The organism is Citreicella sp. C3M06, assembly GCF_018860705.1.
In the GTDB taxonomy this organism is placed as follows: domain Bacteria; phylum Pseudomonadota; class Alphaproteobacteria; order Rhodobacterales; family Rhodobacteraceae; genus Salipiger.
Genome location: NZ_JAHKQA010000021.1, coordinates 1 through 54,659 on the forward strand (window position 1 = coordinate 1; position 54,659 = coordinate 54,659).

Below are 54,659 nucleotides of genomic sequence, written 5' to 3' on the forward strand. Positions count from 1 at the left end.
GTCTTCGTCTCCAAGCGCGGGCAGGGCACCGGCTATTCGGGCATCGAAAACCCGCTGTTCTACAAAGACAACACCCGCATGTTCTACGGCGACGCAAAAGCATCCCTCGGCGAACTGCTCAGCAGGATCAGCTAGGAATACTGCCATGTGCCGGACCCTTTGGTCCGGCACGTCAGGGCGCGGCGCCGAAGGGCTGCCGCGCCCTTTTTTATGCGTGAAATCAGCGTCAATCCCTGGCTGCGGGCGCTGGGGTTAAGCGCAAATTATATATTTTTAACAGGGCATTAGTGGGTGGCGTTCGGTGCCAGAAATTTGACTTTGACGCCCCGTCAGGGTAGCTTTCCTTCATGCCGGACGAAAAGGACGACGAACCACGGGAACAGGCGCCCGGGGAGCGGGAAACGTCTGTCTGGCGCATTGGACGGAGACACAGAAGAGACCGGAAGAACGGACCGTACAGGTTAGAAAGGTATCGAGCATGATCCTCATCCACCTCGAAGACGACATGTCGCAGCTTGAAAACGAGCGCGAACAGATCGCCCTGACTCTGAAAGAGCTTGGCGAGGAAATCAGACGCCTAAAGGCGCAGATCGAGGAGGGGGAAGCCACATCGAAGACGGAGACGGGCAAATTGATGAGCGACGTGCGCTACTGGATGCGCGCGTCCCACGAAACGGAGGCACAGATCGCCAATGTCAGACGAAAGCAGAAAGGGCTTGCCGGAGACTGGGCCCTTGACCTTGAACGCGCCCGCGATGAGATCGGGTGCCGCATGGCTCGCCTCCGCCGGTGCTGCGGTGCGGGATCGGTTCCTGAATGAGCTGACGGAGGGGGAGTGCCTTGCGCTCCCCTTTCTGTTCGAGTTCTGGGCCATGGACCACCAGCTTCCCCCCAAGGGGAGCTGGCGCAGCTGGGTCATCATGGGCGGGCGCGGCGCGGGCAAGACGCGGGCCGGGGCCGAATGGGTGCGCTCTTGCGTCGAGGGTGCGTTGCCGCTGTCGCCGGGGCGTTGCAAGCGCGTCGCGCTGATTGGCGAGACCATGGATCAGGTGCGCGAGGTCATGGTGTTCGGGGAATCGGGCATCATGAATTGCTCGCCGCCCGACCGTCGCCCGGAATGGCAGGCGACGCGCCGTTGCCTCGTCTGGCCGAACGGGGCCGAGGCGATGGTGTTTTCCGCGCATGATCCCGAAGGGCTGCGCGGCCCGCAGTTCGATGCGGCCTGGGTCGACGAACTGGCAAAATGGAAAAAGGCGCGCCACACTTGGGATATGTTGCAATTCGCCCTGCGTCTTGGCGAGCATCCGCAGGTGTGCGTGACCACGACGCCGCGCAATGTCGGCATTCTGAAAGAGCTGCTGGAACTGCCGTCAACCGTCGTCACCCGCGCGAAAACCGAAGCGAACCGGGCCAACCTTGCGGAGAGTTTCCTTGAGGAGGTCCGCGCCCGCTACGGCAATTCGCGGCTGGCCAAGCAAGAGCTGGACGGCATTCTTGTCACCGATGTCGACGGCGCGCTGTGGACGCATGAGGTGCTGGAACGGGCGCAGACGTTGAAGCCGCCCAAGGAGTTCGATCGCATCGTCGTGGCCGTCGATCCGCCTGCGGGCGAGGGCAAGGCGGCGGATGCCTGTGGCATCGTCGTGGCGGGCGTGGTCTGTGACGGGCCGCCGCAATCCTGGCGGGCCTGGGTGCTTGAGGATGCGACTGTGCAGGGCACATCGCCCACCGGCTGGGCACAGGCGGCGGCGGATACGTTTGAGCGCTGGCAGGCCGACAGGCTGGTGGCCGAGGTCAATCAGGGCGGCGCAATGGTGGAATCGGTGCTGCGGCAGGTCGCGCCGCAGATCCCGCTGCGCAAGGTCCATGCCACACGCGGCAAGGCGGCGCGGGCAGAACCTGTTGCGGCGCTGTATGAACAGGGCCGGGTCGGCCACGCCGGAGCCTTTGTCGCGCTCGAGGAGCAGATGGGCCTGATGACCGGCGCAGGGTTCGAAGGGCAGGGCTCGCCCGACCGCGTTGATGCGCTGGTCTGGGCGCTGACCGAACTGGTCGTCGATTCGCAGCAAGGCGTCAAGCGGCCCGGATTGCGGATCATCTGAAGGGGGCGCTTCGGCGCCCCTACAAGACCTTGCGCATGTCGTAATTCGCAAGCGTCACACCGCGGCGCACGATGCTGCCATACGCGGTGATCTTGAACCCGTGACGTTCGAAAAAGGGCCGCGCGGCGCGACTGACATTCGAGGTCAGCGCCCGCGCGCCGCCCGCCTGGGCAATGCCCGTCAGCGCATTCAGCAGCTCTGCTCCGATGCCGCGCCCCGCGAAGGCAGGCCGCGTGAAGGCAAGGTCGATATGACCGGGTGCCTGAAGCGTCATGAAGCCGACCGCCCCCCCATCTACCTCGGCCATAAGGCCGACCGAGCCGCCGATCCGATCACGCCAGCGGTCCGGATCGGGCTTTGGCCCGGCCCAGGCGATGCGCTCCGCTTCGCTGTAATGCGGGGCGGTCCCGTTGAGCACCGAATCTCTGAAGATATCCGCGACGATTTCGGCGTCGTCAGTTAGCAGCGGGCGCAGGATCGTCGTCTGGATGTCAGTTTTCATGCAGATCCTCTGGTCTGGGGGACGCGGTATTCCGTCGTATTCAGCGGAACCTACCCGGCGGAATTGCCGTGAGCTAGTGCGTAGGTTGCATGGCTGCCATTCGGTATACCAACTATCGATGCCGCTGTTGCGCGGGCCCCGCGCGGTGCTGCCAGAGCGAATTAACCTCCAATTCATAGTGTGACTAGCGAACGGGATGCAGACCAGGCCGGTCTGGGGAACGAAGGATAGGAGCGCCAGCCGATGGTATTCGATTTTCTGCGAGGCAATCGCAACGAGCACAGCGCGCCCACCACGGCGCCCGAAGCAAAGGCCTCGGCCACTGGGCCGCTGGCGGCCTATGCAACTGCCGGTCGTGTGGCATGGACGCCGCGCGACACGGGCTCGCTGACCCGTCAGGGGTTTTCCGGCAACCCGGTGGGGTTTCGCGCTGTCAAGTTGATCGCCGAGGCCGCCGCCGCGCTGCCACTGGTGCTTCAGGACAACGCCGAGCGCTTTGCGCAGCATCCGCTGCTGTCGCTTGTCGCCGCCCCCAACCAAGCGCAGGGCAAGGCCGAACTGTTCGAGGCGCTTTATGGCCACCTGCTGCTGTCGGGCGACGCCTATGTCGAGGCGGTTTGCGCCGAGGCGGGCCTGCCGGTCGAGCTGCACGTGCTGCGCTCTGACCGGATGCGGGTCATCCCCGGTACCGATGGCTGGCCGGTTGCCTATGATTACATGGTCGATGGTCGCCGCCATCGCTTTGATGCCACCGGGCCGGTGTCGCCGATCTGTCATGTACGGGCGTTCCACCCGCAGGACGATCACTACGGCCTGTCGCCGTTTCAGGCCGCGGCCCAGGCGGTCGACGTGCACAACAGCGCCTCGCGCTGGTCCAAGGGGCTGCTCGACAACGCGGCGCGCCCATCCGGTGCCATCGTCTGGAACGGGGCTGACGGTCAGGGCCAGATGTCGAACGATCAGTTCGAGCGGCTGCGCGACGAGATGGAAAGCCTGCATCAGGGCGCGCGCAACGCTGGCCGCCCGATGCTGCTGGAAGGTGGGCTGGACTGGAAACCGATGGGGTTTTCGCCGTCGGACATGGAATTCCAGAAGACCAAGGAATCCGCTGCCCGCGAGATCGCGGTGGCCTTTGGGGTGCCGCCGATGCTGCTGGGCATTCCGGGCGAGGCGACCTTTGCAAATTACCAAGAGGCGCATCGTGCCTTCTATCGGCTGACCGTGCTGCCGCTGGCAACGCGGGTGACGGCGGCGGTGGGGCGCTGGCTGGGCGCGTATCTGGGCGAAGAGGTGGAGTTGAAGCCCGACCTCGATCAGGTGCCGGCCCTTGCCAGCGAGCGCGATGCGCAATGGGCGCGTGTGGCGCAGGCCGAGTTCCTCACCGCCGCCGAGAAGCGCCGGATGCTCGGGCTGCCCGAGTTGCCCAAGGACGGCGACGATGAGTGAGCGGCGCATCGAATTCGAGCCCTTCGCCTGCGCACCCGCGCTGAAACTGGAGGCGCATGAGCGGGTCAGCCTGCTGCATGTCGAGACGCTGAACGCGCGGCTCGACCGGCTGGAGCAGCTTCTGGAGCGGGTCGAGCGCAGGCTCTGGCTCGCGGTCTACGGGGTTACCGGGGTCATCCTGTCGGAAGGCTTTTTAAAGCTCATGTCCATCGCGAACTGAGCGGATTACGGAAAGGAACGGGAATGGATCTGGAACACAAGTTCTGCCGCCTCAATGCGGAAGTCGTGGTCGAGGGGACGAAGATCGAAGGTTATGCCTCGCTTTTCGGCGCCTGCGATCAGGGCGGCGACGTGGTGACCCCCGGCGCCTATGCCGGCTCGCTCAAGCGGCTGGCGGGCGAGGGACGCGCAGTCAAAATGTTGTGGCAGCACGACCCGGCGCAGCCCATCGGCATCTGGGACGAGGTGCGCGAGGACAGCAAGGGGCTGTATGTGCGCGGCCGCCTTCTGGACAGCGTTGAAAAGGGCCGCGAGGCCGCCGCGCTGATCGCTGCCGGTGCCATCGACGGGCTGTCGATCGGCTACCGCACTGTCAAGGCGGCAAAGAATGACAAGGGGCAACGGCTCCTCAAGGAACTGGAGCTTTGGGAGGTGTCGCTTGTGACCTTCCCGATGCTTCCCAGTGCGCGTGTGGCTGCCAAGGGGGAGAGCCCCGAGGATGCCATCATGCGTGAACTGGCGCAGGCGCTCGAGGGCGCGCGCCTGGACCTGGCGAGCGTCTGACGCCCGCCTTTCACGAACGGGATCGAGATCATGAACAACGCCGAGACTGTTTCTCGGACCGGGGAAGATCTGTCTCCGGTCTCCCGGGTGAGCGCCGCGATGGCGGGACTCGTCGGGGATATCAGGGCCCTACAGGCCGACTTTCAGGTAAAACTTCAAAAGCAGGAAGAGCGACTGACCATGCTTGACGCAAAAATGACCCCCTCCCGTGCGCGCCCCGCGCTGGCCACTTCGGCAGAGCTTGACGCGCCCCACCAGAAGGCGTTCGACGCCTATCTGCGCACCGGCGATGACGATGGCCTGCGCGGCCTTGTCTTCGAAGGCAAGGGCATGTCCACCGCCGTTGCCGGCGATGGCGGCTATCTTGTCGATCCGGTGACCTCCTCGACGGTGCAATCGGTGCTCGACAGCACCGCGTCGATCCGCGCCATCGCCTCGGTGGTGACGGTCGAGGCGACCTCTTTCGACGTGCTGATCGATCAGGGCCAGACCGGTGCCGGCTGGGCCGACGAGGTTGCCGCGTCGGCCGAGACCGGCTCGACCACGCTCGACCGCATTTCGATCAAACTGCACGAGCTGGCGGCGATGCCCAAGGCCTCGCAGCGCCTGCTCGATGACAGCGCCTTTGACATCGAGACATGGCTTGCGGGCCGCATCGCCGACAAGTTCAGCCGGGCAGAAGCCGCGGCGTTCATCACCGGCGATGGTGTCGACAAGCCGATGGGCATCCTGTCGCATCCGGCGGTCGACAATGACGTCTGGGCCTGGGGCAACATCGGCTATGTGCCGTCGGGCACCGCTGGTGGCATTGGCGGCGGCGATGCGATCATCGATCTGGTCTATGCGCTGGGGGCGGAATACCGCGCCAAGGCCTCCTTCGTGATGAACTCCAAGACCGCTGGCGCGCTGCGCAAGCTCAAGGACGCCGATGGTCGCCACCTGTGGTCCGATGGTCTTGCCGCTGCGCAGCCCGCGCGTCTGCTCGGCTACCCGGTGCTGATCTGCGAGGACATGCCCGACATCGATGCTGATGCCGATGCCATCGCTTTTGGTGATTTTTCGGCCGGCTACACCATCGCCGAGCGCCCAGACCTGCGCGTCCTGCGCGACCCGTTCAGCGCCAAGCCGCATGTCCTGTTCTACGCCACCAAGCGCGTGGGCGGCGACGTGAGCGATTTCGCCGCCATCAAGCTGCTGCGCTGCGCAACGGCCTGACCTGACGCGGACATGGGGGCGGGGTGACCTGCCCCCGTGGGGCGCGCGCCGGAACACACGGGGTGTCCAGCAGCTCCCCTCCGTCCGAGCAACCTGTGCGGCGCGCGCCCACCCTGGCCTCCGGCCGCTTCGGTCCGGACGAGGATAGCGGAGATAGAAGAATGATGTTGATCGAAGAAACTCAGGTGCCCGATGCGGCCCTTCCGGTGGACGCCCTGAAGCGCCACCTGCGGCTGGGCAGCGGGTTCGCCGAGGACGATGTTCAGGACGCGGTGCTCGGCTCCTTCCTTCGCGCCGCCATGGCCGCTGTCGAGGCGCGCACCGGCAAGGCGCTGATCTCGCGTGGCTTTGTCTGGACCTTGCACCAATGGCGTGACCCGCAAGCGGCGGTGTTCCCCATCGCCCCGGTCAGCGCGGTAAGCCAGCTTGCCATCGTCGACCGCTTTGGCGCGGCCGAGCTGCGTGAGGCCAGCGACTATCGGCTGGAGCAGGATGGCTTTGCCCCGAAGCTGCGCCCGATGGCCAGCGTCTTGCCGGGCATTCCCGGCGGCGGTGCAGCCGAGATCCGCTTTACCGCCGGATATGGCCCCGGCTTTGACGATCTGCCGGCAGATATTGCGCAGGCGGTGCTGCTGCTGGCGGCGCATTACTATGAATACCGCGACGAGACGTCGCTCAGCCAGGGCTGCATGCCCTTTGGCGTGACCTCGCTGATCGCACGCTATCGCCCGATGCGCATGGGGTTCGGGGCATGAGTGTTCCTGTTCTAAACCGTGAGCTTGTGCTTCAGGCGCGTCAGGGCACGCCCGACGGCGCCGGGGGCCGATCCGAGGCCTGGCTGACGCTTGGCACGCTTTGGGCTGCCGTCACCCCGCGCAGCGGGCGCGAGACGCGGGGCTTTGGCGGTGCGGTGTCGCTGGGCAGTTTTCGGATGACGGTGCGCGCCGCGCCGCAGGGGGCCTCGAGCCGCCCGGTGCCGGGGCAACGCTTTGTCATGGGCGCGCGCATCTTCGACATTCTCGCCGTCACCGAGCGCGAGCCGGGCGGCCTGTATCTGGTCTGCGACAGCCGTGAGGAGGTGTCATCATGAGCTACGCAATGGCTGCGGCGCTGCAAAGCGCCATCTACCAGCAGCTTGCCGGTGACGAGGCGCTTAGCACGCTTGTCGGCAGCGATATCTACGATGCGCCGCCGCAGGGTCCACTGCCGAGCCTGTACCTGACGCTTGGCGCAGAGACTGCGCGTGATGCGTCCGACGGCACAGGCCACGGCGCATGGCACGATCTGACCATCGCCGTCGTGACCGATGCCGCGGGGTTTCACATGGCCAAGACCGTCGCTGCGGCGGCCTGCGATGCGCTTGACGACGCCGGGCTGGCGCTCAGCCGCGGGCGGCTGGTGAGCCTCAATTTCCGGCGGGCGCAAGCGCGGCGTGAAAGCGGCGGGTTGCGCCGTATCGACATGACCTTCCGCGCACGCGTCGCGGACGAATGATCCCTCAATCCAAGGAGTAAGGCAGATGGGTGCCCAGAACGGCAAGGATCTTTTGATCAAGGTGGACGTGACCGGTTCCGGCTCGTTCCAGACCATGGCTGGCCTGCGCGCGACGCGCATCAGCTTCAATGCGGAAAGCGTCGACATCACCTCGATGGAAAGCGAAGGCGGCTGGCGCGAGCTTCTGGGCGGCGCGGGCGTGCGGTCGGCCAACCTGTCCGGCTCGGGCGTGTTCAAGGACGCGGCCACCGACGAGCGGGCGCGGCAGATTTTCTTTGACGGCGTGACGCCGGATTTTCAGGTGGTCATCCCCGATTTCGGCACCGTCGAGGGGGCGTTCCTCGTAACCTCGATCGAATACGCCGGATCGCACAATGGCGAGGCCACCTATGAGCTGTCGATGGCGTCGGCCGGGGCGCTGACCTTTACGGCGGCACCCTGATGGCGAACCCCTGGGCAGGCGAGGTGGCGCTGACCATCGACGGCGAGCGCCACCTGATGCGGCTGACGCTGGGGGCGCTGGCGGAGCTTGAGGCGACGCTTGAAGAAGATTCGCTGATGGAGCTGGTGAAGCGCTTCGAGGCGGGGCGCTGCACCACCCGCGACGTTCTGAAACTGATCGTCGCGGGGCTTCGCGGCGGTGGCTGGCCGGGCACGGCAAAGGATCTGCTGAACGCCGAGATCGCGGGCGGCCCGATGGCGGCGGCGCGGGCGGCGGCGGAATTGCTGGCCCGTGCCTTCACGCTTCCGGACGAAGGCTGATGCAGCGCTTCGACTGGGGGATCTTGCTGCGCGCGGGTGTGCGCGGCCTGGGGCTCAAGCCCCGCGAGTTCTGGGATCTGACCCCGGTCGAGCTGCGCCTGATGCTGGGCGAAGACAACGGGGCGGCCCCGATGGGACGGGCGCGGCTCGACGAGCTGCTGAGCGCCTTCCCCGATGACGCGAAAGGAGACGGTTCATGACCGATTTCGAGACGGTGGACGACCTTGGCACCCAGCTTGCAGAGCTGGAGGCCAGCATGGGCTCGGCAAGCGCCATGGCGGCGGGCTTTGATGCCGAGATGAAGCGCATCCACGGCACGTTTTCCGATACGGGGCGCAATGTCGCCTCGTTTGAACGCTCGCTGAGCAAGGGGCTGTCGCGTGCCTTTGACGGGGTGATCCTTGACGGGATGAAGCTGTCGGATGCGCTTCAGACCGTGGCGACGTCGATGATCGACACCGCCTACAAAGCGGCGGTGCGCCCGGTCACCGATCAGCTGAGCGGCCTGCTTGCGGGCAGCCTTGGCGGTATGTTTGGCGGCATGTCGCTGTTTGCCAACGGCGGCGCGTTCAGCCAGGGGCGCGTGACGCCCTTTGCCACGGGCGGTGTGGTCAGCAGCCCGGTCAGCTTTCCGATGCGGGGCGGCACCGGCCTGATGGGCGAGGCCGGACCCGAGGCGATCATGCCGCTGAGCCGGGGCGCCGACGGCAAGCTTGGGGTGCGCACGCAGGGCAGCGCGCAGCAGGTCAGCGTGGTGATGAACATCTCGACCCCCGATGCTGCTGGCTTCCAGCGCAGCCAGTCGCAGATCGCAGCGCGAATGAGCCGTGCCTTGAGCACCGGCGCGCGCAACAGGTGAGGACAGGACATGAGCTTTCACGAAGAGAGATTTCCCACCAACCTCAGCTTTGGCGCTATGGGCGGGCCAGAGCGGCGCACCGATGTGGTCGAGCTGACCTCGGGGTTCGAGGAACGCAACAGCCCCTGGGCGCATTCGCGTCGCCGCTATGATGCCGGGCTCGGCCTGCGCAAGCTCGATGACATCGACGCGCTGCTGGCGTTTTTCGAGGCGCGCAGCGGCCAGTTGCACGGGTTTCGCTGGAAGGACTGGGCGGATTTCAAATCCTGCAAGCCCTCGGCAAACGTCGCGGCCACCGATCAGGTGATCGGCGCCGGCGATGGCACTGCGCAGACGTTCCATCTGGTTAAAACCTATAGCTCGGGCGGCGTCAGCTACGCGCGCCCCATCGCGAAACCCGTTGTCGGAACGGTGCGCGTGGCTATCGGCGGGGCCGAATTGACACTGGGCAGCGATTTCACGGTCGATGCCGCGCAGGGCACGGTCACGCTGGCGCTGGCTCCGGCAGCGGGCGAGGCCGTCACCGCGGGCTTTGAATTCGACGTGCCGGTGCGCTTTGACACCGACCGTATCCACGTCAGCATCGCCACTTTTCAGGCGGGACAGGCCCCCGACGTTCCGGTGGTGGAGGTGCGGGTCTGATGGGCAAGCAAGAGCTTCACGAGCATCTGGCCGGCGGCGTCACCACGGTGTCGCGCTGCTGGTCGCTCACCCGCACCGATGGCACGCGGTTCGGTTTCACCGACCATGATGGCGATCTCGTCTTTGACGGGTTGACCTTTCGCGCCGACACCGGGCTGAGCGCCAAGGCGCTGAGCCAGGCCACGGGCCTGTCGGTCGACAACACCGAAGCGATGGGCGCGCTGCGCGACGATGCTTTGTCGGACAGTGACATCGAGGCCGGTCGCTTTGACGGGGCCGAGGTGGTGTCCTGGCTGGTGAACTGGCGTGATGTGACGCAGCGGCGCATCCTGTTTCGCGGCAGCATTGGCGAGATCCGCCGGGCGAACGGCGCGTTCCATGCCGAATTGAGGGGCCTGACCGAATTGCTCAATCGCCCGGTCGGTCGGGTGTATCAGGGCCCATGTTCGGCGGTTCTGGGCGATCGCATGTGCCAGGTTAACGTCTCGGATACGCTGTTTGCCCATGACGCCAGCGTGGTCTCCATCGATGCGAACAGATCGCTGAGCTTTGCGATGCTTCCCGCCTTCGAGGACGGTTGGTTCCAGCGCGGCTATATCGAGGTGCTGAGCGGCGCGGCAATCGGATTGACCGGGGTGATCAAACGCGACCGGGCAACCCCGTCGTCTCGGGTGATCGACCTGTGGCAGCCGCTTGGCGCGACACTCGTTCCCGGCGACAGCATCCGCCTTGTCGCGGGCTGCGACAAGCGGTTCGAAACCTGTCGCCTGAAATTCGACAACGCGCTCAATTATCAGGGCTTCCCCGACATCCCGGAGGAAGACTGGATGCTGGTCTACCCGTCCCGCGCCAAATCGCTTGCAGGAGGCAGCCGCAGATGACCCGCAACGCTTTGGTTACCGCCGCGCGCGGCTGGATCGGTACGCCGTATATTCATCAGGCCTCGGTCAAGGGCGCGGGCTGCGATTGTCTCGGCCTTGTCCGGGGCATCTGGCGCGAAACCATCGGCCCCGAGCCCGAGGCGATTCCGCCCTATAGCCGCGACTGGTCCGAACCGCAGGGCGACGAGGCGCTGTTCCGCGCCGCCCTGCGCCATATGCGGCGCAAGCCGCTTGATGATGAGGCTCCCGGCGATGTGCTGTTGTTTCGGATGCGCGCGGGATCGGTGGCGAAACATCTAGGGCTTCAGGCGGGCGTTGGTATGCGCGCCAGCTTCATCCATGCCTACAGCGGGCACGGCGTGATCGAAAGCGCACTGAGCCTGCCATGGCGCCGCCGCATCGCGGCGCGCTTTGCCCTTCCAACGGAGACGAACTGATGGCGACGATCCTATTTTCTGCCGTGGGCGCAGCTGTCGGCAGCTCGATCGGCGGCTCGGTGCTCGGGCTGTCGATGACCGCCGTTGGCCAGTTCATCGGCGCAAGCTTTGGCCGCGCGCTCGACCAGCGCCTGATGGGGCAGGGCTCTGACAGCGTCGAGACCGGGCGCACCGACCGGTTCTTTCTCAGTGGGTCTGGCGAAGGCGGGGCGATGGCGCATGTCTATGGCCGGATGCGCCTTGGCGGTCAGGTGATCTGGGCCAGCGAATTCACCGAGCACAAGACCACCGACAAGGTCGGGGGCGGTGGCAAGGGCGCAGCTTCGGCTCCGCAGACCAAGGTGACAAGCTACAGCTATTCGCTCAGCCTCGCGCTGGCGCTCTGCGAGGGTGAGATCACCGGGGTCAACCGCGTCTGGGCGGACGGGGCCGAGATCCCGATCAAGGATCTCAACATGCGGGTCTATCCCGGTACGCGCGACCAGCTGCCCGATCCGCATATGGAGGCGATCGAGGGCACCGGCATGGTCCCGGCCTATCGCGGCACCGCCTATGTGGTGATCGAGGACGTGGACCTTACCGCCTTCGGCAACCGCATCCCACAGTTCAGCTTCGAGGTGACGCGGCCGTCGCAATCCAGCATGGAAGACGTTCCGCATTGCGTGCGCGGCGTGGCGGTGATCCCCGGAACCGGGGAATACGCACTGGCGACCGAGCCGGTGCCGATGAGCTACGCCGGGGATGGCGCGGGCATCGCCAACGTGAATTCCCCTGCCGAAGAGCCGGATTTCAACGTCTCGCTCGATCAACTGGTCGACGAGCTGCCGAATTGCGGGTCGGTCTCGCTGGTGGTCAGCTGGTTTGGCGACGATTTGCGCTGTGGAAGCTGCACCGTGCAACCTAAGGTCGAACAGGCGGAATTCGACAGCGACGAGATGCCATGGATCGTCTCCGGGCTGGACCGGGGAACCGCGCAGACGGTGCCCGCGGTCGATGGCCGCCCGGTCTATGGCGGCACGCCGTGCGATGCATCGGTGGTGCAGGCGATCCGCCGCATGGCGGCGCAGGGCATCGACGTGATGTTCTACCCGTTCATCCTGATGGACCAGCTTGATGGAAACGCGCTGCCCGACCCATGGAGTGGCGGCACCGGACAGGCGGTTCTGCCTTGGCGCGGGCGCATCACGCTGAGCGCCGCGCCCGGCGTGGCGGGATCGCCCGACGGCACTGCCGCTGCCACCGCCGAGGTTGCGGCGTTCTTTGGCGGCGCGGTGGCGGCGGATTTTACCATCGGTGACGGAACGGTCAGTTATACCGGCCCCGACGAATGGAGTTACAGCCGGTTCATCCTGCATCAGGCGGCGCTCTGCGCGGCGGCGGGAGGCGTGGAATCCTTCTGCATCGGCTCCGAGATGCGCTGCCTGACGCAGATCCGAGATGACGCAGGCTTTCCCGCCGTCGCCCGGCTGAAGGCGCTGGCCGCCGAATGCCGCGCGTTGCTTGGTCCGCTGGTCAAGATCAGCTACGCCGCCGACTGGACGGAATATTTCGGCTATCACCCGCAGGATGGTTCGGGCGACGTGTACTTCCACCTCGACCCGCTCTGGGCCGATCCCGATATCGATTTCATCGGCATCGACAATTACATGCCCGCCGCCGACTGGCGCGATGGTACGGCCCATGCTGATGCCACGTGGGGGTCGATCTATAACCCCGATTACCTTGCTGCCAATGTCGAAGGCGGCGAGGGATACGATTGGTATTACGCCTCGGACGCGGACCGCGAGGCACAGCTGCGCAGCCCGATCTCGGATGGTGCGCATGGCGAGCCTTGGGTGTATCGCTACAAGGACATCCGGGGCTGGTGGGCGAATCCGCACCACGAGCGCATCGGGGGCACCCGCCAACCATCCGCCACCGCATGGGCGCCGCAGTCCAAGCCGGTGCGCTTTACCGAGCTTGGTTGCGCGGCCATCGACAAAGGGGCGAACCAGCCCAACAAGTTCCTCGATCCGAAAAGCTCCGAAAGCCAGCTGCCGCATTATTCCAACGGGTTGCGCGACGAGCTGATGCAGCACCAATACCTGTGCGCGATGTACGGCTATTGGGGCGATCCGGCCAACAACCCGGTGTCGGCCACCTATGGCGCGCCGATGCTCGACATGGCGCATGCCTATGTCTGGGCCTGGGATGCGCGGCCTTACCCGTGGTTTCCGGGGCTGGGAGCGCTTTGGGCCGATGGCGACAATTACCGGCGCGGGCACTGGCTCAACGGGCGCGCCTCGCAGCGCACGCTGGCCTCGGTGGTTTCCGAGATCTGCGACAGCGTCGGGTTGACCGATTACGACGTCAGCGCGCTGCATGGCTGGGTGCGTGGCTATGTGGTCGACGAGGTGGGTGATGCCCGCCGCGCGCTGCAACCGCTGATGCTGGCGCATGGTTTTGACGCGGTAGAACGCGACGGCACACTGCATTTCATCCTGCGCCGCGACCGCCCGGCCACACCGATCAACCCGCAAGACCTTGCGCTGTCCGAGGATCTCGACGGCGATCTGGTGCAGGTGCGCGCCTCCGAGGCCGAGATGGCTGGCCGCGTCCGCCTGCGCTTTGTCGAGGCCGATGGCGATCATACCGTGGTGGGCGAGGAAACGGTTCTGCCGGACGAGCGCACCCATGCGGTTGCCGACAGCGAGTTGCCGCTGATCATGACACGAGGCGAGGGCCGCCAGACCATCGAACGCTGGCTGTCGGAATCGCGGATCGCGCGGGAGACCATGCGCTTTGCCCTGCCGCCCTCGCAGATGGCGATCACGGCAGGCGACATCGTCTCGCTGCCCTCGCAGGCGGGCCCCGTGATGGCGCGGGTCGACCGGGTCGAGATCGGCGCGATGCAACTGGTGGATGCGGTGCGGCACGACCCCGAGGTCTACCTGCCGTCGACCTTCCCGGACGAAACGCCGACTCTGCGCGGTTTTATTGCGCCGGTGCGGGTGATGCCGCTGTTCATGGATCTGCCGCTGATCACCGGCGAAGAGGTGCCGCATGCGCCCTATCTTGCGCTGTCCTCCGAGCCATGGCCCGGCTCGATCGCCCTCTATGAGGCCGCGACCGACGAAGACTATGCGCTCAACAGCGTGCTGGGTGGACGGGCGATCATCGGCGCCACCGAGATGGCGCTTCCCCGTGCACCCTCGGGGCAGATCGACCATCAGGCTCCGCTGCGGGTCAGGCTGTTTTCCGGCGCGTTGCAGTCGATCAGCATGGCGCGGCTGCTGGCGGGGGGCAATGTCATGGCGATCGGCGACGGCAGCCCCGGCAACTGGGAAATCTTCCAGTACCGCGACGCGGAGCTGGTCGGCACCGATACATGGGAGCTGTCGACGCGGTTGCGCGGTCAACTGGGCACCGATGGCATCATGCCCGATAGCTGGCCTGAAGGGTCCTATGTGGTGGCGCTGAACGGCGTGCCCGAACAGATCGACCTGCCCGCTGCCCTGTTGCGCATCGCGCGCCATTACCGCATCGGTCCGGCGCGGCGTGGTTATGACGATCCGACCTATGTGCACCGCGAGATCGCCTTTGACGGCAACGGCCTCCGACCCTACAGCCCCTGCCACCTGCGCGCCGCGCAAACCGAAGGCATGGTATCGCTCAGCTGGATCCGCCGTACGCGGATCGACGGCGACAGCTGGGATCTGGCCGATGTGCCCTTGGGCGAAGACAGCGAAAGCTACATCGTGCGTCTTATTCAGGGAGACACAGTGCTGCATCGCGCGGCGGTATCTTCGGCGGCGTGGAGCTTTGATCCCGCCTCAATCGGCCTCTCGGGCGGGTATGAGGTACAGGTGGCGCAGGTTTCGGCCCGGTTCGGGCCGGGGCCCTTCGCAAAGCTCGCGCTGCTCGCATGAGGCCGGTGCTGCACGGAGACCTTGTCGCCGCTGCCCGCGCGTTGCTCTGCGTGCCGCGCGGGCAGCGCTGGCGGGTGGCGCGCGATCTGGTGGCGCAGGCGGATGCGGCCGACCGCTACCGCCGCCGCCTTGGCCGGGTGCACCCCGGCTGGGGCAACGGCACGCTGATGGCGGCAGCGCTGGGCAGACCCTGCGCGCCCGAACGCAGGCTGGACGATCCGGATTACACCGATTGCCTGATCCTTGCGCTTGAGGCGGTGCGACACTGGCGCGAACGGCGCTGGATTCGGGGCGACGCGCAGCCCTCACCCGGCGAGGCGGTTCATCACAGCCCGTGATAGACCCATCAGAGATTTGCGTTTCAGACCCCGCCTCCTATCTGCTATAAAAGCCGGATCAAACGGAGGTTGCCATGGCCGAAACCCGCGCAAAGATCGCCGAGCTGGACCCGGTCTGGGCCCGCATCACCCGCGAGGCAGAAGAGGCCGTCGCCGCCGAGCCACTGCTTGGTGGCATGGTGCATGTCTCGGTGCTGCATCACGCCAACATTGAACGGGCGCTGGCCTTTCGCATTTCGATGAAGCTCGCCAACGGCGAGATGTCCGAACAGATGCTGCGTGAGATCTGCGATGAGGCCTATGCCGCCGAGCCGTGGCTGTCGCGCGCCGCCCGCGCCGACATTCGCGCCACGTTCGACCGTGATCCCGCCTGCCTGCGATTCCTGCAGCCGCTGCTGTATTTCAAGGGCTTTCAGGCGGTGCAAAGCCAGCGCGTGGCGCATTGGCTCTGGGGGCAGGGGCGGCATGATCTGGCGTTCTTTATCCAGATGCGTGCCTCCGAAGCCTTTGGCGTCGATATCCACCCGGCGGCGCGGATTGGGCAGGGCATCATGATCGATCACGCCCACAGCATCGTCATCGGCGAGACCGCCGTGGTTGGCGACAACGTGTCGATCCTGCATTCGGTGACGCTTGGCGGCACTGGCAAGGAAGACGAAGATCGCCACCCCAAGATCGGTGACGGCGTGCTGATCGGGGCCGGGGCCAAGGTGCTTGGCAATATCCGCGTCGGCTGTGGCTCGCGCATCGCGGCGGGCTCGGTGGTGCTCGAAGAAGTGCCGCCCTGCAAGACCGTGGCCGGGGTTCCGGCGCGCATCGTTGGGGATGCAGGCTGCGATCAGCCCTCGCAGTTGATGGACCAGAAGCTGACCGGCTGCAATTGCAGCGGGTGAAACAGCGGATTGGCAAAGAAAAAGTGCGCATCACGGTGCGCCCTTTTTGCGTGCAGTATCACTGCGCCGGAATGGCATGACCCCGGCGGGGGCGGGAATCGATCCATGCGAAGCCCAGCATCACAATGCCCCCCAGCGCCAGCACTGCGCCCGCAAGCCCGGTGATGTACCAGCCATAGCCGGCGGCAAGCCCGAGGCCCGACAGCCACGGCCCGATGGCATTGCCGGCGTTGAAGGCTGCGTGGTTCAGCGCCGAGGCAAGGGTCTTGCCGTTTCCGGCCACTTCCATCAGGCGCATCTGGATCGGGATCACGATGCCCGCGGTCAGTCCAAGCGCCATCACCGCAAGCGACATGGCAACCCAGTTGCCCATCACTGCCGCGTACAGCAGCGTTGTGGCGACCATGCCCAGCAGCAGCACCAACGTGCCGCCGAATTGCGACCAGTTGGCCAGCCGCCCGGCGACATAGTTGCCCGCCGTTGCTCCGACGCCGAACAGCGACAGCGCCAGCGGGATCGACCATTCCGGCGCGCCGTTGTCGATCAGCGCGGCGGAGAAGTAGGAATAGACCGCAAACACCGCGCCAAAGCCGATGGCTCCGACGCCAAGCGCCAGCCACATCGCCCGGCTTGCCAGCGCCGAAAGCTCGCGCAGAGGGCTGACGGCGGGGCCGTCCTGCGTGTCGCGCGGGGCGACGCGCGCCATCATCGCGGCGCAGCCCATTGCGATGACGGCCACCAGCACAAAGCACCAGCGCCAGCCGAAATACTGCCCGATCGCGCCCGCCGCCGGAACCCCGACGATATTGGCGACCGTCAGCCCCATCAGCACCGAGGCGACCCCGGCAGCTTTCTTGCCCGGCGGGCTCATCTCGGCGGCAAGAAGCATCGCGATACCAAGAAACGCGCCATGCGGAAGACCCGCCAGCGCGCGGCTGATCACCATGCTGTCAAGCCCGGAGGCCAAAGCCGTGAAGATGTTGGTCACTGCGAAATAGATCATCAGCAGGATCAGCAGCAGTTTGCGCGGCAGGTAGCTACCGAGCACCGCCAGAACCGGCGCGCCGATCACGACACCAATGGCATAGGCGCTGACCGCGTGACCGGCCTGCGGCTCGCTCACCCCGAGATCGGCGGCGTAATAGGGCAGAAGGCCCATCGCCGCGAATTCAGTGATGCCGATGGCAAATGCGCCCATCGCGAAGGACAGGATCGTCAGGCGGACCTGGCGGTCGGTTTGGACCATGGGTCGTCTCCGGAATGTCGGGGGTCGGCCCTTGCGGCGCCGAAACGGTCATAAGCAGGAAGACGTGGACAAGCCTGTAGCTGCCGCGTTCGACATGTTGCTAGCTAATGGCGAAGCAGGCCCGCCCGCAAGCGTCCAAAATGCAAGACTGCCATGACCGGAAGACATACACCGGGAAAAGCGAACGCCCGCCGGTGGGCGGCGGGCGTTCCGGGTCGTGAACTGGCCGGGTGTCAGGCCAGCATGACCATTGGGTTTTCGAGGTTCTCGACGATGGACTGAAGCAGCTCTGCCCCAAGCGCGCCGTCGATGACCCGGTGATCGACAGACAGCGTCACCGACATGACGGTGGCGACGGTCAGCTCACCATCCGCGCCGACGATGGGCTTCTTGACGCCAGCGCCGACGGCAAGGATCGCACCGTGCGGCGGGTTGATCACCGCGTCGAAATTGTCGACGCCGAACATGCCGAGGTTCGAGATCGCGAAGCTGCCGCCGACATATTCATGCGGCGCAAGCTTGCGCTCACGGGCACGTTTCGCCAGATCTTTCATCTCTGCCGACAGCGCGGACAGCGATTTCATCTCGGCATCCTTGAGCACCGGGGTGAAGAGCCCGCCATCGACCGCGACCGCAACCGCGACGTCGGACGGTTTCAGCTTCAGCATCCTGTCGGCGGCCCAGACGGCATTGGCCGTGGGATTCGATTGCAGCGCCAGAGCGCAGGCCTTGATGATGAAATCATTGACCGACAGCTTCACGCCGCGCCCTTCGAGCTGCTTGTTCAGCTGGCTGCGGAACTTGAGCAGCGCGTCGAGCTTGATATCGCGGCGCAGGTAGAAATGCGGGATGGTCTGCTTGGCCTCGGTGAGGCGGCTGGCCACCGTGCGGCGCATGCCGTCGAGCTTGACCTCTTCGTAATCGCGATCCTGATACATCTTCATGACCGTTTCGGCCGACGGGCCGGTGGGCATGGAGGCTGCAGCGGGGGCAGGCGCGGGTTTGGCTTCGCTTGCCGCGGCGGGGGCCGGGGCGGCTGCGCCGGGCTTTGCGGCCTCGACGTCGGCTTTCACGATGCGGCCATGCGGGCCGGTGCCCTTGATCTGGCTCAGGTCGAGGCCCTTGTCGGCGGCGATGCGACGCGCCAGAGGCGTGGCAAAGACGCGGCTGCCATCGGCGGCGGCGGGTGCTGCGGGCGCGGCCTTCTCGGAGCCTCCTGCGGAGGCCGCCTCGGCGGCCGGCTCTGACGCCTTCGGCGCCTCCGGAGCGGGACTGGAGGCTGCGCCGATGTCGGAGGCGGATTCACCTTCTTCGAGCAGCACGGCGATGGGCGTGTTCACCTTGACGCCCTCGGCACCGGCCTCGATGAGGATCTTGCCGATGGTGCCTTCGTCGACGGCTTCGAATTCCATCGTGGCCTTGTCGGTCTCGATCTCGGCGAGAATATCGCCGGAGCTGACGGTGTCGCCCTCCTTGACCAGCCACTTGGCAAGCGTGCCTTCTTCCATGGTCGGCGACAGGGCGGGCATCAGGATTTCAATCGGCACTGGGGGATCCTCCCGTTGCGGCGCAGCGATCCTTGGCCTCTGCGCAATCGTTCCGTATCTCGTTCAAGCGGCCATTTTCGAAGGCGAGGGCGATCTGCCCCGGTGTGTCGAGCACCTGGGCAACGATCACATCCGGCCCGCGGTCGAAGCGCGACAGCGACGCATCGTCGAGCACCGAGACCACCTTGCCTCGGTCCTGTCCCTTCAGCGCCGCCAGCGCCACGCGCGCGAGCGCATGGTTTTCACCGGTCAGGCGCGCCTCGTCCATGGCTGCAAATTCGGTGGTCCGGTCATCCTGTATCAGTTCGCGGAACGCCTCTGTCGAGTTGCCCACGAGCAGCCCCGCCGCAAAGGCGAGGACCGGGATGACCGGAGACAGTCTCACCGGTAGGTGACCTGCTTCACCGCGTCGATAACCTCGTCCGTGGTGACCAGGGCGTGTTTCTCGAGGTTCGCGGCGTAGGGCATCGGCACATCCTTGCCGGTGCAGTTGATCACCGGAGCGTCGAGCCAGTCGAAGGCGTTCTGCATGATGTAGGCCGACAGGTGGTTGCCGATGGCGCCCACGGGATAGCCTTCCTCGACGGTCACGCAGCGGTTGGTCTTCTTGACCGACTCGATGACGGTGCCATAGTCGAGCGGGCGCAGGGTGCGCAGGTCGATGACCTCGGCGTCGATGCCTTCTTCGGCAAGCTTTTCAGCCGCTTCCAGCGCGTATTGCATGCCGATGCCAAAGCTGACGATGGTGACGTCCTTGCCCTCGCGCCAGATCTTGGCCTTGCCGAAGGGAACCGTGAAATCCTCCATGTCCGGCACGTCGAACGAGCGGCCATAAAGGATTTCGTTTTCAAGGAAGATCACCGGGTTGGGATCGCGGATGGCCGATTTCAGCAGGCCTTTTGCGTCCGCTGCCGAATAGGGCATCGCGACCTTGAGGCCGGGGATCATCGCGTACCATGCCGCGTAATCCTGGCTGTGCTGTGCGCCGACGCGGGCGGCAGCGCCGTTGGGACCGCGGAACACCATCGGTGCGCCCATCTGGCCACCCGACATGTACAGCGTCTTGGCCGCCGAGTTGATGATGTGGTCGATGGCCTGCATCGCGAAGTTGAAGGTCATGAACTCGACGATCGGCTTCAGCCCGCCAAAGGACGCGCCCACACCGATGCCGGCAAAGCCGTGTTCGGTGATCGGCGTGTCGATGACGCGCTTGTCGCCGAACTCGTCCAGCAGGCCCTGGGTGACCTTGTAGGCCCCCTGGTACTCGGCCACTTCCTCGCCCATGACAAAGACATTTGCGTCGGAGCGCATCTCTTCGGCCATGGCATCGCGCAGCGCTTCGCGCACGGTCTGCGTCTTCATCGGGGTGCCTTCGGGCCAGTCGGGTTCGACCGCCTTGGCCTTGGGCGTTGCCGGAACCGGCGCGGCGGCCGCAGCCGGGGCTTCAGCAGGCGCTTCGGCGGCGGGAGCCGGGGCAGGGGCCGCGGCATCCTCGACGCTTTCGCCTTCCTCGACCATCACGGCGATGGGGGTGTTGACCTTGACCCCCTCGGTGCCCGCTTCGATCAGCAGCTTGCCGACGATACCCTCGTCGACCGCTTCGAATTCCATCGTCGCCTTGTCGGTCTCGATCTCGGCCAGAATGTCGCCGGAGGTGATGGTGTCACCTTCCTTGACCAGCCATTTTGCCAGCGTGCCCTCTTCCATGGTGGGCGAGAGCGCGGGCATCAGAATCTGCGTTGCCATTCGTGTCGTCCTTCTGCCTCAGGCCTCGATCGCGTCGCCCTGGGGCACGGCTTCGGCGTAAATGTCGGTCCAGAGCTCTTCGAGCGCCGGTTCCGGGCTTTCCTTCGAGAACTCGGCCGAGGCGTTCACGATGTCCTTGATTTCCTTGTCGATGGCCTTGAGGTCATCTTCGGTTGCATGGCCACCGGTCAGCAGAAGATCGCGCACGTTCTGGATCGCGTCGCGCTCTTCGCGCATCTTCTGAACTTCCTCGCGGGTCCGGTATTTCGCCGGGTCCGACATCGAGTGCCCGCGATAGCGGTAGGTCTTGATCTCGAGGATATACGGCCCCTTGCCAGAGCGGCAGTGCGCCACGGCCTTGTCGCCGGCTGCCTTGACCGCCAGCACATCCATGCCGTCGACCAGCTCGCCGGGAATGCCGAAGGGGGCACCGCGGGTGTAGATGTCTTCGGTCGAGGTCGAGCGCTTCTGCGAAGTGCCCATGGCGTACTGGTTGTTTTCGATGACGAAAACCACCGGCAGCTTCCAGATCGAGGCCATGTTGAAGGTCTCGTAGACCTGGCCCTGGTTGGCCGCGCCGTCGCCAAAATAGGTGAAGGTCACGCGGTCGTTTTCGAGGTACTTGTCGGCGAACGCCAGACCCGCGCCCAGCGGCACCTGCGCGCCAACGATGCCATGACCGCCGTAGAAATGCTTTTCACGGCTGAACATGTGCATCGAGCCGCCCTTGCCCTTGCTGTAGCCGCCTTCGCGGCCTGTCAGCTCGGCCATGACGCCGTTGGGGTCCATGCCGCAGGCCAGCATGTGGCCGTGATCGCGGTACGAGGTGACGCGCTTGTCGCCTTCGCTTGCGGCGGCCTCAAGGCCGACAACAACGGCTTCCTGACCGATGTAAAGGTGACAGAAGCCACCGATAAGCCCCATGCCGTAAAGCTGACCTGCCTTCTCTTCGAAGCGCCGGATCAGCAGCATGTCGCGGTAATATTGCCGCAGCTCATCGGGTGAAACATTCGGCTTGGCGGCGGGTTTCCGAGCGGCCATGCGATTCCTCCCCACATAGTTTAGTGTTAAACTTTCCTGTACCCTAGTCAGACCTTTCCCGAGTGTCAAAGCCCTTGCGGATGGGGCCCGGGAAAATTCTTGCCCTCTGCGCAACGGGCGGGCGGCAAACCGGGCATTGAAATCCGGATTCGGCTGGGCAATATTCCCGATAAAGAGAATATTTCCCGGATTCGAATCATGAGCGACGCAGCAACCCTTTCACCCCCCGAAGACCTCACCCAGCGCCTCTCGGCACGCCTGTCGAAGCTGCGCGCCGCACGCGGGCTGACGCTGGATCAGCTGGCCGAGAAAAGCGGTGTCAGCCGCGCCGCGCTGTCGCGCATGGAAAAGGCCGAGGTCAGCCCGAGCGCCGAAGTGCTCGGCAAGCTGTGCAGCGCCTATGGCATGACGATGTCACGGCTGCTTGCCATGGTCGAGGATGGCTTTTCCGCCCATGTGCGCAAGGCCGACCAGCCGGTATGGAGCGATGGCGGCTTTCAGCGCCGGGTGGCATCGCCGGGCAATGCGGCGCTGGCGGCCGAGGTGCTGGAATGCCGGCTCGAACCGGCGAGTCGCATCGCCTATGACGCACCGCCGGTGGCGGATCTGGAACATCACCTGATCCTGCAGAGCGGGCGGCTGACCGTCACGCTGGATGGCACCGCCCATGCCCTGCGCAGCGGCGATGCGCTGCGCTACCGGCTTCATGGCGCGTCGGTGTTCGAAACCCCCGCCGAGAAGGGCGCGAAATACCTGCTAGTGCTGGTCACGCCATGATCCGCGCGCTCTCTGCTTCAGAGGTCGCCGCCGCCCTGCCGCAGCTTGCCGCGACCTTGCGCGAATGCGTCGAGGCGGGCGCCAGCGTCGGTTTCGTGATGCCCTTTGCGCAATCCGAGGCCGAGGCGTTTTTCCGGGACTCCGTGCTGCCGGGGGTGGCCAGTGGCGGGCGGGTGCTCTGGGTCGCCAGCGAGGGGCCAACGTTGACCGGCACCGTCCAGCTAAGCCTCGAGATGATGCCCAACCAGCGGCACCGGGCCGAGGTGTCGAAGCTGCTGGTGCGCCCGGCCTTTCGCCGCAGGGGCATCGCGCGGGCACTGATGCAGGCGCTGCTGGCCCGCGCCGCGGCAGAACAGCGCCCGCTGGTGACGCTCGACACCCGCAGCGGTGATAGTGCACAACCGCTTTACGCCGCGCTTGGATTTGAGGTCGCAGGAGAGATCCCCGGCTTTGCGCTGGCGCCAGACGGCACGGGCCGCCGCGATGCGACCACATATATGTACCGCACGGCGCCAGAACCGGCCCGCCCGGTGTCGCCGTAACGCTGCCGCGCCCGGCTGCGCCCATTCGTAAAAATGATGCGACAAGGGGCAGCCCGCGTCATGGCGGGCAACCCCCAACCGCTGTCGTCAAAAATTCTCTTGCGTAGACTCGCCGATCACGCCCAGTCTCGCCGCAGGGCCAGCCCCTCATCGCCAGACGGGGCCGCGCCATTATTTTTGACAGGCAATTCCTCAAGGGGGGGACGTTGATGCACCTCAAGTCGATTCTCAGCAGCACCGCCATTTTCGCCATTCTTTCCAGCACGCCGCTTTACGCTCAGGACATGGATGCTCTGGTCGCCGCCGCCACCGAAGACGGCATGCTCTCGACCATCGCGCTGCCGCATAGCTGGTGCGGCTATGGCGACGTCATCGCCGGGTTCAAGGCGAAATACCCCGATATCGATGTCAACGAGCTGAACCCCGACGCGGGCTCTGCCGACGAGCTGGAAGCGGTGCGTGCCAATCAGGGCAACACCGGCCCGCAGGCCCCCGATGTGCTGGATGTCGGCTTTGCCTTCGGTCCGCAGGCCAAGGACGAAGGCCTGACCATGGAATACAAGGTGGCGACATGGGACACGATCCCCGACAGCGCCAAGGATGCCGATGGCCATTGGTACGGCGATTATTACGGCGTGCTGTCCTTTGTGGTGAACAAGGATCTGGTCGAGAATGTGCCGCAGGACTGGGACGATCTGCTCAAGCCCGAATACGCCAATGCCGTGGCGCTGGCGGGCGATCCGCGCGCCTCGAACCAGGCGATCCTTGCGGTGATGGCCGCTGGCATGGCGGCGGGCGGCGAGGCAGGCAAGGCCTCGGGCGATGCCGGTCTTGAATTCTTCAGGCAGCTCAATGAAGCGGGCAATTTCGTCCCGGTGATCGGCAAGGCGGGCACCATTGCGCAGGGTGCGACCCCCATCGTCATCGCGTGGGATTACAACGGCCTTGCATGGCGCGACACGCTCGAAGGCAACCCGCCTCTCGAGGTCGTGGTGCCCGCCTCCGGCGTCGTCGCTGGCGTTTACGTGCAGGCGATCAGCGCCTATGCGCCGCAGCCCGATGCCGCCAAGCTGTGGATGGAATATCTCTATTCCGACGAAGGTCAGCTCGGCTGGCTGGCAGGCTACTGCCACCCGATCCGCTTCAACGACCTCGCTGCCAAGGGCGCCATCCCGCAGGAGATGCTGGACGCGCTGCCCCCGGCGGCAGCCTATGAAAAGGCCGTCTTCCCCAGCCTCGACGAGCAGGCCGCGAACAAGGAAGCCGTGACCGCCGGATGGGACAGCGTCGTCGGCGCCAACGTCCAGTAAGCCCTTTTGCCCCGCCCGGTACCGTCCGGGCGGGGCATTCCAGCGCATGACCGTATCCCCAGACACCCCCGCCAAACAGGCGCGCAGAACCGGGTTGCCGCTTGGCTGGCTTGGCCTTTTGCCGTTTGCGCTGTTCGCGCTGCTGTTCCTGATCCTGCCGACGATGAACATCGTCGTCGGTGCGTTCCAGACCCCGGATGGCAGCCTGACCTTTCAGAACATCGCCAACCTGTTCCAGCCGTCGATCCTGTCGGCCTACTGGATCTCTATCCGCATCTCTTTTGCCACGGCGCTGCTGGGCTGCGTCATCGGCTTCGGCATCGCCGCCGCGGTGACGCTTGGCAATCTGCCCGCCGGGCTGCGCGGGCCGGTGATGACCTTTTCCGGCGTTGCGTCGAATTTCGCCGGGGTGCCGCTGTCCTTTGCCTTTATCGCGACGCTGGGGCGGCTTGGCCTTGTCACGGTGCTGCTGCGCGAATGGTTCGGCATCAACCTGTATTCACTCGGCTTCAACCTGCTCAGCTTCTGGGGCCTGACGCTGGTGTATCTGTTCTTTCAGATCCCGCTGATGGTGCTGATCGTCACCCCGGCGCTGGACGGGCTGCGCCGTGAATGGCGCGAGGCGTCGGACATCCTTGGCGCCACCGGGGCGCAATACTGGCGCATGGTGGCGCTGCCGATCCTGACGCCAACACTGCTGGGCACCTTTGCGTTGCTGTTTGCCAACAGCTTTGGCGCGGTGGCGACGGCCTACGCGCTGACCGGATCGTCGCTGTCGATCGTGCCGATCGTGCTGTTCGCGCAGATCCGCGGAGACGTGCTGCAAGATCCGCATCTGGGCTATGCGCTGGCCTTCGGCATGATCGTGGTCACCGGCATCGCCAACGGGCTTTATGTCTGGCTGCGCGCCAAGACCGAAAGGTGGACCGTATGAAGCCGAAACTCTGGTCGTGGCTGGTGTTTCTTATCGGCTTTGCCTATTTCGCGCTGCCGCTGATCGGCACGCTGGAATTCTCGCTGCGCAAGCGGCGCGGGGAATATTCGCTCGATGCCTATGCGTGGGTGTTCGAAGACCCGCAATTCCGCGAGACCTTTGGCTATTCGGTGGTGATGGCGCTGCTGACCATCGTCTTCGGGATGCTGCTGGTGGTGCCGACGGCCTATTGGGTGCGGCTGAAATACCCGCGCCTGCGCCCGCTGTTCGAATTCATCACCCTGCTGCCGCTGGTCATCCCGCCCATCGTCATCGTGTTCGGCTATATCCGCCTGTACAACACCTCGTCCTTCCTGCCGATGACCGGCACGACCTTCGGCACCAACATGCTGCTGATGTTCGGCTACGTGACGCTGTCGCTGCCATATATGTACCGCGCGGTGGATACCGGGCTGCGCACCATCGACGTGCGCACCCTGACCGAGGCGGCGCAAAGCCTCGGGGCAGGGTGGGTGACCATCATCGGGCGGATCATCCTGCCCAATGTGCTGATCGCGGTGATGTCGGGGGCGTTCGTGACCTTTGCCATCGTCATCGGGGAATTCGTGCTGGCGGCGCTTCTGAACCGGCCCGCCTTCGGCCCCTACATGCAGCTGATCGGGGCCAATCGCGCCTATGAACCGGCGGCGCTGGCGGTGATCGCCTTTGCCATCACTTGGTTCTGCATCGGGCTGATGCAACTGGCCAGCCGCATGACCCCCCAATCCAGAGCCAAGAGGTCCTGATGTCCTTCCTTTCGCTGGATCAGCTGCGCAAATCCTTTGGGGCCACGCAGGTGGTCAAGAACTTCAACCTCGACATCGAGCAGGGCGAATTCGTCTCGCTGCTCGGGCCCTCGGGCTGCGGCAAGACCACGGTTCTGCGGATGATCGCGGGGTTCGAAAGCCCCTCGCATGGCGTCATCCGCATTGGCGATGCCGACGTGACCGCGCGGCGCCCCAACCAGCGCAATGTTGGCATGGTGTTTCAGGCCTACGCGCTGTTTCCCAACCTGACGGTGGCGCAGAACGTCGCCTTCGGCCTGAAGGTCAAGGGCGTGGGCAAGGCACAAAGCGCCGCGCGGGTGGCCGAGATGCTCTCGCTGGTCGGCCTTGGCGACTTCGGCAAGCGCTATCCGTTCCAGCTCTCGGGCGGGCAACAGCAGCGGGTGGCGCTGGCGCGGGCGCTGGCGGTGCAGCCGCAGGTCTTGCTGCTGGACGAGCCGCTCTCGGCGCTCGATGCCAAGATCCGCGTCAGCTTGCGGGAAGAAATCCGCGAGATCCAGCAGCGCCTTGGCATCACCACGGTCTTCGTCACCCATGATCAGGAAGAAGCCCTGAGCATGTCCGATCGCATCGTCGTCATGCATGGCGGCATGGCGCAGCAGATCGGCGCCCCGCACGAGATCTACTCCAGCCCTGCCAATCGCTTCGTGGCGGAATTCGTCGGGCGGCTGAACGTGCTCGATGCCGAGGTCACCGATGCTGCGCAGGGGCACGTCAGCGTTGGCGGCATCGAAATACCGACCGGCAGGCCGCTGACGCCGGGCACTGTGCCGCTGGCGCTGCGCCCCGAGGCCATCAGCCTCGGCCCCGCGCCCGGCCACGATATCAGCTTCACCGGCACCGTGACCGAGGTGCAGTTTCTCGGCTCGGTGATCCGGGTCGGAACACATATGGGCGGCGCGCCTGTCTTGCTCGATACGTTCAACCGCACCGGGCGCCGCCCGCCGCAACTGGGCGAAAAGCTGGAGTTCAGCTTCAACTCAAAGGGCGTCATCCTTCTGGAATGATCCCCCGCCCTTCATCTTGCCCGTTAAACTCCGGGGGGGCCGAAGGCGGGGGCAGCGCCCCCACATTTCTTCGCAAGAAGAAATCCCTCGACGCATAACAATCCGCGGGTCGCCCGGGTCAGGGCACCGCGCGGATGTCGGCCTCAGCCCCGCGCCAACGTCATCCCATGCGCCGCGCCAAGCAGGCGGAATTTCTCCCGCTCAACGAACTCTGCCGCCACGCTGTTCGGCCCGTCCAACAGGCTGCTCACCACGTAAAGCGACGAGGTCGGCATCGACGCGCCAAGCTCCTGCAATACCGGGCGCAGGGTGAAATCGGGGGCCAGCGAATGCGCGTCCGAGCCGCCGGTGAACACCGGGATCACCACTTGCCCGAACAGCTCGCCCGCCTTGAACTGGTCGAGAAAGCTTTTGAGCAAGCCGGTCATCGCGGCCTTGTAGGTCGGCGTTGCGATCACCACGAAATCCGCGCCCAGCACCTGCGCCTTCAGTGCAGCCACATCCGGGTCGCCCCAGCCGAACAGCTTGGGCGCAACCGGTGCCAGCTCCAGCACCTCGGCAGGGGCCTCCTTGTCCAGCAGCCCGGCCAGCGCCGCGCCAAGATCCAGCGCCAGCTGGCTGGTGCGCCCCCCCGCAGAGGGGTTTCCAGAGATCAGTACAATGCTCATGATCAGAAATCCGTCAGGTTGTCGCGCAAAAGCTGGTGGGTGTATTCGGTCCGCACTAGCCCGCGGCGTTGCAGTTCGGGCACCAGCCCGTCGGCGATTTCCACCAGATAGCGTCGTCCGACCCGCAGCACCGGGGTGGTGATCAGGAAGCCGTCGCCGCCAACCTCGGCCATGGCTTCGCCCATCTTGTCGGCCACCGAAGCCGGCGTGCCGATCAGCTCCAGCGAGGACACAAGCCCACCGCCCTGCGCCGCTGCCAGCTCGCGCAGCGTCTTGCCGCTGCCCCATTGCTGGAACTTGTCCAGCGTGCCGCTTTCACCATTGGTTTCCAGCTTTTCCGGCAGCGGCTGGTCCAGATCGTATTGCGAGAAATCGATCTCGGTGATCGCGGAAATCGACGCCAGCACATCGTTGCAGAAATGGTCCGAGGTGGTCTCGCGGACGTATTTCGCCTGCGCGTCCTCTTCGGTTTCGCCAAGGGTCGGGGTGATGCAGAAGAACACCTTGATCTCGTCGGGGTCGCGCCCCAGCGCAGAGGCGCGCGCGCGAATGTCATCGCGGAACGCCTTCATCCCCTCGACCCCGTTGGCCACCGACACGATCGCATCGGCGTGCTGCGCTGCGAAATCGCGCCCGCGCGGCGAGGCACCGGCCTGCACATAGACCGGGCGATGCTGCGGCGAAGGCACGGTGTTGAGCGGCCCGCGCACCTTGTAATACTTGCCCTCGTGATCGATGGTCCGCACCTTCGAGGAATCTGCATAAACGCCGTTTTCGCGATCCAGCACCACCGCATCGGCATCCCAGCTGTCGAACAGCTTGTTCACCACGTCGATGTATTCATCCGCCATTTCATAGCGCTGTTCGCGGGGGGGCAGCTTGTCCATGCCGAAATTCTGCGCCGCCAGATCCTCAGCCGAGGTCACGACGTTCCAGCCGAACCGCCCCTTGGTCAGGCTGTCGATGGTCGAAGACAGCCGCGCCAACATGAACGGCGGGTAGGCCAGCGTCGACATGGTGGCGACCACGCCGATCTTGGATGTCGCCATGCCCATCGCCACCGCCAGCGGCGCGGGGTCATGTTTCGGGGCCATCATGCCATTGGCCAGCGAATACTTGCGGTCGGAGCCAAAGGTCTCGGGCACCATCAGCTTGTCTTCGATCATCAGGAAATCGAAACAGGCGCGTTCCAGCGTCTGCGCCATTTCCACGTAGAACTGCCCGTCCCACGGATAGCCGCCCTGCCCAAACGGCGCGCGCCACTCATCCGGGGTGAAGTTCATGAACCATGCGAGGTGAAAGCGTTTGTCGGTCATTTGAGCCTTCCTTCAGGAGTCAGCCAGCGGCGCGGGCAAGTTGCCGCGCGAGCCGGGGTTTTGCGTCGAAATCGGATGTGATGATCGACCCGTAGCGATGCGGCGCGTGCGGATCGTGCCGCCGCTTGTCCACCGCGATCACACGGGTGCCAAGGTGGAACGCCTCGGACAGGTCATGGGTGATCATCACCACGGTCATCTGGTGTTCGCTCCACAGCTCAAGCACCAGCTTGTGCATGGCGCGGCGCGTGCCGGGGTCAAGCGCGCCGAACGGCTCGTCAAGCAGCAGCACCTTGGGGTTCATCATCAGCGCCTGCGCGATGGCAAGGCGCTGTTGCTGCCCGCCCGAAAGCTGCGCGGGGTACAACGCCGCGTGCCCGCCAAGGCCGACCCGGTCCAGCATGTCCTGCGCGCGCGCCTTCAGCAGCTGACGTGCCTTGCCGAACAGCCGCCCGGTAAAGGGGGCCGCCTGCCATTCCGGCCCGGTCATCACATTGCCGATCACCGTGCGATGGGGCAGCACCGAATAGCGCTGAAACACCACGCCCCGGTCCGGCATCGGCTCTGGCGCGATGGGCGCGCCGTCGATCAGGATGCGGCCCGAACTCGGCGCTTCCTGACTGAGCAGCATCCGCAGCAGCGTTGTCTTGCCCGCGCCGGACGGGCCGACCACGGCAAGGAATTCATTGTCCTCGATCGTCAGCGACAGGTTCTCAAGCACGATGGTGTCGCCATAATGCTTCGAGACGTTCTCGAATTCGATGAGCGCCATGTCAGCCGCCCTCCTTGAAACGTGTCCATGGAATGGCGTCATGGGTGCGGCGCAGCGCGTAATCCATCGCAAAGGCCAGCAGGGTGATCCACAGCACGTAGGGCAGGATCACATCCATCGCGAGATAGCGGCGCACAAGAAAGATGCGATAGCCAAGCCCCGCCTCGGCGGTGATCGCCTCGGCGGCGATGACGAACAGCCATGCCGCGCCCAGCGACAGGCGCACCGAGGAAATCAGCCGCGGGAACACCTGCGGCAGCACCAGCCCAAGGATCATCTGCCAGCTTGATGCGCCCAGCGTCTGCGCCTTGACGATTTGCTCGCGCGGGATCTCGGCCACCCGCAACATCACGTCGCGGATGATGAAGGGCGCGATGCCGAACACGATCAGCACGGTTTTCGACAGCTCGCCAAGCCCAAACAGGATGAACAGGATCGGCAGCACCGCCAGCGGCGGGATCAGCGAAAACGCGGCAAAGAACGGCTCGAACAGCGCGCGCAGAAACGGGATGAACCCGACCAGCACGCCGATCACCAGCCCGATGAGGGCGGAAATCCCAAGGCCCACGCCAAGCCGCGCAAGGCTGGCCCATGTGTCGGCCCAGAACAGCCGGGTGCCGGTGGCCCGGTCGATATCGAACATCAGCCGCGACATGGCCGAGGTAAAGGCGTTCAGCCCCGGCATCAGCTTGTCGGGCCCGTCAGCGCCGCGCGCGTCGGCGGCAAACGCATAGATGGCAATAGCCAGAATGAAAGGCAGCGCGCCCATCAGGATCTTCATCCTGCGGGACGGGTGCCGGTTGATCACGCGGCGCATGGCATGTCCTTGCAAGGGGCGCCCCTGTCTCAGGGCGCCCGTAGGGGTCAGATGTCGCCTGCGGCGGCCATCTCGGCGAAGCTGGCGTCAAAGCGCAGCTTGACGTTGCCCGGATCGCCCAGCGTGGTGCCGCCAACCTCGATGCCGATCTCGTCGACCGATGCCGCGCCCGCGCCGAACAGCCCTTCGTCAAAGCTGAAGGTGCGCACCTTGTCCATGATCTCCACCGAGCTGTCGGCGCTCAGGAACGCCGCCGCATCGCCGGGGGTGTAGAAGAAATGCGTCTGGTCGGCCTGTCCGGCAAAGCCTGCAAGGTCTGTGCCCATGGCCGATGCCATGATCTCGTGCATCGGGCCATCCTTGGCCTCTTCGCCCTGCATCACCGCCATCGCCTCGTACCATGCGCCGGTGACGGCCTTGCCGAATTCCGGGTGCTCGGCCAGCGTGTCGGTGCGGGCGATGAACACGTCCATGATCTCGCCGGGGATCTGCGAGCTGTCGAACAGCACCTTGCTCTCGGGCACCTGATCCAGCATCTCGGCCACGATGGGGTTCCAGCTGGCGGCGTGGTTCATGCTGTCCTGGGTGATGAAGGCCGCGCCGATTTCGGCGTCCGAGATGTTGACGGTCTTGACCCGCCACGGCTCGTCGATGCCGGCCTCGGCCAGCGCGCGGTTCAGCAGGTAATGCGACACCGAATATTGTAGCAGGTAGACCTCGTCATCGAGCAACGCCTCGACGCTGTCGACCGAGCGCGACAGCAGCGCGTCGTTGCCGTCGGAATAATCCGTCACCAGAAAGATCGAGGTGTCGACCCCGCCCGCCGCCGGCATGGTCAGCGCGTCCATCCCGGCCACCGCGACCGCATCAAGATCGCCCGCGATGAACTGGTTGATCGAGCCGACGTAATCGTTGATCTGAATGAGCTCGACGTCGATGCCGTATTTCTCGCCCCATGCGTCCATCAACCCTTCGGCCTTCATGTAGGCCAGCGGCATGAAACCGACATAGACCACGTACCCCACTTTGAAGGTTGGTTTGTCTTGCGCAGCGGCAGGCGATGTAAAGGCGATGGCCGCGGCGGTGCCGAGCAGGGCAAGGGTCGTGGGAAAGCGCATGGGCAAGGGTCCTCGGGAAGCTGTTCGCGTTAACTCATCGCCCTACTGAGCGAGCGCTTAGTTGCGAAATCAAGCTTTTCCCGCACATCTTTTTGCTGTTACCAATCGTTTGATCAGTAATGCAGCAAGAGAGGCCCCGATCATGGCGAAAGCCGCCAAGCGCCAGCGCATGGACCCCACCGCGCGCCGGGTGCAGATTCTCGAGGCAATGCTGGCGCTCTGCGAAAAACAGCATTTCGCGGCGATCCCGATGCGGCGGCTGGCCGCTGAATGCGGGGTCAACATGGCGCTGCTCTATCATTACTTCGACAGCAAGGAGGCGCTGGTGCTGGCTGCCCTGCGCCACGCCATCGACGATTTCATCGTGCAGTTCGAGGATCTGCCGGTTGATCCTGACGCACCGCTGGGCGCGGCGGATGCGTGGTTCGAGGCCAATATCGAGACCGCGCCGCGCCTTGTGCGCATGGTCAAGCTGATGAACGATTTCGCCTCGGACGGGCACCGCGATCCCAAGGCCTCGGCCATGGTCGATGAATTCTACGCCCGCGAGCGCGACACCCTGTGCGCCGCGATCCGCACGGGCATTGCGCAGGGGCGGTTCCGGGCGCTGGATGCGGATCGCACCGCGTGGCTGACCTCGATCGCCATCGACGGCATCTTCTTTGGCGGCCCGGCGCGCAACGATTACGATTTCGCCGGAAATCTGCGGGCGTTGCGCGCGCAGCTGCTCGAGTCGCTGGCGCCTTAGCGCCAGCCTTGCGGTGTTTCGCTCAGCAGGGGCGTGTCGAACACGCCTTCCAGCGGTGGGCCTTGCAAATCGCGCCAGCGCTCGGTCTGGCGCATCGCGACGCCCATGACCACGGGCGTGCAGCCGACGCCCTGCAACAGCGCCAGCCCTGCCGTCAGCGATGCGCCGGAACTGGCCACATCGTCGATCAGCGCCACCCGGCGGCGTTCCAGCAGCGGCACCATGCGCGGATCGAGATACAGCCGCTTGTCGGCCCCCGGCGAGGTGATCGAGCGCATCGGCACCGACAGCGCCTCGTCGTACCAGAATTTGCGCGATGTCCCGAGCGGCAGCATGCGCGCATGCCCAAGCCGCGCCGCCACCTGCCGCGCAAGGCCCAGCCCCAGCGTCGGCAGGCCGATGACCACCTCGGGCTCATAGGGGCGCAGGCGGGTGGCAAGCTGTTCGGCCAGCGTTTCCTCGACCTCGAAACTCGCCTGATTGAGGATCAGCGAGGCGATGCCCTTGCCCTCGCCAAGCGCCCGGATCGGTAGCCAGAGCAAGCGCCCGTCGGGCATCTGTGCAGGATAACGATCGTGCCAAGGCGATGAGGGGGCAGGGCCGGGCGCAAACTCCTGCCAGAAGTGATGGGACAACATGTTTTCGACTTTCCGCTTTAGTCTCCGGGGCGTAGCATGGCCGGCATGACAAAGCACCCCGATTTTGACCTCCCCGCCCTTGTCGCGCTGCGGCGCGATCTGCACGCCCACCCGGAACTGGGTTTCGAAGAACATCGCACCGCCGCGCTGGTCGCGGAGCGGCTGCGCGCGCTGGGCCTTGAGGTGACAACCGGCATCGCGGGCACCGGCGTTGTCGGCACGCTGCGCGGCACCGGGCGCGCCATCGGTCTGCGCGCTGACATGGATGCGCTGGCGATGCCGGAAAGCTCGGGCAAGCCATGGGCTTCGACCGTGCCGGGGCAGATGCATGCCTGCGGTCATGACGGGCACACCAGCATGTTGCTTGGCGCGGCCGAGGTTCTGGCCGCCGCGCCTCCGGGCATCACGGTGCATTTCATCTTTCAGCCCGCCGAAGAGGGGCGCGGCGGCGCCAAGGCCATGGTCGAGGCCGGGCTGTTCCAGCAATTCCCCTGCGACATGGTCTTTGGCCTGCACAACATGCCGGGGCTGGCCTGCGATGAAATGGCGGTGGTGCCGGGGCCGCAGCTGGCCAGTTCCGACAGCTGGACGCTGACCCTGCGCGGCGAAGGAACGCATGGGGCCAAGCCGCATCTGGGCCGCGATCCGATCCCGGCGGCGGGGATGTTCCTTGCGGGGCTGCAAACGGTGACCGGGCGCATCGTCGATCCGCTGCAACCGGCGGTGGTCAGCGCCTGTTCGCTGCGCGCTGGCGATCCCAAGGCGCTCAACGTGATCCCCGATGTGGTCGAGATCGGCGGCACCGCGCGCGCCTATACGCCGCAGGTGCGCGATCAGCTCGAAGAGGGCATCGGCCGACTGGCCCACGGCATCGCGGCGGCGCAGGGGCTGGAGGCCGAGTTTACCTTCATCCGGCGCATTCCGCCGGTGGTGAACGAGGCGTCGGCGACGCAGGTGGCGCTGGCCGCCGCACGGCGGGCGCTGCCGAAGGTGCGCACCGAATTCCCGCCGTCGACCGCTGGCGACGATTTCGCCTTTTTCGCGGGCGAAGCGCCGGGCTGCTATGTCTGGCTTGGCAATGGCCCGGCGCAGGATGGCGCGCTGCATCACAACACCGGCTATGATTTCAACGACGCCGCCCTGCCGTCGGGCGTTGCCTTCTGGGTGGCGCTGGCTAGAGAAGCGGCGTCGTAAGCAGCCGTCCTGCCTGCGGGTCGGCGATGCCCAGATCGGTCTGGTGCGGCCCCTTGTTGCAGGCCAGCGTCGCCCCGACGAGGGCCTTGAACACGAGGTAGGGCGGCTGCCAGTCGACCACCTCATCCATGGCGCGGCGCAACTGTTCAAGCGCCTCGGCAACCTCGGGCAGCGGCGCTTCGGACACGAGGCCTGCCACCGGCAGCGGCAACAGCGCGCTGACCTTGCCCTGCGTTGCCACCGCCATACCGCCGCCGCAGGCGATCAGCGCATTGGCCGCCGCCGCCATGTCGGCGGGGTCTGCGCCAAACACGGTCAGGTTGTGGCTGTCATGGCTGACCGTGGTGGCAAAAGCGCCGCGCCAGTCGCCCCAGCCGGTCAGCAGGCCGACCCTTGGCACGACGGGCACGCGCCCATGCCGGTGCAGCACCGCGATGCGGGTTGCGCCCTTGGGCAGCAGCACGCGATCATCTGCAACCTGCGCGTCGATCTCGCCCCATTGGGTAAAGCGGGGCCGGTCGATGCTGGCAAGCCGCGCCTGCGGGCCGGGCGCCGCGATTTCAAAGCTGTCGGGCGTCACCGGGGGCAGCGCCATGCTGCCGCGCAGTCGCGCCGGGATCGGCAGGGGCGCGGCCTCGCGCAGCGGCGCGCCGTCCACCAGCACGGTGCTGGCGCGGAAATCCTCCAGCGCTTTGGTCAGCACGATGTCGGCCCGACGCCCCGGCGCGATCAGCCCCAGATCGGTGCGCCCCAGCTTGACCGCCGCGTTATAGCTCGCCGCCTGAAGCGCCCAGAGCGGCGGCAGCCCGTAACCGATCATCCGCCGCAGCATGTCATCAAGGCCGCCTGCGCGCAGCAGATCGTCGGGGAAGGTGTCGTCGGTGCACAGGGTCAGCGTCGGCGGCAGCTGTGGCAGCGCCGCCAGCGCCTGCGCGATCTCGGGCAGCAGGTGATCATGCGAGCCGCGCAATTCGATCCACAGCCCGGCGCGCAGCTTTTCCATCAGATCTTCGGCCGAGGTCAGCTCGTGATCCGAACCGATCCCCGCCGCGACAAAGGCTTGCAGTTCGGCCCCGCTCAGCCCGCGCGCATGACCGCAAAGCGGCTTGCCCGACTCCAGCGCCGCCGACAGGATGCCGCGCATCCGGGGCGCGCGGGAAATCACCGCGCCCATGTCCATGACTTCGGCCAGCCCGTGCATGTCGCCCCGGGCGAGCAGCGCAGCGATCACCTCGCCGTCGAAATCCGCGCCGGCGGTTTCGTATCCCGGCGCCGAGGGCACGCAGGACGGCACCAGCGGCAGCAGCCGCGCGCAGGCGTTGGCGGCGGCATCGGCGGCGTAATCCAGCCCCTCGACCCCGGCCACATTGGCAAATTCATGCGGGTCCCACACCATCGTCGTCACCCCGCGCGGGGCGACATGGGCGGCGTAGGTTTCCGGCGTGATCATCGAGCTTTCGACATGCATATGCGTGTCGATCAGCCCCGGCGCGGCGATCAGGCCGCTGGCGTCAAGCACCCGGGCCGCATCGCTGCGTGTGCCGGGCGCGTGGACCGACGCAATCATCGGCCCGATGATGCCGATATCGGCCGGGCGCAGCTCGTGCAGCAACACATCGGCGATGCGCGCCCCGGTGATCAGCAGGTCAAACGGCGCATCGCCGCGTGCGGCGGCGATGGCGCGGTCGCGCAGTTCGGCAGTGTTCAGATCGCTCATGATGTCTCCCATAGTGCCGACAGGCACAGATCGCGCACCGCATCGGCATCAAGCCCGGCAATGACACGATGCGCCCCGTGCGGCGCGACGATGGTCTGGCCCAGACGTTCGGCATCGTGCAGCTCGATGCTCAGCGATACGTCGGAGAGGCTGAACAGCCGGGGCGCGACCAGCAGCGCCGCCGCAACCGGGTCATAAAGCGCCATGCCAGAGCGCCCGCGCGACAGCCCGATATCCAGATAGCCGCCCATAAGATCGCGCATCGGCTGCGGCAGGGGGGCGATGTGCTGTTCCTCGATCACCACGCGGCGGCAAGGTTCGAGATCGACCATGTCGATCGGGATGCCGCGCGAAAGCAGCACCGCCAGCGCCTCGGGGTCGGCGATGGCGTTGAATTCCGCATGTTCGGTATGATTGCCGCGCCCGGTCGCGCCGCCCATCCATGTGATGCAGCCTATGTTGGCGCAAAGCTCGGGGTGGGCCAGCACCAGCGTCGCAAGGTTGGTCAGCGGCCCCAGCGCAAGGATCTGCGCATCAGAGTGCCCGTCGAGCCAGCCTGCCAGCGCCGGCAGGGCCGGGGCGAGCGGGCGGTCTGGAACCTCTGGCAGACGCGCGCCGCGTGTCGGCTGGCCGCTGGCGCCAAGGATGCGCTCGGCGGTCTCGGTCTCGCCAAGAATGGCGCAATCGGCGCCTTGCACCGGATCGGGCCAGCCGAAGGCTGCGCAGGCGGCCAGCGCGTTGGCGCGCACCGCCGGGATCTCGGCGCAGCCAAAGACAAGGCTGATGCCGTCGATCCCCAGCCGCTGTGCCAGCAGCAGCGCGGCAAGGTCATCGACCCCCATGTCGGTATCAACCCAGATGCCCATGTCAGTTCAGCCTTTCCAGCCGCACCGCGCGCTCGCGCGGCAGATCAAAGGCGATGGTCTCGCCCATGCGCAGGGGCGGCGCCGAAACAGGCGCATCGGCCTTGATCTGACCCAAAGCGCTGCCCAGCACGTATTCGCGGCGCTCGCCGGCAAAGGCGGTGCCGATCACCGTACCCTGATGCGGCCCCGTGCCCAGCACCACCGCGCCGGGCCGCCACGCAAGGCCGCCGCCAGCCTCGTCGGGCAGGATGGTTTCGAAACCGACGAAATCGGCAGCAAAGCCCGACACCGGCGCGGAATAGATCTCTTCGGGCGTGCCGAGCTGTTCGATGGCGCCGCCCTTCATCAGCACGATGCGATCCGACAGCGCCAGCGCCTCGGACTGATCATGAGTGACAAAGATCATGGTGATTCCGGTCTCGCGCTGGACCCGCTGCAACTCCATCCGCATATCAAGCCGCAGCCGCGCGTCGAGGTTCGACAATGGCTCGTCGAGCAGCAGCACCTTGGGCTGCATCACGAGGCTGCGCGCCAGCGCCACGCGCTGCTGCTGGCCGCCCGACAGATCCTTGGGCGCGCGGTCGGCAAACGCCTCCAGCCCGACGGTGGCCAGCCCGCTGCGCACCTTGGCATCCAGATCGGATTCCGAGCGCAGGCGCAGCCCGAAGGCGACGTTCTCATACACGGTCAGATGCGGGAACAGCGCGTAGCTTTGAAACACCAGCCCGATGTCGCGCTTGGAGGGTGGCAGGCGGGTGACATCGCGCCCGTCGATGGTGATGCGCCCGGCGCGCGGGCTCATCAGCCCGGCGATGGCGCGCATCGTGGTGGTCTTGCCGCAGCCCGACGGGCCCAGCAGCGACACCAGCTCTCCTTGCGCGATGGTCAGGTTCAGCTTGTCCACCGCGATGGTGGACCCGTAGGCGAGGGTCAGCCCCTCAAGGGAGACAAAGTCAGACATATTTCGAAAATCCAAGAAAGCGTTCCGCGCACAGGATGATGCCGATGGACAGGAACGCCAGCAGCGCGGCAAGGGCGGCGACAGAGGGGTCGTAGTTGATCTCCATATAGGCGATCATGTCGATGGGCAGGGTGCGCACGCCCGGCCCCGACAGGAACAACGACACCGGCACCTGATTGAACGAGGTCACGAAGCCGAGGATGAAGGCCGCAAGGATGCCGCCGCGAATGTTGGGCAGCACCACCTTGGTCACCGCCTGAAGACGGGTGCAGCCAAGGATCAGCGCGGCTTCTTCCATGTCGGCGCGCAGGTTCTCCATGCTGGCCGACACCACACGCACCGCATAGGGCAGCACCAGCGCGGTATGGGCAAGGAACAGCGCCGCCAGCATCCCAAGGCCCGTAGGCAGCACCAGATAGCGCAGCAGGGCAAGGCCGACGATGATACCCGGCACGATGATCGGCGAGGAGACGATTAGGCGCACCGCCTCGGCCCCCGGCACCTTGTAGCGGGTCATGGCGTAGCTGGCCGGAATGCCTAGCGCCAGCGCCGCGGCGGTGCCGCCCACCGCAAGGAACATCGACACCGCAAAGGACATGCGGAAGCTGTCGATCTGAAACACCTTGGCGTACCATTTCAGCGACAGCCCGTCGGGCGGAAAGGCAAGGTTGTTGCCCGCCGACAGCGACGCCGCGATGATGATGAGGAACGGCCCGATCAGGAAGGTCAGCACCGTTCCAAGGATCAGCCAGCTGGGCAGTCGGGTCATCGGCGCGCCCTCGCGGTTGCCATGCGTTTCAGAACGATATTGGCCGAGAACGCCATGACGATCAGGATCATCGCGATGACGGCGGCCGAGGCGAAATCATTGGCCACGGTGACCCGCTGATAGAGCAGGGTTTCCAGCATCAGCACCTTCGATCCGCCAAGGATCGCCGGCGTGATGTAGGCGGTCATCGAGCCGGTGAACACCAGCGTGCCGCCCACCACCAGCCCTTCGCGGGTCAGCGGCAGGATCACCTTGAAGAACACCTGCACCCAGTTGGCCCCAAGCACCCGCGCGGCGGGCACCGCATCGCGCGGCATGTTCTCCATCGCCGAGATCAGCGAGATGATCATCAGCGGCAGGAACAGCTGCAACAGGCCGATGAATACGGCGGTTTCGGTGAACAGCAGCCGCAGCGGCGTGTCCATCAGCCCCGATCCCACGAGGATCTGGTTGACGAAGCCGGTGCGCCCAAGGATCACCAGCCACGCATAGGTGCGCGCCACCGGCGAGATCATCAGCGGCAGCGTCACCAGCGCGAACATCCGCCCGCGCGAGGCGGGAGGAAGCGAGACGATGGCAAAGGCGGTGGCATAGCCGATGATGGCCGACACCCCGGCCACCAGCGTCGCCAGCTTGAGCGTGCGCAGAAACACCACCCGGTTGCGGTCGCTGGAGAAGAAATCGATATAGGGGGCAAGCGTCCAGCCTTCGGCGCCCCGAAAGCCTTCAGACAGCAGAATGATCACCGGCGCCAAGAACAGCGCCGCGGCGAAGACCGCCGCGGGCATGGCAAGGGCAAGGCCGATGCGACGGTCTTCAAACATTATTTCATCACCGTCGCGTTCCACTGGTCGAGCCAGGTTTCGCGCGAATCGAGGATCACGTCGGGCGGCAGAAGTTTCAGCTGCGCAACGGTCTCGGCGCCGTAGGTCAGGTTGTCGGCAATGTCATCGGACACCACGACCTCGGCATTGGCAGGGCTGTCGACCAGCGCCTCGGCCAGGTTGGTCTGCACTTCTGTCGACAGCCAGAAATCCATGAACCGCGTCGCCAGCGCCTCGTTGCCGTTGTTCGCGGTCATCACCATGACGTTCATGCCGCCGGTCTGGCCTTCCTTGGGGGTGGCCCAAGCCATCGGCAGGCCGTTGTCCTTAAAGCTGGCCCATGCAAACCGGCCGATCGGCGCGGCCCAGATTTCCTCTTGCTGCATCAGCTGCGCAACCTGCGAGGATCTGACATAGAAGGTTACGATATCGTCGGCCTGTTCTGCCACCGCGTTGGTCGGGGTCGACAGGGCGTAATCCGCATCGCCAAGCGCCTCGCCGATCATCAGCAGCGCGGGCGCGCCCTGATTGGTGGTGATGTCGGGCAGCGCCACGTTGCCGGCCAGTTCGGGCGACAGCAGGTCGGCCCAGCTATCGATGGTGACCTTGTCGGAACGATAGACGATGGAGGTGGCGTAGAAGGTGTAGCCAACGCCAAGATGATCGCCGAGCGGATCCTTGGCGATGTCATAGAGCTTGTCGTAATTGCTCAGCGCGGCGGTATCGATCGGCGCAAGCAGACCCTTGCGGGCGGCGGAGAGCGCGTCATGGGTGGACAGCACCGCCATGTCGATCACCGGGTTCTCCTTGTTGGCCTCGATCTTCGCGAGACGCTCGACCGAGTTCCCGGTCTCTACGACGATCTTGCAGTCGCAGATTTCCATGAACGGGTCGTAAACGATCTCTTGAAATTCATCCTGCGCAAAGCTGTAGACCGAGATGGTCAGCGTGTCCTCGGCCTGCGCGGCGCCGGCGGCGATGGCCAGCGCGCTGGCGGTGGCGAGCGTTCTTGCAAGTGTCATTGGTCTCTCCTGTTGGTGGTTTGCGTGCTTCCACGGGGGATCAGGTACATCGGAACGGTGCGGGGCGCGATGGCGGGCTGGCCGTTCAGTCCGGCCTCCAGCGCATCCAGCGCGCCTTGGGCGATGGCGGGCAGGTCCTGCGCCACGGTGGTCAGGCCGGGCGCGACCAGTGCGGCGAAGGCATGGTTGTCAAAGCCGGTCACAGCCATGTCCTGCGGCAGGCGCAGCCCTGCCGCCGCAAGCCGCGTCAGCAGCGGCAGCGCGATCAGATCCGATGTGCAGGCCAGCGCCGTCGCGCGCAGCGCCGCGGGGGCGGGCAGGGGGCCATCGTCGAGCCAATGCACCGCCGCGCTGGGCAGCGCGTCGATCATCCCCGCCACGCGATCCGCCTGCACCCGCGAGGTGCGGCTTTGCCCGACGATAAGGATGTCGCTGTGTCCGGCCTCAAGCAGGTGTTGCATGACAAGGCGCCCGCCTCCGACATGATCGGCATTGATCCGACTGGCAGGGTTAGAGGCGGCGTCGATCACCGCAACCGGCACCGCAAGATCGGGCACCAGCGTGCCCCGGCGCGGCACCAGCACCAGCGCATCGGCGCCTTGGCGCACCAGCCGGTGCAGCGCGTCATCCTGCGCGGCGGGCTCGCCGCGGCTGTCGGCGATCAGCACCCCCATGCCGCGTGCCTGCGCTTCGGCCTCGATGGCCTGCGCCAGCGCCGGAAACAGCGGGTTGGCGATGTCGGGCAGCACCAGCCCGATGACTCCGCTGCGCCCGGTGCGCAGCGCCCGCGCGCTGGGCGAGGGCGCATAGCCCATGCGCGTCGCGGCATCCCGGATGCGGGTCTTGAGATCCGCCGACATGCGCCCCTTGCCCGACAGCGCATTCGACACCGTCGCGGTGGACACGCCAAGCGCCTGCGCAAGATCCTGAAGCTTCGGGGTCATTTCGAGCCTTGATTAATCGATTAATCAGGGTGTGGCCCGAAACCCTTGGCCAAGGCAAGACCAATACGCCGGAAAACGTGATCCGGGTGCCGGGTCTGGTCACAAAATGGGCAAACCCGCCCTCAGGGCATGGCGCTGCCGCCGTTCACCCCGAAACATTGCCCGGTGATGAACCCCGCCTCATCGCCCGCAAGGAATCGCGCCATGGCGGCGATGTCGCCGGGCTGGCCGTAGCGGGCCAGCGGCGAGGCAAGGTCCATTGCGATCTGCTCCGGGCTCATCGAGGCGGGCGCGGTCATGTCGGTCTCGATCGGCCCCGGAGCGATGGCGTTGACCAGAATGCCGGGGGCCAATTCGCGCGCCAGCGCCTTGGTCAGCGACAGGATCGCCCCTTTCGAGGCGCAATAGGCCACAAGGTCCGCGCGCCCGACCAAGGCCAGCTCGGAGGCGATGTTGATGATGCGTCCCGCATCCGAGCGCCGGGCAAATTCGCGGCAATTGAGGAAACACCCCCGCAGGTTCACTGCGATCACCTTGTCGAAATCCCCGGCGCTCGTGTCGCGCAGCGGTGCCTCGTGCAGGATGCCAGCGTTGTTGACCAGAATATCCGGCGCACCGAACCGGGCAAAGGCGGCGTCATGAAAGGCGATGACCTGCGCCTCGTCCGAAACATCGGCGGCAAACGCCATCGCCTCGCCCTGCGCCTCAAGCGCGGCGAGGGTTGGCCCGGCGGCGGCGTCACCGGGGTGACAGAACGCCACACGCGCCCCGGCCGCCGACAGCGCCAGCGCGATGGCGCGCCCGATCCCGCGAGAGCCGCCGGTGACCAGCGCCGTCTTGCCCTGCAGAGTCATGCCATCACCTCGCCGCGGTCGATGGTGATCGCCTGCCCGGTGATGTTCGCCGCGCCGTCCGAGGCAAGAAACAGGTACAGCCCGGCGATATCGTCGGGGTCCATCAGGCCCGGCAAGACCTGTGCGGCAGATAGCTCCTCCGCGACCTCGGCTTCGGAGCGGTTGGATGTGCGCGCCATCTCCCGCAGCGAATTTATCGCCGGGCCGGTGCGCACCCAGCCAGGGCAGACCGCGTTGACCCGGATGCCGCGTGGCCCCAGCTCATGCGCCCAAGTGCGGGTCAGGCCCAGCGTGGCGTGTTTGCTTGCGACATAGGCGGCAAACTCTGGCACCGCCGTGCGCGCCCAGATCGACGCGGTGAGGATCACCGAGGCGCCCTCGCTCAGCCGATCGCGCAGCGCCCCGGTGACATTGCGCGTGCCGGTGACGTTTACGGCAAGGATGCGCTCGAAGGTTTCATCGCGCCCCGGGATCAGCGGGGTCGGGCGCTCCAGCCCGGCGTTGTTCACCAGCACATCCAGCGGGCCGGTATCGGCCAGCGCCGCGTTCACCGCCTCGGCATCGGATATGTCGCACTGTATCGCCCGCGCGCCGGGCAGGGCGGTGTCGTGAATCGCCGGGTTGTCCGCAAGCACGGTCAGCGTCGCCCCCGCCGCATGAAAGGCGCGCGCGATGCCAAGGCCGATGCCGCTGGATGCGCCGGTGACAAGCACCCGCTGCCCGCTGAAGTCAAACCCGATCCTGCCGCCCATGAAATGCCCTTTCGTTTGCGGGCTGACGCTACAGAGTGAAATAGTTTATTCAATAAAAAATTTGTTGTGGTTAAGCTGATGCGAAAGGATCGCCATGGCCAGCCTGCGAAATCGCCAGAAACAGGATCGCCGCCGCGCCATCATGGACGCGGCGCAGACGCTGTTCGCGCGGAACGGCTATGGCGCGACCACCGTCGAGGATATCGCCGCCGCCGCCGGGGTCAGCCATGTGACGGTGCATAACTACTACGGCACCAAGGCGGGCGTGCTGCTGGCGATGGTCGCGCAAAGCGATGCACAGCTGCTGGACCGGCTTGCGGCGGCACTGCCCGCGCAGGCCGATGCGCTGACCCTGACCGTGGCCTTTGCCCGGCAGATCATGCTGCACGCCGATCAGGGCCTTGGCCGCGCCACGTGGCGACAGGTGCTGGCCGCCGTCGCCGCCGAGGCCGGATCTGCGGCAGCGGCAGAGTATGCGGCGCTGGACGGGGCGCTGGTTCAGGCGCTGGCACAGCGCCTTGATGCCGCGTCCGCCGCCGCCGCGCTGTTCGATCTGATCAATGCGCGGTTCCAGCGCTTCGTCACCTCCGATCAAAGCGTCGATGCGGCCTGCGATGCGCTGCGCCGCGACCTGTCGGCGCTGTTGTCCCTGACCTGAAAGGCTCTCCATGTTCCTCAACCCGATCCAATGGCCCGAAGGCCGCCCCGTTGCCGCCTGCGTCAGCTTCGACATCGATGCCGACAGCCTGATCCGCTGCGCCCGGCCCGAGGATGCCGAGCTGCGGCTTCAGCCGATCTCGATGGGTCGTTACGGGCCAACCGTCGCGGTGCCGCGCATCCTTGAGACCTATCGCCGGTTCGGCCTGCGCCAGACCTTTTTCATGCCGGCCTGGGTGATGCAGAACTACCCCGACACGGTCGAGGCGATCCTCAAGGACGGGCACGAGATCGGCCATCATTCGTGGTGCCACGAAGACCCGATGAGCCATTCCGACGCCCATGAGGCCGAGCTGTTCGAACGCGCGCTCGAGGTGCATGTGGCGATGACCGGGCGCAAGCCGCGCGGCTACCGCGCGCCGGTCTATTCGATCACCCCCGCCATGGTGGACCGGCTGATCGCCCATGGCTTCCTGTACGACAGCTCGATGATGGCCGACGATCTGCCCTATCTCGTGCAGAGCGAACGGGGCAGCCTGATCGAGATGCCGCCGCATTGGGGCACCGACGACTGGCCGCCCTTTGCCCATTTCGCCGAGATCGATTACCTGATGCCGGTGCGCGCGCCATCCGACGGCATTCGCGCCTTTGCCGAGGAATTCGACGCCATGCTCGAGGCGGGCGGCTTCTGGATGCCGGTGCTGCACCCGTTCCTGACCGGTCGGCTGGCGCGCTGGCGCGAGATGGAAAAGCTGCTGGAGCGGGTGGTGGCCAGCGGCGCATGGCTGGCCCCGTTGGAAGACATCGCCGCTCATGCCGCCGCGCAGCCGCTGCGCCTTGAGGCGATCTGAGCCACCGCCCGCAATGGGCGGGGCAAACCCCGCTGGCAGCGCTGGACTTCACCGGCGATCTCGGCCATCCCTGTCCCGAATATCTGACCGGAGGACGACATGGCAGACGGAACCTTTGCAGTCTTGATGCTCATTGCAGGGCTGACCGACATGGGCGTGAACCACTGTGGCACCGCCTCGGGCTGCGTTGGCGCGGGCGATGTGGCACCGCGCGTGGCCTTTTCGGCGGGCAGCTCGCTGGAGCGCCGCGCCGATACGGGCGCCGAAGCCTATCTGCGCTACGATCTGAGCCGCACCATCGGCCCGTTCGGGCAGGCGATTGGCCTGTCGCTGGGCGAGGAAAGCGGCGCATGGGCGGGCTATGGCCTGACATGGGGCACCGGTCTCGGCAACTCACCCTTTTACACCGAGTTGCACGTGATGCCGGGGCTGTACGCCGCCTCCGACAGCTTTGATCTGGGTGGTCCGATCGAATTTCGTTCGGGAATCGAACTGGGCTACGAGGCGGACAATGGCTGGCGCTACGCGCTCAGCTACGATCATCGCTCGAACGCGCAGATCTACGACAACAACCCTGGCATCGAAACGGTGCAGTTCCGGGTGTCGATGCCGATCCGCTAGGACTGGCTCAGGCGCGATTGCCGCAACCGCTGCAACGCGCCATTCCGGATCGCCAGCGGGTGCACCACGCCGATCTGCGCGGGCACCTCGGGCAGGTTCAAAAGGCGCGCAATCGCCAGCCGGTGCGCGCCGCCCCCCGCCCGCATCGGCGTGCCGTCGCGGGTGATATGCACAAAGATGCCGCCATGCTCGCGGCGGAAATAATCGGGCAGCTCGACCTTCGCCAGCAGCCGCCCGCGGGCGCGGGTTTCCTCGTAAAGCCGGTCAAGGGCGGCATAGCGCGCCAGCAGGTCTTCGCGCGTGGCGCAATCGTCGGGCACATGCCCGGCCTCGATTTCCTTCAGCAGTCTTTCGAACAGCGGCGTGTCTTCCCAGCGCACACCGTCGTTGAAATGCATCGCGATGCTGACATATTTGGAATCATCCCTCAGCGGTACAAGCGACAGATCCCAGTCGCCGTCCATGATCATGCCGCTGTGCCGCCGCCTGCGGCGCGGACCCCGTCCGGCGGCGCTCTGCATCATCGCATTGGGGTCGACATAGACGCATTCGTCGGACCGGGGCGCATCGGGGCCATAGCGCCGCACGTTCAGCCAGTCGCGCACAGCCTTGCGCGGCACATGGGCCCGCAGATCGCGCAGCCAGTTGACCGGGTGCAGGGTGGGGTGATCGGCGAAAGCCATGCGCGGCGCCTCCATGACGGTTCGATGACAATCATGTAACGCCAGTGCTGCATTTTCAAGTCGCGCTCAGCGGGATGTTGCGCTCTGGGCGATATGGCGGCCACAGGCCGCGCCCGAAGACCATGCCCATTGGAAGTTGTACCCGCCGAGCCAGCCGGTCACGTCCACCGCCTCGCCAATGGCAAAAAGCCCCGGCACCGTCTTTGCCTCCATGGTTTTCGACGACAGCGCGTCGGTGGAAATTCCGCCAAGGGTGACCTCGGCGGTGCGGTAGCCCTCGGTGCCCTGCGGGCGCAGATCCCATGATTTGAGCGCCTGCACCAGCGCATCGACGCGCCGATCCGACAGATCGCCGATATTGCCCGACAGATCGATTTCCTGCGCCAGCAATGGCACGAGGCGCGCGGGAAGGGGGCCTTGCAGCTCGCTGACAAGGGCGCGCCGCCCGCGGCTGCGTCGTGCCTCGTGCAGCAAGGCGCTAAGGTCGGTGCCGGGCAGCAGATCGACCTGCACCGGCTCGCCCTCATGCCAGTAGCTCGACAGTTGAAGTACCGCTGGCCCGGAGAGACCGCGATGGGTGAACAGCATCGCCTCGTCAAATCCGGCGCGCTCGTTGAACATCCGCACCGGCAGCGACAGCCCGGCAAGCGTGGCAAACCGGCCATCGGCGAACGTAAACGGCACTAGCCCCGGCCGTTGCGGCACCAGATCAAGCCCGAAACGCCGCGCAATATCACAGGCAAGCCCGCTCGCGCCCATTTTCGGAATCGATCGGCCGCCGGTGGCCAGTACCAGATTGCGCGCGCTGACGCTGCGCCGCGCGCCCTCGCGTTCAAGCACCGCAGTGAAGCGCGCCCCATCATGCGACAGATCGACCAGCGCGGTGCGCAGCCACAGCTCGGCCCCGGCGGCGGTCATCTCGTGGCGCAGCATGTCGACAATCTGCGTCGCCTTGCCATCGCAGAACAGCTGGCCCAGCGTCTTTTCATGCCACGCGATGCCGTGGCGCGAGACCAGCTCGATGAAATCCCACTGAGTATACCGGGCAAGCGCGGACTTGGCGAAATGCGGATTCTGCGACAGGAAACAGCCCGGCTCGACACCAAGGTTGGTGAAATTGCACCGCCCGCCACCAGAGATGCGGATCTTCTCTCCCGGCGCCTTGGCATGGTCGATCACCACCGTACCCGGCCCGGCATGGGCGGCACACATCATGCCGGCGGCCCCGGCTCCAAGGATCAGCGTCTCAATCTGCATGTCGCCTCAGGACCACGAAGCGCCGCGCCGTGCAAGGCCCCTCATCAATCCCGCTGCCGCGCCCGGCCGCGATGGACGGCCTGCCTCCGGCGGGGATATTTGGGGCCAGAAGAAACCAAGGCGCGGCGCTTCAACTTCTTCTGGCCCGAAATATCCCGGGGGGAGCGCGGAGCGCGGGGGGCAGCGCCCCCCCAGCATGTTGGCGACCGGGCGTTGCGCCTGATGTCGTTGACGGGCCTTCCCAAGAGCGCGCTGCTTTGTTACCGTTATTTTTGCGACCCGGGCCAACCTGGGCGAAGTCAGGCAGATATACCGGCGCAGTCCGGGTTTCACGAGCGGTGATCCAATGACGGAAATGGTGTACGGCACGGCTCCCGTGCGCGAGGGCGAGCCCGTTTTGCCCAAATGGTGGCGGACGGTCGACCGTTGGTCGCTGTCCTGCGTCCTGATGTTGTTTGGCATCGGCATTCTGCTAGGGCTTGCCGCCTCGCCGCCACTGGCCGAGCGCAACGGCTTGCCGCATTTTCACTATGTTCAGAGGCAGGCGTTCTTTGGTGGCATGGCGCTTGTCGCAATGATGCTGACCTCGATGCTCTCGCCCATCGTGGTGCGGCGCGTCGCGGTGATCGGCTTTGGGCTGGCGTTCGTGGCGTTGCTCGGTCTGCCGTTTTTCGGGACTGATTTCGGAAAGGGCGCGGTGCGCTGGTATTCGGTCGGCTTTGCTTCGGTGCAGCCTTCGGAGTTTCTCAAGCCATTGTTCGTCATCATTTCCGCATGGATGATGGCCGCGAGCCAAGAGATCGGCGGACCGCCGGGGAAAAGCTGGTCTTTCGGGCTGACGATGGTCATCGTGCTGACGCTGGCCCTGCAGCCCGATTTCGGTCAGGCCTGCCTGATCCTGTTTGGATGGGGCGTGATGTGGTTTGTCGCCGGTGCGCCGATGATCATGCTGCTGGGCATGGCGGCCATGACGGTGCTGGGTGGCATGGTCGCTTATAACAGCTCGGAACATTTCGCCCGCCGCATCGACGGCTTCCTGACCCCCGATGTCGATCCGCGCACCCAGCTGGGCTATGCCACCAACGCCATTCAGGAGGGCGGATTCTTTGGGGTTGGCGTTGGCGAGGGGCAGGTGAAATGGTCGCTGCCCGACGCGCATACCGATTTCATCATTGCCGTCGCGGCCGAGGAATACGGGCTTATTCTCGTGCTGGTGATCATCGCGCTTTATGCCGTGGTCGTGGTGCGCTCTTTGCTGCGCCTGATGCGCGAGCGTGACCCGTTCATCCGCCTCGCTGGCACCGGCCTTGCGGCGATGTTCGGGGTGCAGGCGATGATCAACATGGGCGTGGCGGTGCGCCTGTTGCCTGCAAAGGGCATGACCTTGCCCTTTGTCAGCTATGGCGGCTCGTCGCTGATCGCGGGGGGGATTGCGGTCGGCATGCTTCTGGCCTTTACCCGCTCGCGCCCGCAAGGCGAGATCGGCGAAATCCTGCGCGGCATGCGCCGCTGAGCGTTGCGGCGGCGAGCAGGGCTTTCCCCGCGGCGGCGAGTTGACTAGGAAAGCCCGAATTCGGGCGCTTGCGCGCCCGCTCATTCACGCAACATCTTTTCAGGTGCGGTAGGATCAGGCGAAGGCGAGGGGCTCAGATGACAGAACGGTACAGGCGTCCCTTGCTTGTCATGGCGGCCGGGGGCACTGGCGGGCACATGTTTCCGGCGCAGGCGCTGGCCGAGACGCTGCTGGCCCGTGGCTGGCGCGTCAAGCTGACCACCGACGCGCGCGGGGCGCGCTACACCGGGGGCTTTCCCGAGGGCACCGAAATCGAGCAGATCGCCTCGGCCACCTTTGCGCGCGGCGGCATCGCCAGCAAGCTGGGCGTGCCGTTTCGCATTGGCTCTGGCGTGGTGCAGGCGATGCTGGGGTTTCGCCGGGACCGCCCCGACGTGGTGGTGGGCTTTGGCGGCTATCCGTCGATCCCGGCGCTGGCGGCGGCGCAGCTGATGAAGCTGCCGCGCATGATCCATGAGCAGAACGGCGTGCCCGGCCGGGTCAACGAGATCTTTGCCAAAAAGGTCGACGTGGTGGCCTGCGGCACTTGGCCGACCAAACTGCCCGAGGGCGTCGAGGCGGTGCACACCGGCAACCCGGTGCGCGGCGCGGTGCGCGAGCGCGCCGGGGCGGGCTACATCGTGCCGGGCGATTACCCGATGTCGATCCTTGTGATCGGCGGCAGTCAGGGCGCGCGCATCCTGTCCGACGTGGTGCCCCCGGCGATCGAGGCGCTTCCTGTCGAGATCCTGCGCAATCTGCGCGTCAGCCATCAGGCCCGCGACGAGGATGGCCAGCGGGTCAGCCAGTATTATCTCGACCATGCCATCGACGCCGAGGTGAAGCCGTTCTTCGATGACATCCCGGCGCGGATGTCCGAGGCGCAGCTGGTGATCTCGCGCTCGGGGGCGTCCTCGGTGGCGGATATCTCGGTGATCGGGCGCCCGTCGATCCTTGTGCCTTACGCGGTGGCGGCGGGCGATCACCAGACGGTCAATGCGCAGGGGCTGGTCGATGCGGGCGCGGCGATCCGCATTCCCGAAAGCAAGCTGACGGTCGAGGCGATGTCTGAGGCGATTCTGGCTATTCTGAGCAACCCCGAGGGTGCGGCGCATATGGCGCATGCGGCGATGCGGATCTCGAAACCCGATGCGGCGGCGGATCTGGCGGCGCTGGTCGAGCGGCTGGGCGGATTCGAACCAGACATGACAGCAGAGGAGGGGCAGGCATGAAACATCACAGGCACGGCGAAAGAGGCATGATGAACGCGGCGACCAAACTTCCGGGCGATGTGGGGGCGATTCATTTCGTCGGCATCGGGGGCATCGGCATGTCGGGCATTGCCGAGGTTCTGCTGAACCATGGCTATGTGGTGCAGGGCTCTGACCTCAAGCGCAGCAAGATCACCGAGCGGCTGGAAGAAAAGGGCGCGCTGGTGTTCGAAGGGCAGGCCGCCGAGAATCTCGCCGAGGCCGAGGTGGTGGTGATCTCCTCGGCGATCAAGCCGGGCAACCCCGAGCTGGACGAGGCGCGCCGGCGCGGTCTGCCGGTGGTGCGCCGGGCCGAGATGCTGGCCGAGCTGATGCGGCTGAAATCCAACGTCGCCGTCGCGGGTACCCACGGCAAGACCACCACCACGACCATGGTGGCGACGCTGCTGGACGCGGGCAATTACGATCCAACGGTGATCAACGGCGGCATCATCCATGCCTATGGCTCGAACGCGCGCGTGGGGCTTGGCGAATGGATGGTGGTCGAGGCGGATGAATCCGACGGCACCTTCAACCGGCTTCCGGCGACCATCGCCATCGTCACCAACATCGACCCCGAGCACATGGAGCACTGGGGCAGCATCGAGAACCTGCGCGACGGTTTCTACCAGTTCGTGTCGAACATTCCGTTCTACGGGCTGGCGGTGTGCTGCACCGATCACGCCGAGGTTCAGGCGCTGGTGGGGCGCGTCACCGACCGGCGCATCACCACCTATGGCTTCAACGCGCAGGCCGATGTGCGGGCGGTGAACCTGCATTACGAAAAGGGCATCGCCAAGTTCGACATCCTGCTTCAGGCGGAAGGCGAGAAGATCGAAGGCTGCTCGCTGCCGATGCCGGGCGATCACAACGTCTCGAACGCTTTGGCGGCGGTTGCGGTGGCGCGTCATCTTGGGATGAAGCGCGAGGAAATCCGTGCGGCGCTTGCGGGGTTTGGCGGTGTCAACCGGCGCTTCACCCGCGTGGGCGAGGTCAACGGCGTGACCGTCATCGACGATTACGGCCACCATCCGGTGGAGATTTCGGCGGTGCTGAAGGCAGCGCGTCAGGCCTCCGAAGGGCGGGTGATCGCGGTGCACCAGCCACATCGCTATTCGCGCCTGTCGAACCTGTTCGACGATTTCTGTGCCTGTTTCAACGAGGCCGATGTGGTGGCCATCGCCGAGGTCTATGCCGCTGGCGAAGACCCCATTCCAGGGGCCTCGCGCGAAGATCTGGTGGCCGGGTTGATCCGGCACGGCCACCGGCACGCCCGCGCGATCCTCAGCGAGGACGATCTGGAACGGCTGGTGCGCGAACAGGCGCGTCCGGGCGATATGGTGGTCTGTCTCGGGGCGGGCACGATCTCGGCCTGGGCCAACAACCTGCCGGCGCGGCTTGAACGCTGAGCGCATCCCGCAGGTCTTTCGTGCGAAAGACCTGCGCTGCTGCACCAGGGCAGGGAGCCTCTGATGAGCCTGTCGCTGTTTCTTGCCTGCGCCTGGGGCATCATTGCCAATATCATGGCGATGCTGCCGGCGCGCGACAATCACTGGCGGCGGGCCTATATCCTGATCGCGACGGGCATTCCTATCGTGCTGCTGGTTGGCTGGCAACTGGGCGGGTGGATGGCGCTGATCGTGTTGCTTGCGATGGCCAGCATCCTGCGCTGGCCGCTGCGCTACCTGCTACGCTGGATCACGGCGCGGTTTCGCCGATGACGTCTTGCGAAGCGCGCGGGCGCAAGGCAAAACCTCTGCCATGAGCTATCCCCAGACCCGTGGGCGCCTGACGCCCGACCGCCCGCTATCCGAGCTGACATGGCTGCGCGTTGGCGGGCCCGCCGATGCCTTGTACCAGCCTGCCGATCTGGCGGATCTTCAGGCCTTTCTTGCGGCGCTTCCAGCGCAGGTAAAGGTGTTCCCCATGGGGGTCGGCTCGAATCTCATCGTGCGCGATGGCGGGCTGCGCGCCGTGGTGATCCGCCTTGGCCGGGGCTTCAATGCCATTCACGTCGAGGGCAGCCGCGTCACCGCCGGGGCCGCTGCGCTGGATGCGCATGTGGCGCGTAAGGCCGGGGCGGCGGGAATCGACCTGACCTTTCTGCGCACCATTCCGGGCAGCATCGGCGGCGCGCTGCGGATGAACGCAGGGTGCTACGGCTCTTACGTTGCCGACCATCTGGTCGAGGCGCGCGCCGTCACCCGCGAGGGCGAGCTGGTCACGCTGACCCCGGCCGAGCTTGCCTTTGGTTACCGTCACAGCACGCTGCCCGATGGCTGGGTGCTGACCGAGGCGGTGTTCGAAGGCGCGCCGGGCGATCCTTCCGCGCTCGAGGCGCGCATGGCGGATCAGCTCGCCAAGCGCGATGCCACGCAGCCGACCAAGGACCGCACCGCCGGATCGACCTTTCGCAACCCCGCCGGGTTCAGCTCGACCGGGCGGGCGGATGACAGCCATGAGCTCAAGGCATGGAAGGTGATCGAGGATGCCGGGATGCGCGGCGCCGCGCAGGGCGGGGCGCAGATGAGCCCCAAGCACGCGAACTTCCTTGTGAACACCGGAGAGGCAACCGCCTATGATCTTGAATCCCTTGGCGAGGAAGTGAGAAAAAGGGTTTTCCAACACAGCGGAATACAGCTAGAGTGGGAAATCATGAGGGTCGGTGAACTGGCCCTTGGCCGGTCCTGAGGGGCGGCCAACTCCGAGGTCGGACAACCGGCCCGTCTGCGCGCAGGCGCAGCCCGAGCAGGGCACCATATCGTTCCGGGGCTGACCCGGTGGCCGTGACTATGCGGCCCAACATGTGGCGGAGTCCGGGTAAACCGGGCCTGACCGACTGAGAATACCGGGGGCATACCCCCGAAGGGCATAAAAACAAGAGGGCGAAGCCCTCGAGAATCAAGGCGGTTTTGGGGATGTCGAGCAGGGCAAACCCGAAAGTGGCGGTGCTGCTTGGCGGCCCCTCGGCTGAACGCGAGGTGTCTCTGAGTTCCGGGCGGGAGTGCGCCGCTGCTTTGAGGGGTGAAGGGTTCAACGTGACCGAGGTCGATGCCGGCCCGGATCTGGCAGAACGTCTGGTGGCGCTGGCGCCCGATGTCGTTTTCAACGCCCTGCATGGGCGCTGGGGCGAGGATGGCTGCGTGCAGGGGCTGCTGGAATGGCTGGGCCTGCCCTATACCCATTCGGGCGTGCTGGCCTCGGCGCTGGCGATGGACAAGGAACGCACGAAAGCAGCCTATCGCGCCGCCGGTCTGCCAGTGGTCGAAAGCCTGCTGGCCAGCAAGGCGCAGATCGAGGCCGCGCATCTGATGGCGCCGCCCTATGTGGTCAAACCCTATAACGAAGGCTCGTCGGTTGGCGTCTATCTCGTGCAGGAGGGCGCCAATGCCCCGCCGCGCCTGTCGGAGGACATGCCCGAAACCCTGATGGTCGAAACCTATGCGCCGGGGCGCGAGCTGACCACGACGGTTGTGGGCGACCGGGCGCTGACCGTGACCGACATCCTGACCGATGGCTGGTACGATTATGATGCCAAGTACAAGGTCGGCGGCTCGCGTCATGTGCTCCCGGCGCAGATCCCGCAAGACATCTTTGATGCCTGTCTCGACTACGCGCTGCGCGCCCATGAGGCGCTTGGCTGCCGCGGTGTCAGTCGCACCGATTTTCGCTGGGACGAGGCGCGCGGGCGCGACGGGCTTATCTTGCTCGAAACCAATACCCAGCCCGGCATGACCCCGACCTCGCTTGCGCCCGAGCAGGCGGCGCATTGCGGCATGTCCTTCGGGCAGCTCTGCCGCTGGATGGTGGAGGATGCCTCGTGCCACAGGTGAGGGGAACGCCCGAGCCGCAGTTTATCCGGCCCGATCCTGCGCCGTCGCGTCTGACCTATCGCATCGAACGGCTGATGCTGACGCCGCTGTTCCGGCTTGGCCTGCGCGTCGGGCTGCCGGCGTTGATCGCAATTGGCGCGGCGGGCTGGTATTTTTCCTATGAAAGCCACCGCACGCAGATCGTCGAGACCTATGTCAGTCTGCGCAACGAGATCCAGAACCGGCCCGAATTCCGCGTCAATCTGATGGCCATCGACGGGGCCAGCATCACCGTGGCCGAAGACATCCGCGAAGTTCTGACGCTGGATTTCCCGATCTCGTCCTTCGATCTGGATCTTGACACGATGCGGGAGCAGATCACCGGGCTTGATGCGGTTCAATCCGCCAGCCTGCGCATCCGCTCGGGCGGGGTGCTTCAGGTGGATGTGGTCGAACGCGTACCGGTGGTGTTGTGGCGCTCGGGTGCGGGGCTGGAACTGCTGGACAAGACCGGGGTGCATGTCGGGCCGGTGGAATCGCGCGCGGAGTATCCCGGATTGCCGGTGATCGCCGGGGTCGGCGCCGATGCCCATGTCAGCGAAGCGGTGGCGCTGGTCAGGGCGGCAAGCCCGCTGGCGGCGCGGCTGCGTGGGCTGGAACGCATGGGCGCGCGGCGCTGGGACGTGGTTTTGGATCGCGGGCAGCGCATCCTGCTTCCCGAAGACAACGCGGTGCAGGCGCTGGAGCGCGCCATCGCGAT

The 54,659-nt window shown here is 65.8% G+C and carries 61 protein-coding genes (1 of these 61 running past the window's edge); 38 read left to right on the forward strand and 23 right to left on the reverse strand.

All coding sequences use genetic code 11. From position 1 onward, the window contains the following. The 3 genes from KO516_RS04625 to KO516_RS04635 all read left to right on the forward strand — a co-directional run. Positions 1-135, forward strand: a 135-nt coding sequence (locus KO516_RS04625) for an NAD(P)(+) transhydrogenase (Re/Si-specific) subunit beta (RefSeq protein WP_216002720.1), incomplete at its 5' end; no start/stop codon positions are given. A 370-nt stretch (positions 136-505) separates the two neighbouring features. Then, a complete protein-coding gene (locus KO516_RS04630; protein ID WP_252737400.1) occupies positions 506-820 on the forward strand; it encodes a hypothetical protein in 315 nt (104 codons plus the stop codon). After that, entirely contained in the window at positions 756-2,102 is a 1,347-nt protein-coding gene (locus tag KO516_RS04635; RefSeq protein WP_216002643.1) for a DNA-packaging protein, read from the forward strand. The genes KO516_RS04630 and KO516_RS04635 overlap by 65 nt, the downstream gene beginning before the upstream one ends. A gap of 19 nt (positions 2,103-2,121) precedes the next feature. Here KO516_RS04635 and KO516_RS04640 read toward each other — a convergent pair whose 3' ends face one another. Then, on the reverse strand, positions 2,122-2,604 hold the full coding sequence (locus tag KO516_RS04640; protein WP_216002644.1) for a GNAT family N-acetyltransferase: 483 nt from the start codon (positions 2,602-2,604) through the stop codon (positions 2,122-2,124). Positions 2,605-2,847: 243 nt separating this feature from the next. Between KO516_RS04640 and KO516_RS04645 the strand changes: the two genes are divergently transcribed. The 17 genes from KO516_RS04645 to cysE all read left to right on the forward strand — a co-directional run bounded on the left by KO516_RS04645 (position 2,848) and on the right by cysE (position 16,262). Beyond that, positions 2,848-4,050: a phage portal protein gene (locus tag KO516_RS04645; protein ID WP_216002645.1), complete on the forward strand. Its 1,203-nt coding sequence runs from the start codon at positions 2,848-2,850 to the stop codon at positions 4,048-4,050. Then, positions 4,043-4,270, forward strand: a complete 228-nt coding sequence (locus KO516_RS04650; RefSeq protein WP_216002646.1) for a hypothetical protein — start codon at positions 4,043-4,045, stop codon at positions 4,268-4,270. Before KO516_RS04645 ends, KO516_RS04650 begins: the two co-directional genes overlap by 8 nt. Positions 4,271-4,293: 23 nt before the next feature. Beyond that, entirely contained in the window at positions 4,294-4,833 is a 540-nt protein-coding gene (locus KO516_RS04655) for an HK97 family phage prohead protease (protein ID WP_216002647.1), read from the forward strand. A 30-nt stretch (positions 4,834-4,863) separates the two neighbouring features. Next, entirely contained in the window at positions 4,864-6,048 is a 1,185-nt protein-coding gene (locus tag KO516_RS04660; protein ID WP_216002648.1) for a phage major capsid protein, read from the forward strand. Positions 6,049-6,209: 161 nt separating this feature from the next. Then, a complete protein-coding gene (locus tag KO516_RS04665; RefSeq protein WP_216002649.1) occupies positions 6,210-6,803 on the forward strand; it encodes a head-tail connector protein in 594 nt (197 codons plus the stop codon). After that, entirely contained in the window at positions 6,800-7,138 is a 339-nt protein-coding gene (locus tag KO516_RS04670; protein ID WP_216002650.1) for a head-tail adaptor protein, read from the forward strand. The genes KO516_RS04665 and KO516_RS04670 overlap by 4 nt, the downstream gene beginning before the upstream one ends. Next, positions 7,135-7,542, forward strand: coding sequence for a DUF3168 domain-containing protein (locus tag KO516_RS04675; protein ID WP_216002651.1), 408 nt, complete (start codon positions 7,135-7,137; stop codon positions 7,540-7,542). The genes KO516_RS04670 and KO516_RS04675 overlap by 4 nt, the downstream gene beginning before the upstream one ends. Positions 7,543-7,567: 25 nt before the next feature. Then, a complete protein-coding gene (locus tag KO516_RS04680) occupies positions 7,568-7,984 on the forward strand; it encodes a phage major tail protein, TP901-1 family (protein WP_216002652.1) in 417 nt (138 codons plus the stop codon). Then, positions 7,984-8,304 (forward strand): gene transfer agent family protein, encoded by a 321-nt coding sequence (locus KO516_RS04685; RefSeq protein ID WP_216002653.1) that lies wholly within the window; start codon positions 7,984-7,986, stop codon positions 8,302-8,304. The genes KO516_RS04680 and KO516_RS04685 overlap by 1 nt, the downstream gene beginning before the upstream one ends. Then, positions 8,304-8,504, forward strand: a complete 201-nt coding sequence (locus KO516_RS04690; protein ID WP_216002654.1) for a rcc01693 family protein — start codon at positions 8,304-8,306, stop codon at positions 8,502-8,504. The genes KO516_RS04685 and KO516_RS04690 overlap by 1 nt, the downstream gene beginning before the upstream one ends. Beyond that, entirely contained in the window at positions 8,501-9,163 is a 663-nt protein-coding gene (locus KO516_RS04695) for a phage tail tape measure protein (protein ID WP_216002655.1), read from the forward strand. Before KO516_RS04690 ends, KO516_RS04695 begins: the two co-directional genes overlap by 4 nt. 9 nt (positions 9,164-9,172) lie before the next feature. Then, positions 9,173-9,805 (forward strand): DUF2460 domain-containing protein, encoded by a 633-nt coding sequence (locus tag KO516_RS04700; protein ID WP_216002656.1) that lies wholly within the window; start codon positions 9,173-9,175, stop codon positions 9,803-9,805. After that, on the forward strand, positions 9,805-10,686 hold the full coding sequence (locus tag KO516_RS04705; protein WP_216002657.1) for a DUF2163 domain-containing protein: 882 nt from the start codon (positions 9,805-9,807) through the stop codon (positions 10,684-10,686). Before KO516_RS04700 ends, KO516_RS04705 begins: the two co-directional genes overlap by 1 nt. Beyond that, positions 10,683-11,123: an NlpC/P60 family protein gene (locus tag KO516_RS04710; RefSeq protein ID WP_216002658.1), complete on the forward strand. Its 441-nt coding sequence runs from the start codon at positions 10,683-10,685 to the stop codon at positions 11,121-11,123. Before KO516_RS04705 ends, KO516_RS04710 begins: the two co-directional genes overlap by 4 nt. Then, complete coding sequence (locus tag KO516_RS04715; RefSeq protein ID WP_216002659.1) at positions 11,123-15,031, forward strand: glycoside hydrolase/phage tail family protein; 3,909 nt, start codon at positions 11,123-11,125, stop codon at positions 15,029-15,031. Before KO516_RS04710 ends, KO516_RS04715 begins: the two co-directional genes overlap by 1 nt. Beyond that, entirely contained in the window at positions 15,028-15,369 is a 342-nt protein-coding gene (locus tag KO516_RS04720; RefSeq protein ID WP_216002660.1) for a hypothetical protein, read from the forward strand. The genes KO516_RS04715 and KO516_RS04720 overlap by 4 nt, the downstream gene beginning before the upstream one ends. A 74-nt stretch (positions 15,370-15,443) precedes the next feature. Further along, positions 15,444-16,262 (forward strand): serine O-acetyltransferase, encoded by an 819-nt coding sequence (cysE, locus tag KO516_RS04725; RefSeq protein ID WP_216002661.1) that lies wholly within the window; start codon positions 15,444-15,446, stop codon positions 16,260-16,262. 58 nt (positions 16,263-16,320) lie between these two features. Here the strand turns inward: cysE and KO516_RS04730 are convergent, their stop codons facing one another. The 5 genes from KO516_RS04730 to pdhA form a co-directional block, all read right to left on the reverse strand. Then, positions 16,321-17,508: an MFS transporter gene (locus tag KO516_RS04730; protein ID WP_216002662.1), complete on the reverse strand. Its 1,188-nt coding sequence runs from the start codon at positions 17,506-17,508 to the stop codon at positions 16,321-16,323. 233 nt (positions 17,509-17,741) lie between these two features. Beyond that, on the reverse strand, positions 17,742-19,055 hold the full coding sequence (locus KO516_RS04735; RefSeq protein WP_216002663.1) for a pyruvate dehydrogenase complex dihydrolipoamide acetyltransferase: 1,314 nt from the start codon (positions 19,053-19,055) through the stop codon (positions 17,742-17,744). Beyond that, positions 19,045-19,440, reverse strand: a complete 396-nt coding sequence (locus tag KO516_RS04740) for a hypothetical protein (protein WP_216002664.1) — start codon at positions 19,438-19,440, stop codon at positions 19,045-19,047. Before KO516_RS04740 ends, KO516_RS04735 begins: the two co-directional genes overlap by 11 nt. Then, positions 19,437-20,801: a pyruvate dehydrogenase complex E1 component subunit beta gene (locus KO516_RS04745; protein ID WP_216002665.1), complete on the reverse strand. Its 1,365-nt coding sequence runs from the start codon at positions 20,799-20,801 to the stop codon at positions 19,437-19,439. The genes KO516_RS04740 and KO516_RS04745 overlap by 4 nt, the downstream gene beginning before the upstream one ends. An 18-nt stretch (positions 20,802-20,819) precedes the next feature. Beyond that, the gene (pdhA, locus tag KO516_RS04750; protein WP_216002666.1) at positions 20,820-21,842 is read right to left on the reverse strand and encodes a pyruvate dehydrogenase (acetyl-transferring) E1 component subunit alpha; all 1,023 of its coding nucleotides are present in this window, start codon (positions 21,840-21,842) and stop codon (positions 20,820-20,822) included. A 198-nt stretch (positions 21,843-22,040) separates the two neighbouring features. Between pdhA and KO516_RS04755 the strand changes: the two genes are divergently transcribed. The 6 genes from KO516_RS04755 (at position 22,041) to KO516_RS04780 (ending at position 27,236) form a co-directional block, all read left to right on the forward strand. Beyond that, positions 22,041-22,619 carry a helix-turn-helix domain-containing protein gene (locus KO516_RS04755; protein ID WP_216002667.1) on the forward strand — a complete coding sequence of 193 codons (579 nt, stop codon included), beginning with the start codon at positions 22,041-22,043 and terminating at the stop codon, positions 22,617-22,619. Beyond that, a complete protein-coding gene (locus KO516_RS04760) occupies positions 22,616-23,161 on the forward strand; it encodes a GNAT family N-acetyltransferase (protein ID WP_216002668.1) in 546 nt (181 codons plus the stop codon). Before KO516_RS04755 ends, KO516_RS04760 begins: the two co-directional genes overlap by 4 nt. 209 nt (positions 23,162-23,370) lie before the next feature. Continuing rightward, positions 23,371-24,471: an ABC transporter substrate-binding protein gene (locus KO516_RS04765; RefSeq protein ID WP_216002669.1), complete on the forward strand. Its 1,101-nt coding sequence runs from the start codon at positions 23,371-23,373 to the stop codon at positions 24,469-24,471. A 46-nt stretch (positions 24,472-24,517) separates the two neighbouring features. Continuing rightward, the gene (locus tag KO516_RS04770; protein ID WP_216002670.1) at positions 24,518-25,405 is read left to right on the forward strand and encodes an ABC transporter permease subunit; all 888 of its coding nucleotides are present in this window, start codon (positions 24,518-24,520) and stop codon (positions 25,403-25,405) included. Beyond that, positions 25,402-26,190 carry an ABC transporter permease gene (locus tag KO516_RS04775; protein ID WP_216002671.1) on the forward strand — a complete coding sequence of 263 codons (789 nt, stop codon included), beginning with the start codon at positions 25,402-25,404 and terminating at the stop codon, positions 26,188-26,190. The genes KO516_RS04770 and KO516_RS04775 overlap by 4 nt, the downstream gene beginning before the upstream one ends. Continuing rightward, entirely contained in the window at positions 26,190-27,236 is a 1,047-nt protein-coding gene (locus tag KO516_RS04780; protein WP_216002672.1) for an ABC transporter ATP-binding protein, read from the forward strand. Before KO516_RS04775 ends, KO516_RS04780 begins: the two co-directional genes overlap by 1 nt. A gap of 143 nt (positions 27,237-27,379) precedes the next feature. Here the strand turns inward: KO516_RS04780 and KO516_RS04785 are convergent, their stop codons facing one another. From KO516_RS04785 to KO516_RS04805, 5 genes are read right to left on the reverse strand one after another with little or no spacing between them, the layout of a single operon-like run. Beyond that, positions 27,380-27,904, reverse strand: coding sequence for an NAD(P)H-dependent oxidoreductase (locus KO516_RS04785; protein ID WP_216002673.1), 525 nt, complete (start codon positions 27,902-27,904; stop codon positions 27,380-27,382). A 2-nt stretch (positions 27,905-27,906) separates the two neighbouring features. Next, positions 27,907-29,220, reverse strand: coding sequence for an NtaA/DmoA family FMN-dependent monooxygenase (locus tag KO516_RS04790; protein ID WP_216002674.1), 1,314 nt, complete (start codon positions 29,218-29,220; stop codon positions 27,907-27,909). A 19-nt stretch (positions 29,221-29,239) separates the two neighbouring features. Further along, entirely contained in the window at positions 29,240-29,992 is a 753-nt protein-coding gene (locus tag KO516_RS04795) for an ABC transporter ATP-binding protein (RefSeq protein ID WP_216002675.1), read from the reverse strand. Between the two features lies 1 nt (position 29,993). Next, positions 29,994-30,809, reverse strand: coding sequence for an ABC transporter permease (locus KO516_RS04800; RefSeq protein WP_216002676.1), 816 nt, complete (start codon positions 30,807-30,809; stop codon positions 29,994-29,996). A gap of 47 nt (positions 30,810-30,856) precedes the next feature. Then, positions 30,857-31,927 carry a putative urea ABC transporter substrate-binding protein gene (locus tag KO516_RS04805; RefSeq protein WP_216002677.1) on the reverse strand — a complete coding sequence of 357 codons (1,071 nt, stop codon included), beginning with the start codon at positions 31,925-31,927 and terminating at the stop codon, positions 30,857-30,859. 142 nt (positions 31,928-32,069) lie between these two features. On the opposite strand from KO516_RS04805, the gene KO516_RS04810 reads away from it, so the two are divergent. Continuing rightward, positions 32,070-32,675 (forward strand): TetR/AcrR family transcriptional regulator, encoded by a 606-nt coding sequence (locus KO516_RS04810; RefSeq protein ID WP_216002678.1) that lies wholly within the window; start codon positions 32,070-32,072, stop codon positions 32,673-32,675. Here KO516_RS04810 and KO516_RS04815 read toward each other — a convergent pair. Continuing rightward, positions 32,672-33,313: a phosphoribosyltransferase gene (locus KO516_RS04815; protein WP_216002679.1), complete on the reverse strand. Its 642-nt coding sequence runs from the start codon at positions 33,311-33,313 to the stop codon at positions 32,672-32,674. The two genes, KO516_RS04810 and KO516_RS04815, sit on opposite strands and share 4 nt — an antisense overlap. Before the next feature lie 45 nt (positions 33,314-33,358). On the opposite strand from KO516_RS04815, the gene KO516_RS04820 reads away from it, so the two are divergent. Beyond that, the gene (locus tag KO516_RS04820) at positions 33,359-34,507 is read left to right on the forward strand and encodes a M20 aminoacylase family protein (RefSeq protein ID WP_252737401.1); all 1,149 of its coding nucleotides are present in this window, start codon (positions 33,359-33,361) and stop codon (positions 34,505-34,507) included. On the opposite strand, the gene KO516_RS04825 is transcribed toward KO516_RS04820, so the two are convergent. From KO516_RS04825 to KO516_RS04865, 9 genes are all read right to left on the reverse strand, one after another. Further along, a complete protein-coding gene (locus KO516_RS04825) occupies positions 34,488-36,224 on the reverse strand; it encodes an adenine deaminase (RefSeq protein WP_216002681.1) in 1,737 nt (578 codons plus the stop codon). The genes KO516_RS04820 and KO516_RS04825 overlap by 20 nt on opposite strands. After that, the gene (locus KO516_RS04830; protein ID WP_216002682.1) at positions 36,221-37,090 is read right to left on the reverse strand and encodes a nucleoside hydrolase; all 870 of its coding nucleotides are present in this window, start codon (positions 37,088-37,090) and stop codon (positions 36,221-36,223) included. The genes KO516_RS04825 and KO516_RS04830 overlap by 4 nt, the downstream gene beginning before the upstream one ends. 1 nt (position 37,091) lies before the next feature. After that, positions 37,092-38,051 carry an ABC transporter ATP-binding protein gene (locus tag KO516_RS04835; protein WP_216002683.1) on the reverse strand — a complete coding sequence of 320 codons (960 nt, stop codon included), beginning with the start codon at positions 38,049-38,051 and terminating at the stop codon, positions 37,092-37,094. Continuing rightward, complete coding sequence (locus tag KO516_RS04840; protein ID WP_216002684.1) at positions 38,044-38,820, reverse strand: ABC transporter permease; 777 nt, start codon at positions 38,818-38,820, stop codon at positions 38,044-38,046. The genes KO516_RS04835 and KO516_RS04840 overlap by 8 nt, the downstream gene beginning before the upstream one ends. Then, complete coding sequence (locus tag KO516_RS04845) at positions 38,817-39,644, reverse strand: ABC transporter permease (RefSeq protein ID WP_216002685.1); 828 nt, start codon at positions 39,642-39,644, stop codon at positions 38,817-38,819. The genes KO516_RS04840 and KO516_RS04845 overlap by 4 nt, the downstream gene beginning before the upstream one ends. Beyond that, positions 39,644-40,666, reverse strand: coding sequence for an ABC transporter substrate-binding protein (locus KO516_RS04850; RefSeq protein WP_216002686.1), 1,023 nt, complete (start codon positions 40,664-40,666; stop codon positions 39,644-39,646). Before KO516_RS04850 ends, KO516_RS04845 begins: the two co-directional genes overlap by 1 nt. Then, positions 40,663-41,610, reverse strand: coding sequence for a LacI family DNA-binding transcriptional regulator (locus KO516_RS04855; protein ID WP_216002687.1), 948 nt, complete (start codon positions 41,608-41,610; stop codon positions 40,663-40,665). Before KO516_RS04855 ends, KO516_RS04850 begins: the two co-directional genes overlap by 4 nt. Positions 41,611-41,732: 122 nt before the next feature. Continuing rightward, entirely contained in the window at positions 41,733-42,464 is a 732-nt protein-coding gene (locus tag KO516_RS04860; RefSeq protein ID WP_216002688.1) for an SDR family NAD(P)-dependent oxidoreductase, read from the reverse strand. Next, on the reverse strand, positions 42,461-43,216 hold the full coding sequence (locus KO516_RS04865) for an SDR family NAD(P)-dependent oxidoreductase (protein ID WP_216002689.1): 756 nt from the start codon (positions 43,214-43,216) through the stop codon (positions 42,461-42,463). The genes KO516_RS04860 and KO516_RS04865 overlap by 4 nt, the downstream gene beginning before the upstream one ends. 94 nt (positions 43,217-43,310) lie before the next feature. Here KO516_RS04865 and KO516_RS04870 point away from each other — a divergent pair, with 94 nt between their 5' ends. The 3 genes from KO516_RS04870 to KO516_RS04880 all read left to right on the forward strand — a co-directional run bounded on the left by KO516_RS04870 (position 43,311) and on the right by KO516_RS04880 (position 45,345). After that, complete coding sequence (locus KO516_RS04870) at positions 43,311-43,874, forward strand: TetR/AcrR family transcriptional regulator (RefSeq protein WP_216002690.1); 564 nt, start codon at positions 43,311-43,313, stop codon at positions 43,872-43,874. A gap of 10 nt (positions 43,875-43,884) precedes the next feature. Next, positions 43,885-44,724 (forward strand): polysaccharide deacetylase, encoded by an 840-nt coding sequence (locus KO516_RS04875; RefSeq protein ID WP_216002691.1) that lies wholly within the window; start codon positions 43,885-43,887, stop codon positions 44,722-44,724. Positions 44,725-44,823: 99 nt separating this feature from the next. Next, entirely contained in the window at positions 44,824-45,345 is a 522-nt protein-coding gene (locus KO516_RS04880) for an acyloxyacyl hydrolase (protein ID WP_216002692.1), read from the forward strand. Here the strand turns inward: KO516_RS04880 and KO516_RS04885 are convergent. Beyond that, positions 45,342-46,028 (reverse strand): hypothetical protein, encoded by a 687-nt coding sequence (locus tag KO516_RS04885; protein ID WP_216002693.1) that lies wholly within the window; start codon positions 46,026-46,028, stop codon positions 45,342-45,344. The two genes, KO516_RS04880 and KO516_RS04885, sit on opposite strands and share 4 nt — an antisense overlap. A gap of 66 nt (positions 46,029-46,094) precedes the next feature. Beyond that, positions 46,095-47,285, reverse strand: a complete 1,191-nt coding sequence (locus KO516_RS04890; protein WP_216002694.1) for an NAD(P)/FAD-dependent oxidoreductase — start codon at positions 47,283-47,285, stop codon at positions 46,095-46,097. Positions 47,286-47,631: 346 nt separating this feature from the next. Between KO516_RS04890 and KO516_RS04895 the strand changes: the two genes are divergently transcribed. The 7 genes from KO516_RS04895 to KO516_RS04925 all read left to right on the forward strand — a co-directional run. Then, positions 47,632-48,798 (forward strand): putative peptidoglycan glycosyltransferase FtsW, encoded by a 1,167-nt coding sequence (locus KO516_RS04895; RefSeq protein ID WP_216002695.1) that lies wholly within the window; start codon positions 47,632-47,634, stop codon positions 48,796-48,798. Positions 48,799-48,935: 137 nt separating this feature from the next. Further along, complete coding sequence (gene murG, locus KO516_RS04900) at positions 48,936-50,069, forward strand: undecaprenyldiphospho-muramoylpentapeptide beta-N-acetylglucosaminyltransferase (protein ID WP_216002696.1); 1,134 nt, start codon at positions 48,936-48,938, stop codon at positions 50,067-50,069. Positions 50,070-50,098: 29 nt separating this feature from the next. After that, positions 50,099-51,496, forward strand: coding sequence for a UDP-N-acetylmuramate--L-alanine ligase (murC, locus tag KO516_RS04905; protein ID WP_216002721.1), 1,398 nt, complete (start codon positions 50,099-50,101; stop codon positions 51,494-51,496). 63 nt (positions 51,497-51,559) lie between these two features. After that, complete coding sequence (locus KO516_RS04910; protein WP_216002697.1) at positions 51,560-51,808, forward strand: DUF2484 family protein; 249 nt, start codon at positions 51,560-51,562, stop codon at positions 51,806-51,808. Between the two features lie 40 nt (positions 51,809-51,848). After that, entirely contained in the window at positions 51,849-52,778 is a 930-nt protein-coding gene (gene murB / locus KO516_RS04915) for a UDP-N-acetylmuramate dehydrogenase (protein WP_216002698.1), read from the forward strand. A gap of 227 nt (positions 52,779-53,005) precedes the next feature. After that, positions 53,006-53,920 carry a D-alanine--D-alanine ligase gene (locus KO516_RS04920; protein ID WP_216002699.1) on the forward strand — a complete coding sequence of 305 codons (915 nt, stop codon included), beginning with the start codon at positions 53,006-53,008 and terminating at the stop codon, positions 53,918-53,920. After that, on the forward strand, positions 53,917-54,659 hold the 5' portion of the coding sequence (locus KO516_RS04925) for a cell division protein FtsQ/DivIB (protein WP_216002722.1). 145 nt of this gene lie beyond the right edge of the window; the window shows 743 of its 888 coding nt (coding positions 1-743); it begins with the start codon at positions 53,917-53,919; its stop codon lies beyond the right edge, outside the window. The genes KO516_RS04920 and KO516_RS04925 overlap by 4 nt, the downstream gene beginning before the upstream one ends.

Coding starts and splice junctions, on each gene's coding strand:
- KO516_RS04630 (WP_252737400.1), top strand. CDS start 506: ATGTCGCAGCTTGAAAACGAGCGCGAACAGATCGCCCTGACTCTGAAA.
- KO516_RS04635 (WP_216002643.1), top strand. CDS start 756: ATGAGATCGGGTGCCGCATGGCTCGCCTCCGCCGGTGCTGCGGTGCGG.
- KO516_RS04640 (WP_216002644.1), bottom strand. CDS start 2,604: ATGAAAACTGACATCCAGACGACGATCCTGCGCCCGCTGCTAACTGAC.
- KO516_RS04645 (WP_216002645.1), top strand. CDS start 2,848: ATGGTATTCGATTTTCTGCGAGGCAATCGCAACGAGCACAGCGCGCCC.
- KO516_RS04650 (WP_216002646.1), top strand. CDS start 4,043: ATGAGTGAGCGGCGCATCGAATTCGAGCCCTTCGCCTGCGCACCCGCG.
- KO516_RS04655 (WP_216002647.1), top strand. CDS start 4,294: ATGGATCTGGAACACAAGTTCTGCCGCCTCAATGCGGAAGTCGTGGTC.
- KO516_RS04660 (WP_216002648.1), top strand. CDS start 4,864: ATGAACAACGCCGAGACTGTTTCTCGGACCGGGGAAGATCTGTCTCCG.
- KO516_RS04665 (WP_216002649.1), top strand. CDS start 6,210: ATGATGTTGATCGAAGAAACTCAGGTGCCCGATGCGGCCCTTCCGGTG.
- KO516_RS04670 (WP_216002650.1), top strand. CDS start 6,800: ATGAGTGTTCCTGTTCTAAACCGTGAGCTTGTGCTTCAGGCGCGTCAG.
- KO516_RS04675 (WP_216002651.1), top strand. CDS start 7,135: ATGAGCTACGCAATGGCTGCGGCGCTGCAAAGCGCCATCTACCAGCAG.
- KO516_RS04680 (WP_216002652.1), top strand. CDS start 7,568: ATGGGTGCCCAGAACGGCAAGGATCTTTTGATCAAGGTGGACGTGACC.
- KO516_RS04685 (WP_216002653.1), top strand. CDS start 7,984: ATGGCGAACCCCTGGGCAGGCGAGGTGGCGCTGACCATCGACGGCGAG.
- KO516_RS04690 (WP_216002654.1), top strand. CDS start 8,304: ATGCAGCGCTTCGACTGGGGGATCTTGCTGCGCGCGGGTGTGCGCGGC.
- KO516_RS04695 (WP_216002655.1), top strand. CDS start 8,501: ATGACCGATTTCGAGACGGTGGACGACCTTGGCACCCAGCTTGCAGAG.
- KO516_RS04700 (WP_216002656.1), top strand. CDS start 9,173: ATGAGCTTTCACGAAGAGAGATTTCCCACCAACCTCAGCTTTGGCGCT.
- KO516_RS04705 (WP_216002657.1), top strand. CDS start 9,805: ATGGGCAAGCAAGAGCTTCACGAGCATCTGGCCGGCGGCGTCACCACG.
- KO516_RS04710 (WP_216002658.1), top strand. CDS start 10,683: ATGACCCGCAACGCTTTGGTTACCGCCGCGCGCGGCTGGATCGGTACG.
- KO516_RS04715 (WP_216002659.1), top strand. CDS start 11,123: ATGGCGACGATCCTATTTTCTGCCGTGGGCGCAGCTGTCGGCAGCTCG.
- KO516_RS04720 (WP_216002660.1), top strand. CDS start 15,028: ATGAGGCCGGTGCTGCACGGAGACCTTGTCGCCGCTGCCCGCGCGTTG.
- cysE (WP_216002661.1), top strand. CDS start 15,444: ATGGCCGAAACCCGCGCAAAGATCGCCGAGCTGGACCCGGTCTGGGCC.
- KO516_RS04730 (WP_216002662.1), bottom strand. CDS start 17,508: ATGGTCCAAACCGACCGCCAGGTCCGCCTGACGATCCTGTCCTTCGCG.
- KO516_RS04745 (WP_216002665.1), bottom strand. CDS start 20,801: ATGGCAACGCAGATTCTGATGCCCGCGCTCTCGCCCACCATGGAAGAG.
- pdhA (WP_216002666.1), bottom strand. CDS start 21,842: ATGGCCGCTCGGAAACCCGCCGCCAAGCCGAATGTTTCACCCGATGAG.
- KO516_RS04755 (WP_216002667.1), top strand. CDS start 22,041: ATGAGCGACGCAGCAACCCTTTCACCCCCCGAAGACCTCACCCAGCGC.
- KO516_RS04760 (WP_216002668.1), top strand. CDS start 22,616: ATGATCCGCGCGCTCTCTGCTTCAGAGGTCGCCGCCGCCCTGCCGCAG.
- KO516_RS04765 (WP_216002669.1), top strand. CDS start 23,371: ATGCACCTCAAGTCGATTCTCAGCAGCACCGCCATTTTCGCCATTCTT.
- KO516_RS04770 (WP_216002670.1), top strand. CDS start 24,518: ATGACCGTATCCCCAGACACCCCCGCCAAACAGGCGCGCAGAACCGGG.
- KO516_RS04775 (WP_216002671.1), top strand. CDS start 25,402: ATGAAGCCGAAACTCTGGTCGTGGCTGGTGTTTCTTATCGGCTTTGCC.
- KO516_RS04780 (WP_216002672.1), top strand. CDS start 26,190: ATGTCCTTCCTTTCGCTGGATCAGCTGCGCAAATCCTTTGGGGCCACG.
- KO516_RS04785 (WP_216002673.1), bottom strand. CDS start 27,904: ATGAGCATTGTACTGATCTCTGGAAACCCCTCTGCGGGGGGGCGCACC.
- KO516_RS04790 (WP_216002674.1), bottom strand. CDS start 29,220: ATGACCGACAAACGCTTTCACCTCGCATGGTTCATGAACTTCACCCCG.
- KO516_RS04795 (WP_216002675.1), bottom strand. CDS start 29,992: ATGGCGCTCATCGAATTCGAGAACGTCTCGAAGCATTATGGCGACACC.
- KO516_RS04800 (WP_216002676.1), bottom strand. CDS start 30,809: ATGCGCCGCGTGATCAACCGGCACCCGTCCCGCAGGATGAAGATCCTG.
- KO516_RS04805 (WP_216002677.1), bottom strand. CDS start 31,927: ATGCGCTTTCCCACGACCCTTGCCCTGCTCGGCACCGCCGCGGCCATC.
- KO516_RS04810 (WP_216002678.1), top strand. CDS start 32,070: ATGGCGAAAGCCGCCAAGCGCCAGCGCATGGACCCCACCGCGCGCCGG.
- KO516_RS04815 (WP_216002679.1), bottom strand. CDS start 33,313: ATGTTGTCCCATCACTTCTGGCAGGAGTTTGCGCCCGGCCCTGCCCCC.
- KO516_RS04820 (WP_252737401.1), top strand. CDS start 33,359: ATGACAAAGCACCCCGATTTTGACCTCCCCGCCCTTGTCGCGCTGCGG.
- KO516_RS04825 (WP_216002681.1), bottom strand. CDS start 36,224: ATGAGCGATCTGAACACTGCCGAACTGCGCGACCGCGCCATCGCCGCC.
- KO516_RS04830 (WP_216002682.1), bottom strand. CDS start 37,090: ATGGGCATCTGGGTTGATACCGACATGGGGGTCGATGACCTTGCCGCG.
- KO516_RS04835 (WP_216002683.1), bottom strand. CDS start 38,051: ATGTCTGACTTTGTCTCCCTTGAGGGGCTGACCCTCGCCTACGGGTCC.
- KO516_RS04840 (WP_216002684.1), bottom strand. CDS start 38,820: ATGACCCGACTGCCCAGCTGGCTGATCCTTGGAACGGTGCTGACCTTC.
- KO516_RS04845 (WP_216002685.1), bottom strand. CDS start 39,644: ATGTTTGAAGACCGTCGCATCGGCCTTGCCCTTGCCATGCCCGCGGCG.
- KO516_RS04850 (WP_216002686.1), bottom strand. CDS start 40,666: ATGACACTTGCAAGAACGCTCGCCACCGCCAGCGCGCTGGCCATCGCC.
- KO516_RS04855 (WP_216002687.1), bottom strand. CDS start 41,610: ATGACCCCGAAGCTTCAGGATCTTGCGCAGGCGCTTGGCGTGTCCACC.
- KO516_RS04860 (WP_216002688.1), bottom strand. CDS start 42,464: ATGACTCTGCAGGGCAAGACGGCGCTGGTCACCGGCGGCTCTCGCGGG.
- KO516_RS04865 (WP_216002689.1), bottom strand. CDS start 43,216: ATGGGCGGCAGGATCGGGTTTGACTTCAGCGGGCAGCGGGTGCTTGTC.
- KO516_RS04870 (WP_216002690.1), top strand. CDS start 43,311: ATGGCCAGCCTGCGAAATCGCCAGAAACAGGATCGCCGCCGCGCCATC.
- KO516_RS04875 (WP_216002691.1), top strand. CDS start 43,885: ATGTTCCTCAACCCGATCCAATGGCCCGAAGGCCGCCCCGTTGCCGCC.
- KO516_RS04880 (WP_216002692.1), top strand. CDS start 44,824: ATGGCAGACGGAACCTTTGCAGTCTTGATGCTCATTGCAGGGCTGACC.
- KO516_RS04885 (WP_216002693.1), bottom strand. CDS start 46,028: ATGGCTTTCGCCGATCACCCCACCCTGCACCCGGTCAACTGGCTGCGC.
- KO516_RS04890 (WP_216002694.1), bottom strand. CDS start 47,285: ATGCAGATTGAGACGCTGATCCTTGGAGCCGGGGCCGCCGGCATGATG.
- KO516_RS04895 (WP_216002695.1), top strand. CDS start 47,632: ATGACGGAAATGGTGTACGGCACGGCTCCCGTGCGCGAGGGCGAGCCC.
- murG (WP_216002696.1), top strand. CDS start 48,936: ATGACAGAACGGTACAGGCGTCCCTTGCTTGTCATGGCGGCCGGGGGC.
- murC (WP_216002721.1), top strand. CDS start 50,099: ATGAACGCGGCGACCAAACTTCCGGGCGATGTGGGGGCGATTCATTTC.
- KO516_RS04910 (WP_216002697.1), top strand. CDS start 51,560: ATGAGCCTGTCGCTGTTTCTTGCCTGCGCCTGGGGCATCATTGCCAAT.
- murB (WP_216002698.1), top strand. CDS start 51,849: ATGAGCTATCCCCAGACCCGTGGGCGCCTGACGCCCGACCGCCCGCTA.
- KO516_RS04920 (WP_216002699.1), top strand. CDS start 53,006: ATGTCGAGCAGGGCAAACCCGAAAGTGGCGGTGCTGCTTGGCGGCCCC.